Source organism: Paenibacillus ferrarius, assembly GCF_002027705.1.
GTDB lineage: Bacteria > Bacillota > Bacilli > Paenibacillales > NBRC-103111 > Paenibacillus_E > Paenibacillus_E ferrarius.
Genome location: NZ_MBTG01000019.1, coordinates 57,672 through 115,342, shown reverse-complemented (window position 1 = coordinate 115,342; position 57,671 = coordinate 57,672). Strand labels below are relative to the sequence as shown.

Genomic DNA, 57,671 nt, shown 5'->3' with positions numbered 1-57,671 from the left:
TTACGATGCCGGCATCCACTTTCTCATACGTCGTTACCTTCACATCCGCCGTCTTCGCAGCAGCATCTGCTGCTGCTATCAAAGCAGGCAGACCATAAGTTTCAATCATGCCTAGAGACATTAGCTTTTCATTCATGGGAATCACCCGCTTCTCTATTTCAACCTATTTTCTTCGGATCAAGAGCTATGCCTTTGACAGCGTCTGCAAACGCCTCCGCTGCTGCCTGACAAGCAGATTGACTGCCTGTCAGCAATCCACCCGCAAAATTCGTCTCCGTCGGAGGCCCATAGAACTTGCACATTCGCACATCCGCAGCCTTCAGTGCGGCGTCTAGTCCGTAAACAGCTTCCAATGGCGGAGCAATGAGGTAAGCTAGAGGCTCTCCTTCTGCAATTTCCGCCAATGCAGAAAGGTAAGAACCCGTTCTGGAAACCACATGCGCATAGTATGCGTGGGTTCCTTCGTCATTAAGAGCGTAAAAACAAGCTCCCGTCTCCATCACCTGCCTAGCGGCATCCAGCCCGCTTCTCACTTCAGCAGGCGAGGCGCCGCCAAGAATGCCAATAAATTCGCCGGACAGCGGTCCGGAGGCATGTCCCGATCCCGCATAGAAGGAACGGGCATACACGACTTCAACGGCTGCGTGCTTCGTCGCTTCATCGATAGCCGTGTAGCCGACGTCGTCGATGCTGGACGTTAGTAGACCCAGGCTGCGAATGCCTGGCTTCAAATCGAGCTGCTGCGCTAAGCCTGCATCGACGTTGGATATGATCCTGATGGCGAGCGGAATAGCCCTGATCGGATGTTGGTTCACTCCCTTCACCTCTTCACCGTGAATAAACTCAAAAAGGTGCCAAGGTGCATAGAACCGTTTGACGTTCCTGGACCTGGGGCACCTTGCCTGACCTGTATGCTTTTGATTATGAATATGTGCGTTATGAGACAAGTATTCCTACTTTGCGAAACTTGATTCCAGCACTGCTATTGCGTGCAAGCGGCTGAGCCATAGTTAGTGAATGCATCATCTGATAAGGTGATGGGCACTGATTTGATCGAGAAAGCCTGCATAAGTGCAGGCATTTTCGATCAAATCGGGAGAAAACATGGGAAAGCCTGCGATTATGCAGGCTTTTTAGGCTTTTCAGTCCTGGATTGGAGAAAAAGTCTCTAAAGGATGCATATTTGCAGGCTTTCTACCATTTTGCCTACTCCCACGACGAAAAGGATGCACATTTGCAGGAATTTGTGACATATGCTTGTTCTGACACTTAGGCAAACTGCCAGCTAGTACCAAACTTATGTCGGCCAAGCCCACCCACATGGGGGAACCGTGTATAAACGATGCCCAGAGTACAAGCAAAAACGCCTCCAAAGCCACTACTCAAGTGGATGGAGGCGTTTATTTGTTAAATTCAGTGCAGGCCCTCACTCTATCTCATCATCATCTTCATAGTTTCTAGCTAGATCACAAAACATTTGGCAAAGCTGCTCAAATAATCCCCAACCTACTCTTTTCGATTCTCCAACAATCGCCTCTAACTCATCATGAAATAAATCATAGAGCCCCCTGCCACTATCAGCCTCTATTTTGTTAATAACATTGTAAAACATAGACGCCATACTATTATAAAAAGGCTCGCTAAAATATCCGTAAACATTTATAAACTCTACACCTAACTCCACATAGTAAATCATTAATTCTAACGTTCTCACTGGATTATTACTCAGCTTGCCGAATTCAGAAATAGCTTTCTTCGCATCTGCCAGTTTAAGCTTTGCTAAACCGCGTTCCGGAAAAAATTGCTGCAAAACCTTCTTTTTTGCTTCCTCAAATAATTGATCCTCTGTACCTTCAGGCTCAAGCATCATATCAATATATTTTTTTACATCGTCACTGGATTTGTAACAATCGATGATTATCGAGATTAGCTCTTCGGCTTTATATGTTTTCAAATGTTTCTTAACTTCTGGTATCGAAATTTTGGACACTTTGGGCATTGTGAATTACAACCTTTCATTTTTTTCTGTTTGTTCTATAGCTCCATACCACTGTATCCCATAGCACGATACCCTTTCACTCTCTTCCTATACATACTCATGAGAAGGGGGACTTGGATATCTACATAATCATAAATCTGGACTTCTTGTTTATTGGCATGAGATCGGTGCAGTCTTCCAGCGTATTGCTGCAAGCTTCCTTTCCATGAGATCGGATGAACTAAAAATAATGTATCTAACCTAGCATCATCAAAGCCTTCTCCAATCAATTTCCCAGTTGCTATAAAAACTCGTTCCTCCGTATCTGGTATTTCCGCTATGCGCCGCCGAAGTTCCTCTCGCTGCTTTTTCCCCATGCCCCCGCGCAATACGATTACATTCTTCGCGAACTTTTCCAGTTTCTTTTCAAAGTACTCAACGTGCGCTGTACGTTCTGCTAGAAGAATAGGGGATCTGCCTTGTTCTAGACATTTTAATAGATCATCAAAGATTAATTCATTCCTACTTTCATCTTCTACTAAAAACTGATAAATAGTCTGGATAGCAGGAGTAGGTATCTGAGTTGGTAATTGGTACGATGTATACCTGGGCACTACCTTATGTTCAAAGCCTCTCACGAGTGCCTGGGATTTCGCATCTATTCTTGTTCGAATGGGGCCACATTGCATAAGTACAATGGGTTGTTGTCCATCCTGCCTAGTGGGCGTAGCCGTCAGACCTACAACATATTTGGCCTTTGCCTTTTTCAACACTTGCTCGAAGCTAAATGCAGATACATGATGACATTCATCTACAATGATTTGCCCATACTCCGTTAAATAATCTTTTATACTCCCTTTATTGTTTAGACTTTGAATGACTGCGATGTCGATAGTACCGGTCCTCTTCTCTTTCCCGCCGCCAATAACACCAATTTCCTTCACATCCAAATTAAGAAAAGTACATAATCTTTCTTTCCACTGGTCCATCAATTCACGACGATGTACCAGCACTAATGTGTTCACTTTTCTAGAGGCTATTATGGAAGCTGCTACTACCGTTTTTCCGAACGCTGTTGTGGCAGAAAGAATGCCAGTATTATGAGCGAGGATTGATCTAGCCGCGGTATCTTGCAGCATAGAAAGTTGCCCCTTAAACTGCACATTTATTTCCAGTCCATCGTATCTTTCATCGGTTATAGATAACGGAACGCCATAATTATTAAACATATTAGTTACCGATTGCAGACAGCCTCTTGGAAGTGCTATATGCTTTAAGAAATCCTCCGCACAACCGATAACACGCGGTTTGCCGTACGTAGGTAACCGCATTGCTTGCGTTTTGTAGAAATCCGGATTCTGAAATGAAGCCAATCTTCCAATTCGATTTATAAGCTGTACAGGGAGGCCCTTCTTTTCAATATAGATCATATTAGAAAGAATAACTTTAATTTCCGACGGCAATGTCATATCTATTTCTTCAGAATCAAAACTAATCTCCTGTGTTTCCCAAGGTCTCTCCTCATTAGCTTCATCCCAAACACCTATGTTCAAAATACCGTCATTTTTTCTAAACTAGAAAGAAAGCTCCACTGATCTTCGTAGGGGATGAACCCCTCATCTACAAAAACACTATTTCCGTCTTTCCGTGGGCTGCCTTGCAATGGGAGTGCTATTAAATTGCCAAATCCACCTTTTGGGAGCGTATCTTGATTAGGAAATAAGCGGTCATAGGAACCCAAGCCAAGCTCATACCTGCTTTCCATCGTTTTGGTCAATAGAGCACAGCCCAGTTTGCGAGCTAAACTAGCTTCAACAGGTTGATCGAAGAATATCCATATATGCCCACCGTTTCCTGAACGGGAACGTTCCAACGCAACAGGTATCTGCATTTCGCGACAGGTTGTCATCACAGCGACAACATCCCGTTTCCAATTTTCCTTATCAAAATCAATGGCCAAGAACCAGCAGGTTTCATCCTGGAGCATTGGATAGACCCCTACCGTACGATTAACCTTGGCATCAAGATGAGAAGAAATGATCTCGTCCGTAACCGGAAGAAATGCTCTATGAGAGCAGTCCGAACATTTTACCTGAGGCTTCTTGCACACAAATGACCACTCATTTGCACATGCCGGAGAGTATCCGGATTTCCCCGTTTTGCTTTCCCATCTATTTGGAAATACGTCTTCACGCCCCCGAAAGAGATTCCGAAATAAGGCTATCTTTTCGCTGGGAGCCGAATAATTATGGACGTTTCTCTTCTGCACTTCTAATTGTAATTTAGTTTCATTAATTAATTCAGCATCCGTTGAAACATTAAGGAGACTATAATCAGTGAACATAGAATCATCCTTTATAAGCTCTGCAACCCTTTGCTTCAATTGATGATTTTCGTGATTTAATCGTTCAATTTCTTTCAAGGCAAGCTCAAGTTCTAATTCCAGATCCTTCATATTCCCTCCTAAAGTGATCTAGTGGTATCCCCCAAAAACCTCTTACACCTGATCCTGACCAGCATCATCCCTGCCCAAATCATTCGCCAACAACTCAATATCCTCCCTAGTCAAAGGGGTAATAAGCGCGAGCTCTTTCTCCAGCGCCTTCTCAATCTGTTCCCGCGCTTCCTGCGTTCGGCCAAGTTTTTGAAGCGTTAGTGCATAGTAATAATAGGACTCAGCATGCTTAGGCGTCTTGGCTATCACCTTGGTGTACATCTCATCTGCCTCGTCCAGCCGACCGAGCATATAATAGTTTTGGGCCAAATTGTCCATAATCGTCAAATCGCTGTCATTATACGCATAGGCTTCGAGATTATATGCAAGGGCCGCTTCCAGCTCGCCGCGCAAAATTTGAAAATAGCCAAAATTCCCATAAACCAGCGTGTTTTTAACGTCCTGCGCTATTTCCTGCAAGCTGCTATAAGCCTCATCCTGTTTGTTCTGGAGCCAGTGCACGGTTGCCAAATTGAGCCTTGCCTGCATGAGCATATCTCTGGCTGTTGTTTGATGAAGAACCTCCTCGAACATGTTCTCAGCCTTGCTAAGTTCGCCTATTTTCATCAACAAATAACCATAGCCTATCTGGTGTTTGGGCTGAATGGATTTTGAACGATAAGCTTTCTCCATCAAAATCAATGCTTGATCCCGATCCCCCTTCATGTAAGCCAGATTACCCCTCTGCGCATATAGGGAGGAACGGTTCGTATAAACGAAGTAACCTACTATTACTACCACGAGGGCTGCTCCTATCATCCAGTGATAGTTAAACCCGATTACAATTACTGCAAGCACAATTACTATTTTAAGTAAACTTTTTATCATTGGCGGCATATTCGGCTCTCCTCTGCAACTCTATTAAATTTACAATCATTGTATCAAAAAATCCTTGCTGTGACATTGAGAGAAGTTGTTGCAAAATAAAAAAAGCCCGTCACTTCTAAGTGTTGAGGCTTAGAAGGAAGGCTATATTGAATCCCTATGAAATTAATGCTTCTTTTTTTTCAATTTACCTTCCGCTTTTTCAACATTTTCCGCAACTCGAAATTTAACAATCCTACTTATTAATTCATAAGGCATTGGCTTCTCTAGAAGGAATTGTACAGACCCTTTTGCCCCTTTATATGGCGAGAGTTCTTCTTTAAATGCCGTAATACCACTTGGAGTCGGATAGAAGCCAATATGATTTGGGTAAGCAGCAAAATGCACCAAATTTCCATAAAGCTCAAAGGTAGGCATTTGATAACTAATCTTTTCCTTTGCGTCTGGCGCTGACTCTTGAATAACTTTTCTTACTGTTTGAAGAATCTCCTGAACCTTTGGAGGAAACTGTGCGATATAATTATCGATTGATTCATAGACAACTTTGTTTTCTTCCATGAATTCTCCTTCCATGGCCCTTTGGTCTGTCTTCATATGATTTTCTACATGATGTCTGTCTTTCCTTCTTATTTGGGATATCACCTACAACCGAGGATCAATCTCCTTCTCCTTGGCCACTTCAAACAATAAACTCGCGACTACTTCCTTATAAGCCTCATTGTCCGGCACAATATCACTAAACTTAACTTGCAGCATTTTCTTCCCCAAGCGATGCTCATTCATCGAAGTGCGCAGCTTTTGGTTAATGCTTTTCTGCTTCATCAGCTTCTTGTACTTATGTGGAAACTTGTAATCATAACCATAGATGATGGATAGATAGTCGGGATTCCGAACCTTCATATGGGGAACCACCCTGGTTTCCAACACGTCGGGCTTGATAACGACACCTTCCATATAATTGTCTACGGTCAGCTTTGAGAAATATTGCTCTGCTCTTTCGAGACTATCCGGTTCCGTTAAGTCTATGGTAATGAATTCATCCTCCGACAAGAAGCCGTACTCTTCAGAGGTTCTCCAAGTAGGAATTTCCTCTTCACCATTGCGATAAACTACCTTCAATAAAGCAAACGGTTTGTAAACCATCTCCCCCTCTTCGGCATATATCTCCAACTGTCGCTTGTACGTTTGATAGGCTGTCAGATGATCATCTACTGAAACATAGGTCCCTATAATGTCATGCAGATATTTGTAATTTTGATACAAATGGGAGCCATATTTATCGTTTAATGCTGTCTTGGACATGTTAAATTGCTCTTTCTCAAACTCACTCGCTTGATATTGCTCAACCAAATGACCAAATGCCTCTTCAAAGCCATTTTGCTTCAAGAATGCCAATTCGCTCTCCAATGCTTTCTCAATCGGCTTAAACTGCCTTTGAATCAGCCCATCACCAAGAGCTTTCCACGGGAGGAGTTCTCCATCCAAAATGAGCATCTGAATTTGGTTTTCCGTCATATAACCACTGAATTTAAGCAGCAGCTTCTGATAAGTATCGGTCAGATCAACTTGTTTGATTTTATACCCATTACGACTCACCGCAAAACATTGCTCCATATCCTCATGCAAATAAATATTACATCTGGAGCCCATGTATTTGGGCTGCAGGACAACTTGCTTAACACCGTGCTCCGCAAAGTATGTCAAGCCGCGTTTCAAGGACTCAAGCTCATGTGCAGTTTCATCTTTATCCGCGGGGGACATTGTCCCTGAAATAAAGTTCACTTTATGCCGGGAAACATAATGCAGTCTGCGAACTTCTTCATCATCCAAGTCTTGGATAGACACTTTTCTTTCTTCGTGAAACAAAGTTTTGAGTTCTTCCGTTACAATGGCATGAGAAGATTTGAAGGTTTTCACAAAAGGTTTAAATGTGATGCTTACCGAGGTCAGCGCGTTGCCATGAACGCATCCGGTATCGATATGAATTTTGTTTTTAATTCGAAAAGACTGTTTAGCCGCAATATGTCCAAAGATATGATACGGATGGTTCCGTACGGCTTCTTCCTTCAGAAAACCAAGCTGAATCTCATACGGCGTCTCTCGATCAATTCGGAAACTGCGCTGGTTTCGAATGGAGTTTGTGTCCATTTTACCTATATACTTGTTCCTGCATGGTGCGTGTGTGATGTAATACGAAGGACCATGAACGCCAATAAACCTATAGAACGGTTGGGACCTGGCTATTAATTCGTCAGACTTCCCACGAAGCACCTCATCGTGCAAAAGTACTTGGGTAGAATCAAAATAGGAATCCAGCAATTCTTGATTAACACCATTAATTTCTCCACGAAGAAACTTATATACGAAATTCTCATGGTTCCCAAGAATGAATAAAAAGTGGGCTTGATTTTCATAAAGAAACTCAATGATTTCCTTGGTCTTCTTCCCTTTATCAATCCAATCGCCAACTAAAATGATTTTGGTGTCCTTCAGCTTATCAGGAGCAATGAGCTGATTAGCCTCTATTTTAAACCCATAATCCAGCAAAAGACCCTTCAACTCTCCTATGCATTCATGGACATCGCCAATCATTATATATTTGGAATCTTGAGGAAGTATCCTAGTTAGGTAGATATCGCGATCCTCGATCATAACTTGATAATCAGGATTCGGAACCCGATCCGTCACGGAATAGAAATCCTTATATCTTACCTTATGAATGCGATCGTAGCCTTCCCTTGATAAAGATCCCATAACATCTTTTCTCAAGCGGTTAATGTGATGCGTGATGAGCTTTTTCGAGCGATCGGAAGCGTAATAGTCTTCCCGTTTGCGATAGTCGAACAAGATCACTTCCAGGTTGTAATTATTCTGGTGAGCTATTTCACGTACTTTTTCCCGAAACTCCTCCGCCAAGCCTGTCGTGTCAACAACAACGAATTCCGCATTGATGGGAAAAGAAGTTGCCATCTTTAATCTTTCGAACAACAGATGGAAAGCCTGTTCACTGGCCTCCAGCATCACTTGATCGTATTTATCGTAATCATAACCAAGAACATCCTGCCGAATGCTGTCTGAAGATAGATATTGCACATTGGTTTTATACGTAGTCGCGGCATCCTCGAACTGAAGTTGAGGGATTAGGACTTCCTTGGCGAAAGTCGTTTTGCCACATTCTGTAGATCCAATCATCATAAAAATCGTATGGATTTTCGTTCGAATTTCCACGCCTTACGCCTCCTTTTTCCTAAGAATAACGCCTTGTGTCGTCTGAATCTGATTCACGCCATCCCCGATGGCTACGAACTCGAGGTTATGGTCATCTCCATAATCGGTCTGTTCAAACCACTCCCGGAACGCTTCCTGACCCATTTCCCATTTATGATCATCGTGTCTGAATCCAGTTAGCTCATAGTATTGGTTAAAGTCCGCGTTTGGTGTTGTAATTATAAAGTGGTCAAAAGCCACATGCCTACAGACGTGTTCAATAAGAGCCTTTGCCTCATTTTCACTCATATGCTCAATAACTTCGGTTAATATTACATCTACAAGCTCACCGTTATACTGCTCCAGAAAATGATCAATAGAGTGGAACGTAATAATATTATCGATCTCCTTGGACTTAGCCTTACGGTTAACGACTTCTAACAGTTCTTCGTTAATATCAATTGCATAATAGCAATCCTCGATTTTCGAAGCATACGGAATTGCGTAGTAGCCTTCTCCACACCCAATATCCAGGATCGCTTTATTAAAAGGTAATGCCCTAGCAATAAAGTTCCTCCGCTGAAGTCCTGTCCCGCCAAAATCAAATTGAATGTCATAACGGCTGGTGTTTTCTAATTCTTTTTTATATGTTTTGAAGCGATCCTTGGAAGGCAAGAAGTTTCTAACGAATAGGCTGCGTATATAGAAAGGTGGATCAATCACATTAACGCTTTTGATATATTTGTCCAAAATGCTGTCCGAAATATCAATAAATTCGTCACCAAACATGGATAAAAATAGACACAATACGCTGACAACATGCAGCAATTGGTAAAGACTTTTCCGAGTCGTAATGGTAAGAGAGTAACTCTTATGTGCTTGATGTGTCAGCTCAAATGTAAAGTCCTTCAGATGCTTCTCAAAAAACTCCACATACCGCACCAATTCAATATGAATCATGTTAATGAAAAATGAGTGCTCATATCCTTCGATATCCTGCTCGTTATGCACTTTCAAAGGCGTCGAGAAGTATTCGTTAATCGCATTTAGGGGAAACAACGGCGTGTTGTAGCGAGAGACATTCAGATATTCGAATTGATCCTTCTCATGCTGCTTATAAGAAACTTCGTTATCTGCATCCTTAAAATAAACATTGAACGCAGTATCGTTCGTGTACCAGCCATACGTCATTCCTTTGCGAACTGATTTAAGCATGAGGCCGGATTGCGGATTTTTTTTGATCATAAAAGAAAACTTCGGATTTGTAGATTTCACCTGAATGACTGCCATTTTCTTGATCCCCTCCAAATTATTGGAACTCATTACATAAAAAAAGGCCATGGACTCAAGCGTCCATGACCAGATATTCCAGAAAACATCCAGAACTAGCTTAACAAAGCTAGTCTAAATACCGTCAAAAGAAACCCAGTGTGTCGATGAGAATACGTCCACTATTTATTTGTTTGTTAAAGTGGTTACTCTGCTCTTGGTTTAAACTAACAAATAAATTGGATTTCATCTTGATCGACTCCTTTGTCTGGGATTTATTACTGCTCATACTAAAGCCTCTTACCAGTTCTTGTCAACTGCAAATTTTTCGCCGAGCCTTGTGGATCTATCTTCGCTTATTTGAGAAGCCGTGAACAGGGTGAAAGTATGGCGAGAAGGAGAAATTTACAACTGATTCTCCCCTGTACTATGAAAGAACTCAATAATCTCCCCATTCAACCCTTTAACAAAAGCAATACGAACCGGCGTCGGCGGATTGCTCCCTAATACCACATCTTTAGGGTCCACCGTCACTACAGCTCCTGCTGCCACAGCCGCGGCAACGGCCGCATCCACATTGTTGCTGCGAAAAGCAACATGGAAATAGGAACCTTCCGGCTTCACTTCACCCGTGCCGCCAGCGAAAACTTCGATATAATTGCCGTCGCCGGAATCCAGTAAAATAATGCGACTATCGCCTTCTCCCCAGCTATGCCCTTCCTTGAAACCCAACCCCTCGGTATAAAACTTCACCGTAGCTTCAAAATCATTCGCCCTCAGCGCAATATGGTGCAAGCCGCCGCCGCCTATTTTCTCATTCGTTCCCATGTCCTTAACCTCCTTAAATATTAACTTAATTATACGACATCCATACCGTATTCCCTACAACTTCAAAGTCCTGCTTATACCAAAAATTTTTGGATTGTTCGATGGAATAGACATACATTTTCTTATTCGGGTATTTCACTTTAAGCCAATTAATGAAGAAAGCTGCATAGCCATTACCTTCGTACTCTTTCAAGACATCCAAGTAAATACCATACATATCCCCACGCCCCTTGTGTGAAAATTGACAAAGCAAGCCTGATGTTATTGGGCCGTACCAAACTTGCGGGATGTAATTCGATAAGTTGTAGGCGACATCCCTTTTCTAGCTGTAAATTGTTTAATAAAGTAGGTGTCGTACTCGAATCCAGTGGAACGCGCAATATCATTAATGCTCATATCCGTATGTGTCAGAAGGTCGCTAGCAACCTTCAAGCGATGGGTAAGCAAGTAACCAATTGCTGTTTGTCCACATCTCTCCTGAAACAATTTATTCAGAGTCACACGGTTCAAATACGCACAATTCGTCAAATCGTTTAATGAAATCTTTCGCGAATAATTCGTGTGTATATAATCTAATACTGTATCGACAGGCGAATGCTCGCTATTTTGAATTAATTCCTCCATCAAGCCTAGAATTTGAATGAGATACTTTTTGATTCTGCATACCCAGCGTCCATCACTTTGCGCCTGCACTTCGGTGCCAAGTATGAAAAACCATTCAAACAATAGGGGGTATGCTTTCTCGGTTACACGAGGTACACCCGTATACAAATGGTCCCTTTGAAAAAGGGAAAGCCCTGTTTGAATGCTAGGTGCTGCGGGGAAATAATCCTTCGTTTCGGCAAGAGTAGTGGTGTTAAGAAATTCGGGATGGAAACTAAAAGATTGAGCAGATACATTCATCTTTTCATTCACTTGCAATTTATCGTCCTTAGCCAAGCAAAGGACACCAGGAGCGCTAATGGATATTGGACGTTCATTCAATAACCCATTTATACTTCCTGACGTAATATAAGTCAGCGTATACCGTTCAGGATAAGGAAGAACACTGAAATCCTCCACTGCGACGAATTCTATTTTCACCATACGATCTTTGTGTCGGTCGATTTGCGGCATTTTGTTCACCTATCAAATAGTATAGTTGGTTGCTTCACTTATACCAGTGTAGCATACAAATCCAAAGGTTATAATGTGATTGTGAACCGATGTATAGACCGCATTTTCCACGACAGCCGCTCAAAACTGTCAAAATCGAACCATTAAGATTAGTGGGAGGAACTCATTATGACTGTTGAACGTTTCCAAATCCAGGTATCCGATGAAGTGCTTGACGATTTACAATATAGACTGAATCACGTCCGCTGGCCTGATCAATTAGAAGACTCCGCTTGGGAACACGGCACTGAATTAAGTTATTTGAAATCGCTAGTTGCCTATTGGCGAGACCATTTCGACTGGCGTGTTCAAGAAGCGAAATTAAACCGCTTTTCTCAATTTCGCAGTCATATTGACGGGATCGATGTTCACTTCGTGCATGAGCGCGGCAAAGGACCTCATCCGTTGCCCATTATCCTTACCCACGGATGGCCGGACAGTTACCTGCGTTACCAGAAGATTATCCCTTTGCTTACTGATCCCGCTGCCCACGGTGGTAACCCTGAGGATGCTTTTGATGTCATTGTCCCTTCGCTTCCGGGATTTGGCTTCTCTAGCTGTCCTGACCATCGTGGCGTCAACAATTCTTATGTCTCCGAGATGTGGGCTAAACTAATGACACAAGAACTTGGGCTTAACAAATTCGCTGCTGCAGGCGGGGATATTGGCTCTGGCGTTACCAGATATCTTGCGGCAAATCATCCGGAACTGCTTGTCGGAATCCACTTAACGGATATCGGGATCATTAGAGATCTCATGACCGCGCAAGATCCGGCGAAGCTCTCAGAAGAAGAACTGCAATATAAGAAGAATGCTCAGGAATGGCTTGCCCTTGAAGGTGGCTATATCTCCATTCAATCTACGAGACCTCAGACTCTTGCCTACGGACTGTCCGACTCGCCAGCAGGTCTAGCTGGCTGGATGATTGAGAAATTCCGTGCATGGAGCGACTGCAAAGGAGACCTGCGGCAACGATTCAGCGAGGATGAGCTGCTCACGCATATTATGATTTATTGGGTTACCAATACTATAGGATCAACATCACGTATGTATTATGAGAATTCGCATTCTTTGCCGCCTCTGGGCCGCATAGAGGTACCTACAGCCGTCGCTCTTTTCCCGGCAGATATATTATTGCCACCCAAGGAATGGGCTGTACGCAACTTGAATATAACTAGCTGGAATACAATGCCCCGCGGTGGCCATTTTACTGCTCTGGAAGAGCCGGAATTGCTGGTTAAGGACATTCGCGAATTTTACAGACCCTTTAGAACAATATATTAATGGACGGGTTGACAACGCTATGCAAAAAAGCGGCTAATCCCCTCAAGGATTGGCCGCCTTTTACATAAGTGGATTATTCCGTGATTTCAGCGATGATCTCTTCATCCAAAATGAATCGCATTTGATCCCGGAAAACCCTCATCTGGTATTGATTAAACAAATATTGCGTTATGGCTTCGAACAGGTTGCCTTCCGTCAGAATTTGGGAGCGTCCTCCGGCAAATACTTCCGCAGAGAAGCCTAAGTCCTCATCCCACATCAGCTCAACGTCAACCTCATTCGGCTTAAGAGCTTTGCGTTCCGCCATATTCAAACAGACAGCATTCACGATTTCTTGTTCCGTTAAACGCATGCTTAGTACCTCGGATTATCCTGATTAGTCTTCTTTCTTTGTCTGAAGAAAGAGATCACCTTCACAACAACAGCAATCAAGGCAACCACAGCAAGCACGTTCACTAACAAGCCAAGTATATTACCTAGTGCTCCCATTCCGCCAAATAAGCCTCCAAACAGGAGACCCGCCATTCCCCCGATAAGCAGCCCTTTCATCAATCCACCGCTGAAAAAGCCAGGTTTCGTGCTTGGTGTTGCAGCGCCAGGTGTTTTGGTTGCCGAATTGCTAGGCTCATTTTTGGTAGCGTTGCTAGCAGGCGCCTTTTGTTGTTCTGTCGGTGTGTAGCTTTTGCGAGGTGCTTTATAAGAAGACTTCGCTTCTACAAGTGTTGGCACCGTAAAAGAGAACACCAGCATACTTGCCATAATCAGCATTACTAATTTCTTGAACATGATGTCATGACCTCCACGTAAGTTAATATGAAAGTTTTATCACTTTCGTCTTATTCTATACGTCTGAGCCTAGATTTGGTTTCAGTATTGATGCCTATTCCAAACTTACTTTTACTTCGCGATTAGCGACAGCTCGGATTTGTACATGGTAACCTGACATAAACTGGCTGTTCTGGCCGTTCTGCGTGTGATCTTCTTTCATGCGTAATGAATGTAACTTCTGATAATCACTTGATGAGCCTCCTGCCTCCTCCAAGCTCTAGCTCCAGCTGCTTTGTCTAAACCTGCAATTATGCATCTTTTTTGCTCATGGAATAGCCTCAACTGTTAAATTCCTGCGTATGTGCAGGTTTTTGAGGCTTTTTCTGGATGAGCGGCCGAAAAAGATAAAAATGCCTGCACAATTGCAGGCATTTCCGCTTTTTAACCGAATTCACCCGGGAATTCCTGTATTTTCACAGGCTTTTACACTTGGGTGAACGGATCTGATCACTAAATTTGGCTTATGGCACAGCCGCCTTTTTTATCTATAGAAATTCCGAATCCAGCGATGCGGCTTCAACTTCGCAAGCTGCTCCTGGGTCAATCCTTGTCCGTCGCCAACGCGCATATTGTTCTCTACATTCCGAACGGAACGCATACCTGGAATGACCGTTGAAACAGCAGGATGGCTGAGCACATATCGCAGAGCGATTTCCGGCATTTGCTCAACAGCGATATCCAGATCAGAAGCGATCTTCTGAACGCGATCATACACCTGCTGCTTGCGGTCGCCTTGGAAATAGGTATTGCGGAAGTCACCTTCATTGAATGTCGTGTCAGGCGTAATCCGGCCCGTCAAGCCGCCTTCATCCAGCGAAACTCGGACAATAACGCCAACATTATGCTCGACGCAGGCAGGGAGCAATTGATCTTCTGGGCTTTGCTCGAAAATGTTATAAATCACCTGCACCGTATCAACAAGCCCTGATTCAATCAGCTTAATCCCGTTGTTCGATTGATGATCATTAATCGAGATGCCAAAATGGCGAATCTTTCCTTGCTCTTTGAGCTTGCGAATCCCTTCCAGCCAATCTCCTTGACCCACCCACTCGTCCGACCAAACATGAAACTGTTGGACATCTATGGTATCCAAGCCCAAGTTGCGCAGGCTTTGTTCCGTGCTAGCAATGACATGCTCCGCTGTGAACGCCTCAGCCACCGGCACCCCGTCCCGCGCAGGCCATTGACGGTTGATAGGAGGGATCTTCGTCGCAACATAGATCGGCTTATTGTGTGCCCTCACCACTTGCCCGACAAGTCTTTCACTGTGGCCATCTCCATAGCCCAGCGCAGTATCAATAAAGTTCAGCCCAAGCTCAATGGAACGATTCAGCGCCTCAATCGACTCGTCATCGGATGCACCGATCCAAGCCGTTTTGCCAATCCCCCATGCCCCGTACCCGATTTCCGATATCTTCAACCCTGTTTTCCCAAGAGTTCTAATGTGCATTGCTCAGCCTCCATCGATCAACTTTGGTTTCACTGCTATTATACAGGGAAACCAAAATCTGCATAAGAACTGAAAAAGTTGTCAGTTAGTAACTTTGGCGTAAGTAGTGGGGAAAATACGAACGAAAACGACCAATACTAATTCAGTTCTTTAAAGGTACTTATAATGCTCCGAACATCCAACAACATTTTATCGTATTCTTTGGAGTCCTCTTGAGCATCAGTTTCCCCCTGATAAATGGCTTCGGTCGGGTTCTCTTTAACGAGAACGTTCCCATTAACAACTGCAAGTTTTTTGAATGGAACTGGTTGATCTTTCCCTCCATGATCCCACCATTCATTCCACTCTTTTTCAGAACCCCAGATACTTATTTGAAACAACTTAGCTTTCTCTACATTTTTTGATTTAGGTTGATACCATACTATTGTCCCTGTATCTAGTTCTTCTGTTATATATTTGCCAGCCCATGCTTGAGGGAATGTGATTTGAAACCCTAATTTTTTATTTGTATAGACCAATGGTACTTTTGCATCATTCGAAGATCCTGATGAATCAGAGTCGGAAATTCCATTCCATATCTCATTTACCGACTTCATACTGCTCGTGATATTCTTATATTTAATTTCGAACTCGGCATGATCTCCCATTGCATATGGAACACCTAAGCTAATTCCTAAAGCCTCATCTGTGAAATAAAAATTGGCATTTTTAAATGTTTCCAGCAATTCAGTTATCGAATATTTCTCCAAATATCCCTCTTGATAAATTGGACTTACCGATTGAAATGTACCTGTTTGGAAAAACTCCATAAACTTTTTATCTACATGTATAATATCGAATAACTTAATAACAGTCCCTTTATTGACATTAATATTAGTAACAAAAAACAAATTATAAGGATGAGCCGCATTTTTGAAATTGGTAATTCCCGTATATTGAATGCTAATCATTTTTTCCCTATTTAGTTTGATACTATAATCAATATTTAATGAAGATAACTCTACTTCCCCATTTTTATACTGCTTTAAAAGCTGCATCGCTTCTTCTCTTATTAAAGAGTTAATTACTTGTTGTTTACTGGTATCCTTTATATTTGTAATTTGAGGGAATTTTATTTCAACGTTTGCTTTTGTATCAATATAGCTTTCTTTCTTTATTTCTAAGTATGCTTGTTTGACCCCTCCTGCTGAGTTCTCCAGAATAATAGGCACCTCATTTTTGGGCATTGGAGACTCCTGTTGAGGTTCCGGATTTATGGGTTTAGTCGTACCGTTCAGAGTTTCTGAAGGAAGGTTAGCACTGTTCCCACTATTTTTTTCTGAACTGATCCTTGTACTGCAAGAGGATTGTAAGAAACAAAATAATATTAACAGCGTAAGAAAACTAATTTTTTTAAACATAATTGAGAATCTCCTGCCTATTCACCCAGACTGTAATCTATCGTCGATCGCATGCCACAAACTCTTAACAAAATACTGTGGGAGCATCGTAAGTATATTCGTTTTGTGTCAAGATTGAACTCAATTAAACATACTTTTGAGTTCGCATCTCGGTATATATTAGCCGCAATACACTAGGATAACAGATTTTATATATGTGGTAAATAAAGGGATGATTAAATCTTTATACCTATATTTGATCATCCTAGCAATCTCTGATAAGATCATATAGGAAAATACTACTATTTTTAGGGGATGACAAGGGAAATGAAGTTCAAAAAAATTGGACTAACGTTATTATCATTCATGATTACCTTATCTGTATCACAATCCGTTTATGCCCATTCAGGCAGAACAGATGCCAATGGAGGTCATAATTGTTCGGCAGCCTCTAAGGCTAAGGGCTTGTGTACGGGATATCATTATCACAACGGTGGATCTTCATCGGGCAGCGGCAGTGGCGGTTCTTCATCTGGGGGATCGACTTCAAATAATAAACCAGCAGAACCCGTCGAAACTATCCCTAGCGGACAAGTCAAAGTTAGTAAGCCAACCTACAGTATCTATGTTAATGGGACTTCCATACCTAATTCGTCCTTGAAATACCCCGTCATCGCTTATAAGGATATTACTTATTTCCCTATGACTTTTAAATTTACTCAGGCGCTGGCCTTAGAAACCGTTTGGGATGCAGACGCGGGATTCGTTATTCGCAAAACGTCCAACAAAGCCGGTAAACTTGAGCTAGATAACGGCTCAACAAGCGCAAACTTGTATGCCAGTAAACCCGATTTCAATATTTATGTAAACGACGTCTGGATTGATAATAATGCCGAAGAATACCCTTTATTAGTATTAAATGATGTTACTTATTTCCCAATGACCTGGCACTATGCCGTGGATGAGTTAGGTTTAACCATCAAGCTTGAGAATAATGCTTTTTATATTTCAAAATAGAACAACAAAGAAAGAGCCCGCAAGCCTGCAGGCTCCTTCTTTTACATTCAAGCAATAAACTCCGCCATAATCCGACCCACATCAAAAGGAGTAATCCCTTCATGCACAGAAAACACCGTCTGCGCACCATCCGCACGCTCCACGACTCGCCCTCTAGCCACGGCATGCAGCATGAACAAATCATACAAGTTAGGCTTTTTCAAGGAGGTCATGGCTTTGCCCATTACTACCATCCCTTTTTGATTTTCCTCTACATTGTTGTAGTAGTGAGGATGCTTCTTCAGGGCTAAGTCGCACCAGATGATCTCCCGCTCCACCAAATCCATAATAACGGGAATCGCAATCCTCGTATCTGCGGCAAGATCAATGCGATCCACCACCGTCGAAGGCTCAAAAATCTCCCCCGAACTCGGATACTTCCTCATCATCCACCCAGCAAAACATTCCGGCAGCTCACAGTAAGGCTGCTCCGTGAACGAATTCAGCGAAGCGACAATGTAGCGCCCACCATATTTCACAATAGATGGAATATCCATATCAATGAATTCACAAGCGCCATGAGGAGCCGAGGTAATATCTCCGCTGTGAGCCGCTTTATATCGATCGGAACGCAGATTCGTGTAGGAGATATGCTCGACATACTGCCACTTCTCATCATACATCACAGCCGAGAGGTCAATATCCACTCTTCCTGTATGCTTGCCGTTAACGATTCCTTCCTTCCACCATAAGAAAAAGCGGATCGTGTCCCCTTCCGGCATCTCCAGCCGACTGCCGCGAACGAGGGTACGAAGTGCCTTACTCGCCGACCTTTGAGCAAAAGGCATCACATACCGCCTCAACCTCTCATCGACATACACATCCCCCAGCGCGGGAAGTTCGGAGAATCGCTTTATTAACGTATTTTGGCATATGTGTACAATCGCCTCACACGTTTCGGCTTCAATATCGGGCAGCGTGTTCTGGATCGCTACAGCTTTACCTACATTCCCTTTTGGGAAAAATGTCCGCAGTTCATGCCTTTCATTCCTATGCTGAAAATGTGCCATCACTTGCAGCAGCACTGGCGTTGACACATCCGCGGCAATTTCCGTGAACTTCTCAACCATAGGAAGGGCATTCTCACTGATCCTGAGCAAATGATCCAGTCGTCTGGCGAACTCGCCGGCGCGACTCTTCAATAGATCCGCTGCCAAGCCTGCATCCATCTGGCGAAGCGCATGCTCAATTTTGCCACCGAACGTTGCATAGGGTTTATTATTGCGCAGGGTGTCAAAAGCTGCTTTGCAGCCGTCATATTTATGCTTGTATTCAGCCGGATGCAGAATTTCTCCGAGGCGAGTCCAGCGATTTTTGTAGCGCAGCATATCCTCAACCTTGTTCCCGCATTGCTCAAGCAACTCCAGCAGCAACCGCCTTTCTGGGCGCCTGAACTTGCGGAACTTCGTATTCGTTGCAAGGCTTACATCCCCGTCCGACAGCGCAGCCGCTAATCGCAAGATATCCGTTGCTGTTTTCATATATTTTCCGATGAGTTTAATGTCGGCCTTCTCATACTTAAGAAGCGCGGCCACGACGAATCCCACATTTTCTTTTAAAGGAATCTCGTCCGGCAGTACCGTACTCAAATCCTCATAAGAAGCGATAACCCACTGAATATCTTCCTTGTCCGCCTCGGATATTGAACTTTTCGCTCCAATTAGATTCCGAATGACCTGATCAAAATCTTCCATACTACCTAGATCAATCATCTCCAAATCAACCTGATCCAGCAGAGGTAATCTCTCCAGCGCAGCATGCTCGGGCAGTTTCAGCGTTAAATAATGATGGATCGCTTGCAAATAAAGCTCTGCTTCACTTGCCATCATCACTTGTTGCGGGAAATTGGGATACATCGGCCGGAACACGACATTCGCCCCTACCAGCGACTTCAAATCCTCCACCAACGGATGATACATGCTTAGAAACTCATCAACCGACAACGTTTGAAGAACGTCTACCAGCTTTTTTGAAAAGGTAAATCCTAAGTACTCTACATTTTTCATTGCTGTTGCGATGTATGTGAGAGGAAGACGGTTATGACCAGGATGCACCATGATCTTCCTATTTCTTCTTAGATAAATGGTATTTCTCATTGCGGCATAACGCCTCCTCATAAATTCTGGATACAATCAGGAAACTTGCCTCTCTATATCGACCAATGATTGAGAAGGAAGAGAGGCAATAGCCTGATTCGTTGTCACTTCTGGAAAGCTGCTGCCCTAAGATCCGGGTAGTTGTAGAAGGAAGGACGGCAATAGCCTGAAGTAACGTTATCATCCCATAGTTTGGAGGGGGTGAACATGGTGGAAGTATGGCGAACAGTCAACTTGGCAAAACAAAAAAACCACCGCCGGCTTAATTCGGGGGAGGTTAAAGTGGGCTCGCAATTGCAATATTCGTGTCAAGCAAATAACCTCGGCTCATGAATCCCAATCCTCGCGAGATCTTTTCACTTCGTCGAGTAGTTCTTTGCCTCTTTCAGGAGATAACATCCCAGCTGCCTCAAGAAGATCATCTACAGAATAATCATCATCTTGGGCTTCAACTGTTTGCTTATCAAGATCAATAAGTACTCGGGCATTATTTATATTTAGTTTTTGAAGCATTAATTTAATTGCACTTGCCGTCTGAAAATCAATTTTTTTGGGGATCAAGGCTATCCCTCCAATGCAATTTTATATATTTTCATTATACCACACGTTTTAAAGTTCCAAACATTCTGTCTTAATGAGGATAACGAGTTTAACAGTAAAGGAACCAAAAAAACCTAGAAATTCATTTCCAGGTTTTTTTCACGCAATTATATACTACTTAGCTTAAATCTGTAGCATCTTCTTGGATGACAAAGCTCTTTCAAAATTGAATTACCGTTGGTAATGACAATTCACTCAATCACTTGACTTGTGATAACTGATTTATATCAAAGCTAGGAAGTAATATTTTAAATTCGTTCACTTTTTTGCCAATATCAGAAGATAATTGATTTACTTTTTGATTAAATGTAAGCAAACTTCCAGTTGGAGAATCTGCTTGTGATACAAAATCAGTGAACAATGTATATAGTTGTACTAAAACATCATATGCTTTTTGATACTCTGCTGGCGGATTATTCAGAGACTGCATTAATCTATCCGTTTCTTCTTTCTTTTCATCTAACTTTGTAATTGAACTTTTTAACTCTTCACGCTTATATTTAAGAGCCTCATTAAAGTCATAAGCCTTTTTCCCATTAACGGTAGTAATCCCGTATCTGGAATCAATCGATTCCTTCCACACCTTTGAATAAGCATCGCAGATTTGGGCAGCAATTACGGTATAACCAACAATGTTTAATGTCGCTGTGCCGAGACTATGTTTATATTCCTGTAGCTGCTTTTGTTGCTGCTGCGCTTTAAGCTCCTTTTGTTGGAGTTGATAGTTATAGTAGTACCAATAACCTCCCCCTGCGCCAAAAATGACAAGTAGAGAAATTAAAATTACTATCATAAGTTTTTTCTTTTTGCTTTTCTTCGTAGTAATTTCTAGTTTTTCTTGATTTAGCTCTTTCGTTTGAAGCACTATTTCCACTTCATTGTTTTCATCACTTCCCAAAACATCATCTTCAATTAATTTATTACCACAGAAATTGCAAAATTTACTTTCATTGATAACTTCTTTTCCACATGAATTACAGAACATTTTAATCCCCTTTTATTATTATTTTCTTTAATTCTAAAGACCTAATTGAACTGGCATATCTAGACAGATAGTATTAAAACCTACAGATCAATAATTTATTATACCTATTACAAGTTAAATAAAATGTCGAATCATGGAATATTTTCCTTCGATTTTATTAAGAAAACTTTATAATCTGTCGAATAGCGGGACTTCAATACTCATGTACATCATTTTTAGATTTATTAAAGAATTATCAGTGATTGATCAATTGTGCTTGCGCGCAAATAATTGATACAAAAAGAGCAACATCGAATTTCTCGAGGTCGCTCTTTTTGTATAGATTAAATATTTCCTAATGGACCAAGCAATATAGTCCGTTATCCGAATAACTTAGGATTCGGGCCGTATTGGTTCTCATTGGGCTGACTATCTTGGCAGTTAAATACGATAAGAATAATAGAGCCGACAAATGGGATTAAACCAATGAAAATCCACCAGGCGCTCCTTCCAGTATCATGCAGTCTCCGGAAAGTGAGGGCTAGCGATGGCAATAAGATTGCCAAAGAATAGATAATAGTTAAAACTGATTTTAGCCCAGTTATTGCTTCCAAGATCGCTAGAATTACAACAACGATTAAATGAAAGAGCATAAACATCCAGTATTCCTTGCGTCGCGCTCTGCCCGAAAACCCTACGTAATTTTTTAAAACCTTCAAATACCATTCCATTTCTAGTCCTCCTTATTCATAAAAAAACGATGAAATAATTGTCGTCAACTATATCTTACAACATTTTCACTAAAAAAGGATAAAGTTTTACATAATTCTCTATAAAGTTTCAGTAAAATTCGACATTTTTCCCCGTAATTTTATATCTCATTGTATAAATGTTATTATTTAGTTGTTGATTTATTCTCATCTTTGTCTAAGGAGAAAACACAATGAAGAATAAGATAAGCAATTATTTAAATCTCATTGCTACAGTAAATGCAATCATACTGACTATTATTTTTTTGTTTTTCAATCCCTACAAACAAGAAGAGATAAATTTAGGACATGTTATTTCACTTACTTGCTTGCTCATCTTGCCTTCGATTGTGAGTCTTTTGTTCTCTCTTATGAATAAGAAACTGTTAGCCATTATTGCTGCAATTATTACATTGCCATTGTGCTTATATTTTGGGGTTGCTAAGATTCCAAGTGTATTCAACCTTTACTTATTAACACCAATTTTTTATTTATTTGGAACCAAATTTAGATTCTTTAGTGAGAAAGTTTGATAAGTAGTAAAAAGGAGACTGCATCCATACATGCAAATCTCCTTTTTGTCTTTAATAATTTCCATCGAGTCCTGTCAATCCGCCTAAAAAAGTTACTTCAATATATCACCCTTTGTCGGAATACGGACTCCCTGAGGCATGTTAAAGGAAGATACTCCGGAGGACCGCTGTACGCCAGGATTCCGTATCGTGATGCTGATCTTCAGGTCGGTACCTCCCAAGTAGCTTGTTCCGTTGCCCGTTGGTATATTTTCTACAACTTCTCCATCATACACAAGCTTGCCATTATCGTACATCTTGCCGGTTCCGTTGGCATTTCCATTCACGAAATCCCCGTCGTAGGCAATCGCGCCATTCATATAAAATTTGCCTTTCCCCTCGTAAATACCATCCTGATGCTCTCCATCATAATAAAGCGTTCCGTATTCATAGAACTTGCCTTTCCCTGACATGACGCCAGAGGTGAACTGACCTACATACTTATCCCGCTCATCGTCGGAAATAAATGTACCCGTTCCGTTGTATGCACCGTTCTTGAACGTGCCCGTATACCTTGTTTTTCCATTCGCATGGTATTCAATTCCTGTTCCTTCAGGAACGACCGAATCTGGCGTAACCTGCCCAGCGTATTGTAGATAACCTTCGGGAGCATAAATTTTGGCATCCCCCAATTTATTATTCTCTGGACGTGTCATTTCTGAATACAAGCTGCCATCCTCGTTGTAACCTATGTCCTGAATGACTCCATTGACCCTTTTTCCTTCTGAGCGCAGTTTCCCGTCTTTGAAAAATGTTTTGCCGACCAGATTGATTTTCCCATTCACGAATTCACCTTCATAACGCTTTTGTCCGTTCGGGTAATAAGCTGCCCCTTGTCCATGCGCCACGCCATTAACTACCTCACCTATGTATTTGTATGTTATATCAGACATTTTGATCGTCGTTTCTTTCACAGCAGCGCCAGGCTTATCCGCTTTGGCAGGCACTGATGATGTGGCCGCTGGTATGCTGGCAGTTGCTGCCCCATTCTCTCCAGCCTTGGAGGTGCTGCCCGGCACTGGTTCATTGACAAGGACAGTTGAAGCGTTCTGACCAGGAGGTGTGGAGGACGATGGTTCAGACTTTACGTAGGCAGGCTTGTCCGTGATTTTCTCATACAGTTTGTAGCCCAATGTTCCACTTATAGCAAGAAGAGAACCTAACAACATAATAGCGAGTACATTTCTCATGATGTCACCTCAAAAATTATTTAATTTGGGATCTCATCTACCCGATGCGAATACATAGATTCCCTGCATAGACAATGACCTCTTTTCTACGTTAGCATACTAAAGGTGATTTTGAAAGTATCATTGGGGCGTTTTCTGTTCAGCAAAAAAACAAAAAACCTCTCATCTTGAGAGGCTGTGAAAACTCTGTTAATCTCGTGATTGAATCGCTGCGCTATCTTACAACAACTGTTTTGATTGCTTTAATGAATTTTTAGCCTTGCATAGGGGGCATCTATCGTTATTATGCTTATAAGTGTATACTGCGCCATGCTGAAGGGCCTCTACTATCGCCATGAGCATTTCGTCATGCTCTTTAGTTTTATATTCACATTTATTGCAGTAGACATATACTTTCAAATTAGTTTCCTCCCATACACCAAGGAGAGTCAAGACACTCCCAGATGTTTCATCTGCTCATGGCCTCACTTAACAGTCTCAAACCTCGTTAAAATCCCGTCCGAACGATTCAAATGAAAATAGGTGACAAAGTTGTCTAGCGACGTATCGCCGCTTTTCAGTTTCTTAAGCATTTTCCGGCTTCGATTCAAAATATAATCTTTATGATCAATGGAAAAAACAAATCCTAAACCAGATGTCATGCTAAATCCCTCAAGATCGAGCACTCGTGTGTAGATCAGGGGACTGCTTATTGTGTTATTGCTTAAACTAATGTCAATGATTTTAATAGGCTCGTCTGAGTCACTCAAAATGTCATTTAGCATAAGCACCCTTCCGTCTTATCGACGTGTATGACCTCGTATAAGGAGGCCCTTGATTGCAGCATTGCCGCTATCAATTCGTTCTCGATCTGATTCTCTGAGGAATAGTTTTCTGCGAAACGCGATTATTCCTCCATTCTAAATTCAGTACCATTTAATAACCGCGGTGCTAGATACCTTAACATAATCCTTCTTTTATCACTATGAAAAACCCTTCTTTATGAGCTACGCATAATATCTGTTCTATTAAATAAATTTGACGAAATCGGTGAAAAAGAAAAAAACCTCCCATCTTGAGAGGTTGTGAAGATCCTGTTAATCCATTACTCCTTTGAGCTTATTATCCAAAATCCCCTTCTCCAGCCTCAAATGGAGTAATTCCGTATCCAAATCCTGACCTATGGTATGAACCGAAGTAATAATATCCTCTGCTGTAAGCATGTGAATAGAATCTGCCTTCTCGGAGATGTAGGTTAGGATAATGTCTATGAATTCTTTGCACACGTTGATTCTTTGAAGGAGTATTTGTTCTTCTTTAATGGTTTCATTGTATTTGGCAAGGATATCGTTCATGTGGCTCACCTCCGATGATAGGCAAAACTACGACTAAATAAGTAGAATGGTTGGACACACCGACTGGCTAAAATTTTGTTTTTATCATTCTTTAATCTCTACGCAGTAGTTTGCCCATTAACTTCGCGAATCGCATAGCGACTAGGTAAAAAAATATCATCCTTATTTTTTCTGTATAAATTGGCAATCTCTTCAGCACGAGTTGAGCTAATCTGCCTATGTCCATTTTCAATTTGAGATAGATATCCCGCAGAGATATTGAGCTTTCTTGCAGCATCCTCTATGGATAACTGAGAAGATATCCTAGCTGTTTTCACTAAACTATTCATTTAGCACCTCCAGAATTCCTACGAACTATGCAATACGCATAGTTATATTTTGATTTTACAATGCATATTGCGAAGTGTCAATGCATATCGTGAAGTTAAGGGTAAATAAATTCACATTGCGCATTGTGCAAAGTATAATCTAATTAGGTGATGAATATGTTCGGAACAAGACTAAGAAGTCTTAGAAAGAAAACTGGTCTAACCATGAAAGAGTTAGGATCTAAATTCAATTTGGCAGAGTCCACGATATCTGGTTATGAAAACGGAGCACGAAAACCAGACATTGAAATTATGGAGAAAATCGCCGATTACTTCGAGGTAAGTGTCGATTATTTACTGGGGCGAGCGACTGATCAAGAACAATCTACTGTCGGCCGTTCCTTACTCCAAGGCGCTGATCAATACACGGAGGAAGAACTGGAAATTGCCCGTGCCGCGGCACAGGCTGCTGTTGAGGCTTATCGGAAGGGTTTGAATAGGAGGAAATAAACGACATCTGAATAGATGTCGTTTATTTTTATTTAAGCATTTTTATTTTTCGTCCAACCAACATATTACCCGCCCATCTATAAATTATGCCTTGCCAATTTTGCAATTAGACATCAAATTGGTTCTCGAGGTCGCTCTTTTGGTTTTATAACTTAATCGTTTTCTGATGGTCATAGCAGTAAACTTGTCCTCCAAACTTATTTGGACGTTCCAAGCAGTAATCCCTAACCTTTTCACTGACTCTTTTGCCACATTCAGCACAATCAAATGATTCTACTGTATCTTCAACTATTGCTTTGGGGTATTGTACTTGATTAGCTCTTACAATTCTATGTTTCACAATAACATAACTAATCCTAATCAACAGCAATACGACAACTACGACAAACGCAATATTTAAATCAGATTCATCGACCTTCAAACTATTTTCTCCAGTGGTTTGAAACACAAAATGTTTAAGCACATATATAAATGCTTTAAGTATTACAATCAGTCCCAAAGCGCTGGCTAAAAAAGTTGAAATCGTGAGCTTCTTACTTTTCATACTGTCATCTCTCTTCATTCAAGTTTTTAAGATATACCCTTTTGGGCTTTCCATCGTTTTAATTTGTCCTCCAACATTAAACCGTTAATCAATTTGATATTAAGCTTTTCAGCTGCTTCTTTGGCCGCTCTTGTATAATTACTAGTCGTAACAATCCAAGCATCATAGCAACCGTGAACTTGTTTCCCTGCCTTTAGTCTTAGAACAATATCGTTCCCCACATCTCTCTTCCATCTTTTGCATTGCACGGCAATTTTGTAGCCTTCTTTGCCTTTGATTATCAAATCAACCTCATGATCCCCTGATCCACCGATACGTTCTACCTGATAACCCTGATCTTTATAGTAAAGCATCATTAATCTCTCGAAATCTGTGCCCGAAAGTGAATCAATATTAACTTTAAGTAGCTCACTATCAGACAATACTTTTTTACTATTGCTAGGAGAGCTCTTCACAGGAGACGTAGTTCTTTGTTGCTTTCTAGCCTTCTTATCTGCTCTTCTTTTCTTCGTCCATCGGGCACCAAATATTTCACCGACCAGAACAGAAGAAAAAATAATCACAAAAAACATCCACCAGATTTCTTTTAAACTAGTGAAATAGAAGATTGAAAGACCCGTAAGAACGCTTAATCCTCGTATTATATAGGCTACTTGTCTTCCTTCCGCGTAATACGTTCTTGCCATTGCAGAACCACCTTTAAAGAGTATTATTATAAAGACTCAAAACTTCAATAAAAACAATACAATATTCGACAATATTCCTGATTTTCCCTTTAATTCTAAATAACTGAATAACTAGAGGTTATACAGTAGAAAAAGCCCCTTATAATTATAAGGAGCTACAATAATCTATTAATTTCAGAAATTGTGATATTAAATAATTTTTATCTACCTCTAGTAGCCTACATTTAATTACCCAATAAACTCCTATCTGGATAAGATTCTAGTAACACATGCATGTTCTCTCGGATAATTTTCATTTTAACTTTAAGTAGTAACCATTTTTTAGAAAAATGATACATCTTACAAATACCCCTACACTGATATATAATAAACAATATCATATATTCGCTATTTATTAACGAACAAACGTTTGTTATAATGGGGTTACTTGCAATAATAATGAGGTGTTTAAATGACATACAACAAACCAACAATTGTAGAATTATTTTCTGGTCCTGGTGGACTAGCATTGGGTTTTCACTTAGCCGGATTTGAGACACTTGTTGCCTATGAGTTTGAGGAAGATAGCATAAATACTTATAAAGCTAACTTCCCCAATACAAATGTAATTAAAAAAGATTTAGCTAATTTTTCTGATGATGATATTAGTGAGTTAAGAGAGTATGTTTACAAAAAAACTGAGCAGTACTCCGTTGACATTGTTATGGGTGGGCCCCCTTGTAGAAGTTTCTCGACTTCTAACCCCAAAAGAACACATGGTGATAAAAGAGATTATTACTACAAACAACTTATCCGCGTTGCTTCTGAACTAAACGCTAAATATTTCATTATGGAGAATGTAGATGATATCCTATCTAAATCTATATCAAAAACTAGTCAAAAAAAGGTCTTTCATTGTTTACTAGAAGATTTGCAAAATGAGGGCTTTCTCTATATTAACTTTAAAATTCTCAAAGCAGCAGATTATGGGACACCGCAAACAAGAGAAAGAATTTTTATTCTTGCAACCAAGGACTCTTCTTTACCATTAACCTATCCTGAACCTACTCATTCTGAACATGGTACTACATTACCACGTTGGGTTACAGTTGAAGAGGCTTTTGAAGATTTACCAAAAGTTACTTCAGTTAAGGATACAAAGGTTGGTGAAGATCAGTTTTTAGTCAAGAATTCAAAAACTAATAATTCCGGTTTTTATTTTTGTGATACATACAAAAAAAAGCCCTCAGGCGCTTTCTCTAAATACTGTAGAAATATAGAAAACTCGATATATGACTATCGAAAATTTACGTGGGTAAATTTCAAAAAAGATATCTTAACATTATTTAACATTCCAAATCATAGCAATAGAATTATTGAAAGATATAATCTTTTGCAAGAGGACGAAAATCAAGGCGATCTTGTTACAAGATTACGTAATGAGCTCTCCACTGATGAATTCCAACAATTACTTGATAAAAAGATTATACCTAAAGGTGTATTTATTCAAAAAAACAGAAAACTTCCAGCAAATATTCCTTCTAGAACCGTTACTTCTCACGCCAGGGAAGAATTAGTTCATCCTAATTTCAATCGAAATCTCACCGCTAGAGAAGTTGCTAGACTCCAAGGTTTCCCTGACTGGTACATTTTTACTGGCGCTAATCAAAAACCACATAAGCCAGATTCTGAAAAAGAAATAGGGACAGGCAGAGACTATTATCAGCAAATAGGAGATGCAGTTCCACCACTCATGTCAGCAGCATTAGCGAAAGAAATCTTGAATAACTTATCTAACATGAGAGATGCAACATACGCTCCCTTAAGAGAAAATATTATTAAATATATTTATTCCAACAATTTAAAGCTAACAGACCTTAAACAAAAATTGAAAATCGATGCTGTTGGATTGGCTGATATACTATCTGGAATTATTGAGCCTAAGAATCAAAATCTCTTATATAATGAAGTTGAAATTACTGAAAAAAAAGAACAACCTGCCAAACAAGTTGCCTTAATTTAAGGCAACTTGTTTTAATTAGGTCTCCAACTAGAATTAATTACTTCTGGCTTATCCGTAATTATTTGTAATACTTGATTTGCATGATTTAGTATTTTGGACTGTAATTCATCTATGGGGGCTCTGACTATGTTATCATCAACGGAAACTTCTTTTTCCATAAAATAGACTCCATGCCAGTCTGTCTTCGCCATTTCGTAATACTGTCCTCTTAAATAAGAATCAGGGTCAAGCGCTAGTAATATTGACCATAAATTCTTATTCATTGCATCTTTGCTCGTTGAAGCATTTATTTTCATTCTATCTCTAATGGAAGTTTTACATTGTATTAAACCGAACAAACGCCATTTTCTATGGTATGTACTATAAAACAATAAAAATAAATCAAAATCCTTTTTCTTTAAAAGTGACTCAAAATATTTTTTTTGTTCATTATCAAAAAAGTGCAATGGTGCTGGGTAACCTTCATTATTATTAATATGCTCTCCCTTAAGAAGTTTTTTCAAATCTCTTGGGTTGACAACCTTAATTTCATCATCTTCTGACTCAAATGTACCCTCAAAGAAATTCTCCCAGGCAATACCTGATGATCGTTTCCAACTTTGTTTTGCACTTTCAAATGAACTTATCAATTCATCATCAAAAAATAATTCTTCTAAGATTTCTCGTTTAATATTATATTTTAGACCAAATACATCCATATCTACACCTTCACTTTGAAGATATGAGTACACATGAGCTTTTTCAACTATCCTCCACATCTGGCCTGGATTTTCATTTGGAAATGTATTCAACAATGATTCAAAAGTTGCAAAAATAGTTTCACGACGCATAGATGCTCTCTTACTCTTGCTTGGCTTTTTCGTTAATACACCTAATTTATCTACTATAAGCTTGTTATATTCGTTTATGGCAGTTTCTTGAATCATGAATGACATTTTTATAATCTCCCTTTGAATAATTTTTCTGCAACATTTAATGGGGAATTATGACGTTCAGATAGTACATGAACCAAACTCCAAATAGTAGTTAGCTTTGCATTACTTTGACCATTTTCAATCTCAGATACTGTCGATTGCTTTACGTTAATTAGACCCGCCAATTGCTCTTGTGTCAGTTTAAGATCCTTGCGAAGATTGTATAAGTTTTCTCCAAACCATTTTAATTTTTCTTTTTCACTAGTTTGATTCAACGTTTAACCTCCCAATACAACTACTAAATAAAGGATAATAAACTAAAGACCATTGAACCATCCTCTGCAGAGGATATTCCAATGGTCTTTAGTTTCAATTTCACATTTTTTGTATATTTTCGCACACCTTATTTGCCATAGTTCTCTATGAGGCTTAAGTATTTCATTAATCTTTTCATCAACTTCTTCTAAGCCATACATTATAACTTCTAAGTCTTTTTTCTCAGAAATCAAGTCAATTGGTTGTTGTGTTTTACTAGATGTATGCGCGGTTTCTCCTCTTCTAGACCATATGAATCTAGCTGCGTCTATCGCCCCTGACGGGATTTCCTTGTCATCCGCGAAGCTAGTTTCGTTATCCGATTCGATAGACAACTTGAGCGCATTCGCAACCAACACAGCCATCTCAGTGCACGTAATTTCCGCATTTGGTCTGAACGAACCGTCCTAATAACCGTGAATGACGCCCGCTTGCACCGCTTGCGCGACTGCTTTGTGTACCCAGACCACGGTCAGCGCCGCTCCTTCCGTTTGTGGCTTTAGCGCATTAATCAGCATCACCGGGAATTCCGTGCGCGTCACCGTTGTGTCAGATTTAAACATGTCCGTTCGGATAGCCGGTGACGATGCCTCCGCTAACTGCCTGCTTTATCTTTGCTTCCGGCCCAATGTCCGATGACGTCGGTAAAGTCATTTGGGGTTGTGGGGGTTGCCGACACATGTTGGGTTAAATCTACGGCCAGCACGCCCTTTTACGTAAAGTGATCGACTTCTACGGTAATGTAACTGCCGTTTACTTTGCCCCCAGTTCCACCCAAAACTTCTTTTCTTCGTCATAATAGAAGACGGCTGCCCGTTGGTTGTTCTCCATGCTTGCCGGATTGAATGTGAGAGTGAGCAGTTCCCGAACGCAGTGCTCATTTCAAAGCCTAAGCCGTATGTAATAAGGGATCTTTTTTAAAAGGCGGGTTAAAACTGCCGATAAGTTCGATCTAGTCATCTCATTTATACAATCGCATAAAGCAAAAAAAACCGAACGATTGCTATACTAATCGTTCGGATTCTTTTGCTCATGCACAGCGGCCGCACCACGATCCCTCATCACCGAAGGAGAAACCCCATACTTCTTCTTCCACACCTTCGAGAAGTGCGATACGTTCTCAAAGCCTGTAGCCAAACAAACCTCCGTTATGGATATTCTTGAGTTGCTTAGCAGTTCCTTCGCCTTCTCTAACCGACGGTTGCGAATCCACTGAAATGCAGGCTCATTATAGATCTTCCGGAATTCCCGTTTGAAGGTGGATAAGCTTTTGCCGGACAAATAGGCCAGATCCTGAAGCGATACGGGGTTTAGCAGGTTCTTCTCCACCACCTCAACAATGCTTGTGGGACGCTGCTGCCTCAGCTGCAGGATTTGGTTCAATAGCCCTTGGTCCGCATCCAATATATCAAAAAGAAGCTCCAGCATTTTCAGCTTAATTAATTCGTCTTGAATGCCCTCCGGCTCTGCAAAATAGGGCTTGAGTGAAGCCATATAGCTTAACAGGCGCTCATTCACCGGATGAACAGTAGCCGCGGCAGGCGATACAGACTTGGAGGAAGGTAGACTGGATAATTTCATAAAATCATGAAGCAATTCATCCTTCAAAAAGAACATCATGTAATCCAATACATGCCTCGAATCTGCTTCCCCATACTTCTCATACTCAACGACGATTCCTTTATGCAAGAGCGCCATTTCGTTTTTCCTTACTGTATATTCCTGATCACCGTATCTGACAATGTAGACACCTTCCAGAACAACTAATAGAACATGCTCCTGAAGATGCATTCTCCCCGTCTTGATATCCGAATAGGCGCATGCCCCCATGACCGACAATCCTTTCATCTTCAAAACGCCAACACTGGCTAGACTCTGAGGCATTTTCACAGCCTTGCTAATTGAGGACCCCATTCGTCTCACTCCTTATCTGAATACAAGATAACATGAAGGCACCATGGCAATCCAATAGGGAGTCGCTGGAATTCGATGTCCGTTAGCATGAGCCGAATTGACAAACAAAATGAGCCGCATAGCAAAGCTTTGATTACTCGGCTCGGTTACTATGAGGATAGAAGGAACGGATACAAACAAAATGAAAAAAAGGTGAGGACAACATGGAAAATGTGAAAAGACGATCCCTAGAAGAAATTGCTGACCGTGATGCTATACGTGATCTCATTGACGCATATGCCTATTGTGCAGACACGAGGGATGCTGAAGGCCAAATGGCACTATTTACGGAAGATACTCTTTTTAGAGTATTTATGGATGAACGTCAGGCAGAACCATCTCAAATCGTTACCAGTAGGAAGGAATTAGCACCTATTTTTGATAACTTAAATACTTATGACTCCACCATGCATGTTAATGGCCAAAGTAAGATTATTTTATCTGGTGATACGGCAATTGGGACAACCTATTGTAATGCTCATCATTTAACAATCGATGGCGATGACAAGAAATTAATGGTAGCAGCTATAAGGTATAACGACGAATTCATCAAACTGAATAATCAGTGGCTTTTCAAAAAAAGAGATCTCAAGGTTGCATGGGTTGAAACTAAACCACTAAATAGCTAAAAAGCCCCTTTCACCATTCAGGCCAGAGGCTCCATTGATGTGAAGGAATTGAGGATGGAAAGATTATAATAAATTACAATCTTTTCGTCCTCCCCCCTCTAGACGTCCATTATCATTCCATTGACCGTACATTTTGTTTTCTCTCGTATTTATTATGAATTTGTCCAATCTGCTCCTAAACAATTCTGGCTGATTCTTAATGCTTTGTATCGTGTCGATCCGAACTCGTTTATAAAGATCTGGAAATGCCATGAAATTATCGTACACTTGCTTTTCCTCTTTCAGCCTTTGCTCTATCTCTTCATCTATTCTAAAAGAATTATGATCCATATCAGGAAGAACCCTTCTTCCTTCGTCTCTCATTAACCCCAACTTATCGAGGCGGCGGACACGTTCTTTATTTAATTCCGTCCATGAACTTTTTTTACTTCTAGGAGACAACCGCTGAGCTAGCTCCGTTTCAGAAATTTTCTTTTTGACTCCATCGATCCATCCAAAGCACAAAGCTTCCTCGACCGCGTCCAAATATAACAACGTATTCGGGGTAGGCGTCATACTAACCACGACCCAGCAAAACTTTTTCGTCTTTCCATTTTCCTGCAGCCAAATCCTCACATCTTCTCTCGATTTTGCTGGAATCAGATTTTCAATTTCCATATACATGATCCTTTCTAAATTTTCCAAGTAAAAATATACAAGAAAAAATGGTCTGCAATTGCAAGACCATTCTCAAGCATGAGTTACTGTTTGTTAGAAATGACTTTATCAAGAAACTTATCTGCGTCACTATTGAATTTCCACGAAATCCCGAACTTATCAACCAGCATGCCAAAGCACGAAGACCAAGGAGTATTGGATAACGGCATTATAACATAGCCACCAACCGATAAACGATTAAAGTATTCTTCTAGTTTTTGTTTATCATCGATGACTAGGCTAATCAGGACATTATTTCCTTTCACCAACTCACCTGTTACCGTCTTCATAGAAGGCAAAATATCCGACATCATGATTTTCCCGCCTACGAATTCTATGGAAGATTCCATAATCATAGTTAACTCATTTTCTGGCAGTGGATAGTTTGGATCTTGTGGGATATCGCTAAATTTAACTTTTTTCACTTCCGCTGCACTTAAAGCCTCCGAATAAAATTCAATCCCTTGTTCTGCATTTCCATCAAAGTTTAAATATACAATAGCTGACATAAAGTAATACCTCCTTCTTGTGATAAATGTAGTATAATCTACAAAAGGTGACAACTGTATGTCACCATTCCTAAATTAATTTGAGGAGGGGGAACTTATGGACAAGATTGAGAGACTTATTTCTATCATCATGATATTGCTGAGAAAAAATATCGTTTCAACAACAGAATTCACGCAATTATTTGATGTGTCCAAAAGAACTATTCTTCGCGATATGGAAACACTGAGCCTATCCAACATCCCGATCTATTCTATCAATGGCGTTCATGGCGGCTACGGTATTATGGATGAATACAAGGTGGATAAACGTCTTTTAAGCAGCTCCGACTTAGAGAATATACTAACTGCGCTCGGCGGATTGGAACAAATTCTAATTAGCGAAGAAGTTGACATTACGATCAAAAAAATAGAGGCAATGGTTAGCCCCTTGTCTCTGAAAAGTTCGATTCAACTGTCATTTTATGGTTGGGAGGGTCGGTCTGAAATTCTTCACACCTTGAGGACATTTCAAGAATCCATACTAAAGAGAAGATTAGTTTCATTTGATTATATAGATAAAAATGGCACAGCGACGAATAGAATTGTCGAGCCCTATCAGCTTCATTTTAGCGAAACGAGTTGGTATCTGAAGGGATTCTGTTTACATCGTATGAGCTATAGAACGTTCAAATTATCTCGGATCGATAAGCTTAATATGGACGACAAAACATTTAACCCTAGAGAATATTTAGTAGAACAAGAACGCGAAGCAAGCTATCAACCGCAGCTAGTCGCTATTCAGGCATTGATTTCCCCTAGCATCCAAGATCAATTCATTGAAAGGTACGGTCGAAAAAGTATTGAAAACTATAGTTCTGAATTTTTATTAGCAACAATCGATGTCCCTCACAACAGTACAGGATTTCAATTTCTAGCAAGTTTCGGCACAAATCTAAAAATCGTAGCGCCCCAAACATATGTTGAAGACTTTCGGAATTATTTGAAACAGATGATGGATCACTATGTCTGAGAAGATCTAGATCTAAAAATCATATAACTGATCGCGGCCAAAACCCACACGCCAATGCCGCCATAGAGCATCACCAAGCCAAATCCGTGCACAAGAGCCGCGTGGACCACAGCTCCGGACGCATCCAGAGAGGACAGTTCTGGCAAGCCCTGCTTGAGGGATGCAAAGTTTCCGGCAGCTATTTTCCCGGCCAAAGCCCGCAATTGCGTTGTATCGAGAGTCCCTGGAAGGGCTCCCCTCAAATAAGACAGGATGCCTTCCTGCAAAATGAATCCCATAACGGCGATGTTGATGGCTAGACTGATCAATCTGGCACTCATGTCTATACCGGAAGCCATGCCTGCGCGGGTAATCGGAACTGAGCCAGTAGTCGTGTTGGTCACAGGCGTGTTGGTCAAGCCCAGCCCGATGCCAGCCAACAGGGAACCTGGGAGCATGGTCAGCCAGTTGGCGTGATCGCCTCCACTGCCATATTTCATCATAATGAAGCCCAGGCCGATGATGAAAAGACCCAATGGGATGACGATACGCGGCTGATAGCGCAGCGAAAGACGCTCTGCAAGTGGCGGGATCACCAGGGTAGGCAGCGCATAAGCCAAGAGAGACAGCCCGGCGGCAACAATGCCATAACCAAGACCGCTCTGAAAATAAATCGGCAGATAGATCATGAATGGCCAGAAACTGAAATTCATGCCGATGGAACCAAGGATCGCGCCGGAGAAATTGCGTATCCTGAATACGGAAAAGTCGAACATCGGATGAGTGCTGAACTTTTCCACAATTAGAAAAATAATGAAGCTTGCTGCCGCTGCACCAAGAATGCTGATGGAGGCTATGCTGGTAAAGCCTAATTCTGCTCCTTGCGTGATAAAGTAGGCCAGACCAAAGACCGCCAACGAAAGCGTGACAATACCGATAACGTCCAGCTTTTTCGCTTGCGGATCACTGGATTCCTCCACACCCCCAAAGACAAGGATCAGCGTAAGGATGGTCAGCGGTACGTGGATCAGAAAAACCCAATGCCAGTTCAATGCAGCCACGATCATCCCCCCGATAATGGGTCCAAACCCGAGGCCAATCCCGAACACGATCCCCCATATTCCAAAGGCTTTGCTGCGTTCCCGCCCTTCCTGAAACCGATGAGAAAGAATCGCTATCTGGCAAATCTGCATCGCACCAGCACCCACACCTTGAAGAAACCGACTGACGATTAGAACCGAGGTGCTTTGCGCCAAACCACAAATCAGGGATGTAACGCCAAACAAAACGAGGCTAATAATAAAAATGCGCCTCCTTCCATAACGGTCAGCTAGGGACCCCACAGCCATCAGAACCGTCGCACAGGCAATGGTGTAGGCATTCATAATCCATTGCATATCCTTAAGATTGCCATGCAATACCTTTTCCAGGGTTGGCAGTATGACTGGCACACTGGAAATTTCGAGACCGAACATTAGCGCGGACAAACATATCGCGGCCAATGCGATGATATTTTTGCTGGAATCTTTTGTACCTGCCATATTTAAATCGTATTTGCTCATTGCTTGCCATTCCTCTCTGACTTCTCATGTGTGAATCGCCTTATTCATGTGAGTGTTATTATATAATTTAAATCGTTCATTTTACATAACACATCAAATCAAATATGATGATTATACAAATAAATCAAAGTTATTTTATTCAAATACCTTAAATTTAAAGGAGAACACTCAAAGTGGATCATATAGACAAACAAATCCTCTTCTATCTTCAGAACCAGGCAAGGATTTCAATGACTGAACTGGGTAAAAGCGTGGGCTTGTCCCAACCTGCTGTAACGGAACGAGTTAAGAGAATGGAAGAAAAGGGAGTAATCGAAGAGTATCGTACCGTCATTTCTCCTGAAAAAATTGGGAAGCATGCGGCCGCCTATATGTTGTTTCGGACTAGGGACTGCTTGGCATTTCTTGATTTTGTCCATGCCTCTCCCCAAGTTGCCGAGTGCCACCGCATAAGCGGAGAACACAGTTATTTATTAAAAGTAGTGACGGAATCCACACGCACGCTCGAAGAGTTTAGCAATCAGTGCGATAAATATGGAACCTATACAGTCCTGATTGTCATGTCTTCACCGATCGATCATAGTCTTCTAATTCATTCTCTCAAAGAAGCGAATAGAGTTGACTAATGCCGAGCAGAAGTTCCAATAAACGCTGCGAATAATTCATCAAGAAGGCCTCAAAGGGTTTGAGTGGAAAAATGTTGATTTGATACAAGGCACGATCTATGTAAAACAGAGCATATCAGATTTTGACAATGGTAATCCTGTAACCAAAAACCAACAAGTCTATTCGAAAATTACTCTGTCTGATGCGGTATGGGAAGAACTGAAGGGGTTCATGCCAAAATCATCGTTCGCCTTAGCATCTAACTTAGCACGATCACCAGTGAGTTTGATAAGCTTTTGGAGATCTTTGATTTGATTCATCAGTCTCACCATCCCAGTAAGTCATCCCATGAAATTGTTGATTTATATTCTTATTTCCTGAAGGTTCTTTCGTAGTCTTCAAAACGAATTTTTCTAATTTGTTTTCGATCTGATGTTCGAACAATAATTCCTTCGGACTTTCCAGTAGAATCGATTCCCACTTGTGTTTGTTCAAATTCTTTAAGAAATGAAAAAGTCTTATCTAAAGTTATCGGAAAATCAGCACCTTTCTCCTCCGTCAACAGTGGAGCATATTCCAATTCAAATTTTTCAACAAATTTGCGTTTTTCAACTTCATTATAAAAAGGTTGATTTCCATGATCTCTCCATTCAGCAATCTTTTCTTGTGACAATGAAAGGAGGTTATTCAATTCATCCTGATTTAAGGAGAACACATCAAACACTCGATAACCTTGAGTTTTACTTTCAGTATAGTTTTTGGATGCTTTCGTCTTTCCTCCATATGATTCCTGATAAATGACAGTTAATGCCCAATCGCCATTAGAAAAGATATCATCGATGATTTTATCAGCTAGAAGTTTAAGAAACTCTGCAATATTGCCATAAGGGTTCCCTATCCTATCTCCCTTTGCAAATAATAATTCCTCTCTGGAGCCTATTAGATAATCAATTTCATTATAATAATTTTTCAACAGAATAATTCTTGAGTTCTCACCATCCACTTTTTCATAAACAAATACATTATCTGAATCAGAGAAGCCTTTCGACTCAGATAATTCATCAGTTAAACGACCTCTTTCACCCAATTGATGATATGTAAGAATACTTGGGTATTTAGTTAAAGAGTTAATTTTTTTCAAATCCATCCGTTTACATCCCCCTATAAATTTATCTTTTCACGTCATTCTGATAGTACTTACCTCAAAAATTCCCCCAACACACATGAAAGACGAATCTTATTTACAGCGTGAACACATTTTCCCTAAAATAGTAAATCCATTTAAAACAATTCTGCCTAATTCGTTTTCACTAGCATCAACATAGGGAAATCATACTGGGATTTTGTTATAAAATTGCTTTTGTATAAATCCTAAAGAATTGTCACTGTCGCAATGTCCCTTCCAGCCCAAAGCTTAAAGGTATAACCACCTACAAGTAGATGCCAAGGGGCTTCATCAACTAAAAAACCTACATCCGCATAAGTATTCCATGTTCCATCTATTAAGGAGGTTATTCTTACAGGTACAGTCCATGTATCACCATAGATTTTCTTGTCGATTATTTCTCCATAGATCACTACTATGTCACGAAGCCATTCATTCATAGAATAACGACTTGGGTCTTTATCCCACTTAATTATGGCTTTCGCATGCCTTCTATCCACATCATCTCCCACTAAATTATCTAAACTTTGGTTGTATATCCCTCTATAATCTCTTGTTTCATTGGGATACCTCTTGCGAAAAGCATCTACATATTCCCAAAATAGTTTTTCGTCAAAATGCTTGTGATTATTCGAAAGAGTTTCTTGAAGGTTATGAAATACATCTGCTAGTTCAGCAATATTTCTGGTTCTTACAACCATCTTATATAATGAAAATGGATTCCACCACTTAACTTTTCCCCATGAATGAAATCGAATGTCAATTAAAACCACATGCAGTAGATAGATAAACGCCTTGAACTTTTTTCCCTCCAATTTTTCACCATCTTTCAACAGCATTAAAATTGCCCTTTTATTTTAAACAGTCCTTAGCAGGTTTCCAATTGTATCCCTATTTTCATTGTGATTGGGTTTATCACACGCCCCTAAAAATCTCCAACGTTTGTTGGATAAAATCGTGCATATATCTAACACTTAATGATTTTTGAGTATACAGTTAGTATGTATTCACTTTCAGTTTCGTCCTCATTTAAGTCTGATTCGTCCGTTTCGATAATAGTAATACCATCAAATTGTGCTTTCTCTTTGTATTGAATTAGTAGGTTCTGGATGTCTTTTACCTTGTTCAATATACATCCAAACGGTAATTCTAAACCCTCATAAAACGAAACAATTGAAAGCCTAATAGCAGGTATCTGACAATCACCCCAAATGTAAAAAAGAAAGGATTTATCTTTATAATGCTTATTCAAATATGCCGACCATGAGGTTTCAACAAAGATAAAAACCTTTTCTAACTCACAAATTGAAATACTGTTTTTCTTAATCAATTTGTTTAGCTTCTGAATGGTGTAAAGATTATAGTTAGCTTCCGCATTGTATTGACCACTGTCATTAGAGAACAAGAGATTTGGTTGCTCTGCTATCTCAATAATTTCATTGTACGCTTTAATTCCCTTAACTTTTAGAAAGTCAATCATAAAAATGTATCACTACCTTCAAAATAAAATCATTCCTTGTTGAAGCACTTATAGACTGCTAACTGCTATCGCCTTATTATATCACCAACTTACAAATTAAGGATAAACGTCTAGGGATAGCGAATGTTGCTATTAACGCAAAAAAGCCCTCTTAAAGGGCTTTTCAACATCTAAACTTGTTATCGTATCGTGAGAGGACAACCCACATTGAATTCTCACTCATTGTTTCCTTTCCAAACCAACACTGAGCAACACTCTACATGCACCGTATGAGGGAACATATCCACCGGCGTCACCTCCGCGACGCCGTAACCGCCATCGACGAGCACGCGCAAGTCGCGAGCCAGTGTCGAGGCGCTGCACGACACGTACACGACGCGCCGCGGCTGCAGCTCGAGGATCGTCGCGAGCAGCGCCGGGTCGCAGCCCTTGCGCGGCGGGTCTACGACGATCACGTCAGGCCGGACGCCCTGGCGGGTCCACTCGGGCAGGACGACCTCGGCGGGGCCTGCCTCGAAGTGCACGTTCGTCATGCCGTTTAACTCGGCATTCTTCCGTGCATCCGCGATCGCCTCTTCGACGATCTCGACGCCGTACACCTGTCCCGCGCGCTGCGCGAGGAACAGGGAGATTGTGCCGATGCCGCAGTAGGCATCGACCACCGTCTCGCCGCCTGTGAGCGCGGCGTACTCCAGTGCCTTCCCGTACAAGACTTCCGTCTGCACGGGGTTCACTTGATAGAACGATCGCGCGGAAATAGCAAATTTCACATCGCCGATATAGTCATAGATGACTTCGCTGCCCCACAGGACGCGAGTCTCATCTCCAAAAATAACATTCGTCTGTTTCACATTAATGTTATGACAGATGCTTGCGACAGCGGGCAGCGCTTCGCGAATGCCAGCAATCCATTCATCCACACGAGGTATCAAGCTGCCATTAGTCACAAGGACGACCATAAGCTCGCCCGTGCGGAAGCCAACTTTGACGACGACGTGGCGCAGCAGTCCGAGGCCTGTCTCTTCCCGATAAGCGCGGATGCCAAGACGCGCACCGATCTCTTTCACCCGAGCTACGACTTCGTCGTTGGACTCATGTTGAATCAAGCACTCCTCCATGTCGATGATGCGATGGCTGCCTTGCGCATAGAAGCCGCCGATGAGGCCGCCGCGCTCTTCCCCAAATGGAACCTGAGCCTTGTTCCGATACCGCCACGGATCGGTCATCCCAAGTGTGGGATGAACAATAATGCCCTCTTCGCCCAGTTCGCTGGCAACCGTCAGCTTCCCAATCCGCACCAAATTATCGACAACTTGCTGCCGCTTCACGCGAAGCTGAGCCTCATAGCTCAGATGCTGCAGCTGGCAGCCGCCGCACTCCTCATAGATCACGCAATCCGGCTTAACCCGATCTGGACTCACTTCCAGCACTTCCACGAGCGCAGCATAGCCATACTGCTTCTTCAAATGGTTCACCCGAACAAGCGCACGCTCACCTGGCAGCGCACCCGCAACAAAAAGGGTAAAGCCATTCACACGGCCCACCCCTTCGCCATCATGGCTGATCCCCATGATCTCAGCCTCATATTGCTGCCCGATCTGCACCGGCAGATCCGCCATCCAAGCGGCCGCCGCTTTCCCGGCAGCCCCGCCAGGTCTTCCCGACTGCTGCCCCGATCTATTCCCTGCGGGCTTGCCATTGCCACTTTGTTCTCTATGTTTACCTGGCCGCGAGCCAGAACTGCTTTTAGCTTTCATAATACCCTCACTTTAATCCCAATACGATAATTTAAAAATTGCTTTTCTTGGTTTTGGTTTTCTTGCTATTGCTTTCTTGGTTTTGCTTTATTTTCTTAGTATTTCTATATTTTTCTTCAAATCCTACTCTTCCCGATGCGAATCCTCCGCAAACCCCTTCAACTGAAAAGGGGTAGTCAACGTATCGAGCAGCTTCTTCTTATAAATCGATTGCCCCGATTCATCCACAATAATCTGCAAATGGCTCTTCAGATTCGTCATGACACATGGCAATGTGCCCCCGAACTCGCCATCGAGATTCAACTGGACGTAGTCCGGCGAATTGATCTCAATATGGTTCGTTTGGAAGTAAATCAGGTTCGGATCACTTAGATGCTCGCCGCGCAGCGCAAGCGTGACTACTCGGATGAACTCCGCAAGGTTGCATTTGCGCAGAATCAATACATCGAACAGCCCATCGTTCATGCTCGCATCCGGAGCCAGCTTCTCGAAGCCGCCGACGGAGTTGGAGTTGCCGACGAGGAACATCATGACTTCGTCATGGAACTCCATTTCGCCTGCTTTGACGTACAGCTCGATAGGCTTTAGTCTAGGCAGCTTTTCGAGTCCCTTCATATAATAGGCCAACTGCCCGATCATGGTTTTGAGCTTGCTTGGGACTTCATACGTCAGCTCGGTCATTGAACCACCGCCGGCGATGTTGATGAAGTAGCGGTTGTTGATTTTGCCTACATCAATGTCGGTGGTGTGCTGCTGAACAATGAGGTCACAGGCCTGCTCCAAGTTCTTGGGAATGCCCAGCGCACGGGCAAAATCGTTGGTTGTCCCCAGCGGCAGAATGCCAAGCGGCGGCCTTCCTTCGCGTTCAGCCATACCGTTCACGACTTCACAGAGGGTGCCGTCTCCCCCTGCGGCGATAATTAAGTCGAAGCCCCGGCTAACAGCCTGAGCTGCCGCAAGTGTCGCATCCCCTTCGCCGATGGTGGCGTGGGTGGATGTCTCGAAACCGCCGCGCTCTAGGCGCTGAAGAATTTCGGGTAAACGCTTTTTCATTTCTTCCCGGCCAGAAGTCGGATTATAGATCAGTCTTGCTCTTTTGACCATCGTGTCTCATCACCTGTTCGCCGTCTGAAATTTCGGAAGCTATCTGCTTCTCGATCCATTTGGATATTAGCGGACTTGGCAGCAGCGCCCGTCCATTGTATGTATATGCGAACCCCTCCATGCGGGAAGGGATAACCTTATTCGTGAAATAGCCTTCACTTAGAAAAACCGGCGCAACGACGACTTTATGATCAGGCTTGTTCTCCGCCCACCATGTCATCTTTCGTTTCACTTGATCCGGCAAAAGCATAGCGACATCCGCCTCATCGTATCCGCCTAATGCTTTCAAGCGCTCTGCAAGCAGCTCTAGGCCTTGGCGCCATTTGAGATGGAAGCCTTTCTCCTTGCTGCCGTGTCCAACCAATAGGACGATCTCCTGACTGGGGCATTCGGACAGCTCTTTGATTTTGTCATAAATAATCTCAGCAATCACGGGATCATCATCAATCGGCGATGTGAAATGAATGCGCGCCTGAATATGAAAAGGCTCCAGATCCGTCTCCAGCAGCGGCTGTTCAACGACACCTAAGGCATAGCTGATTTCATCAATATGTGTACTCCCAGAGGACACGAACAGAGGAACGACGATCATATCCGTCACACCCTGGGCCTCTAAGCTATAGATGCCATCTTGAATTAATCGCCCTTCCACCAGCTCCAGATAGGAGGCATATATCGGAACACCCTGCGGCATTCGGACGGCCGACACGGCCTCATCGACGAGCTGAACCCAGCCTTCGTCTCGGGATCCATGGCTGATGACCAACACACCATATGTACTCATGCTATTTTTCCCACCCGTTCTAACCCTGCATACAATCCTATGCTAACTAATGTGTTCGCACATGTCAATTGAACCCTTGGTGAAACAGGAAAAATCCCGCATTACACATGGTAACACAGGATTCTGACCCTATTTGCCAAACCTTGCTTATCGACCTAGACGATCCAGCGTCAGCACGTAGCCGTCGTTGCCGTAGTTCAAGCATCTTTTGACCCGAGAAATGGTCGCGGTAGACGCCCCTGTTTCGGCTTCGATCTGGTTATACGTGCAGCCTTTGCGCAGCATGCGAGCAACTTCGAGGCGCTGGGACAGCGACTGAATCTCATTGACTGTGCACAGGTCATCAAAAAAGACGTAACACTCCTCTATATCCTTAAGCGTCAAGATGGCTTCAAAAAGCTGGTCTATGGCTTTATCGTTTAATTTTTTTAATTGCATACGTTGTCAACTCCCGGTAGAAAAGCAATTTGGCTTCTGAAATCAGTAAGCTCCCTGTGTAACTTTCGACACGCCGAGAATAAATCCTGCCTTTAGGATTGCGAAACGGTAAAAATTCTATGCGTTAATGAGTTAAATTGTGACAAATATCCAGACCCGTGACATTCGTCCATACCAATAGTAGGCAAGTGACATATCCTGTAGGAGACAAATCTGATAAAAAGGGTCGTGAATTCTAGTGAATAATCCAAGACACATCATTGGCAATGGCGGTCAGCGTCCTGAAGTCCATACAAGGAGCTTAACTACTTTACCAGCCCAACTGGGGGATGGCGGCTTAGGGCAATATCCAGGTTTAGGCGGTGGCGGATTTCCTGTTCCTTTTGAAGGAGGTGGCGGTGGATTCTTTGGCGGGGGTGCCCCTGGCGGCAACGCTGGTGGATTTTTTGGCGGAGGCGCTCCTGGCGGTAACGCTGGCGGCGGATTCTTCGGTGGCGGCGCTCCCGCTAGCGGCACTGGCGGAGGTAGTGGAGGCGGTAATTTCCTCAGCAACCTTCTAGGTGGCGGGGGTGGAGCAGCAGGCGGTTCGTCTAACCCGCTGAGCGGCTTGAATTTGAAGCAAATCGCCGGATTTGTGGAGCGTATGGGCGGGATCGACGGCATCATCGGCTCGATGGGCAAGGTGCAGAAGTTCATGAATACCTTCCAGCAAATGGCTCCCATGGTGAAGACGCTGTTCGCCTCAATAGGTAAAGGCAAGGTGAACTCCTCCAAAGAAGTAGAGGAAATATTCAAACCGAAGCGCAAACGGCGCAAGAAATCAGGTGCTGCTCGTGGCAAACAAGGCGGTTCCCGTTCCAAAGTCGGCGGTTCAACGAAACGCAAACGCAAGTAAGATGAACTGTTTTTAGCTAACATACAACCTACAAGCGTGCAAAAAGCCGCCCCGTCTTGGCTGTCAACCAAGCGAGGCGGCTTTCTGTCGCCTTATTTTGAGTTCTATTCATAAATATTTAAAGTTTGTGGGCTTTTCACAAATTCAATGTCTCTTTTATTTTAATATGTAATATGTGCCTCAAATGTTGGCTTTGTAGGAACAATTAAAAAGTGTATTTTTCCAGGTACAAAAGCAATTTCCTGCCCTTGTTCGTACAATCGAATTGGAGTATTAATCTGGTCTCTTTTCCACTCGACTTTCTTCATAATTCCATTCTGATATAGTAATGCAGGCCCACTATCCATTAGTTTTACTTGAAGTCGGCCCTCATTATCAAGCACCTTATGGTCTGTCCCAAGTACTACAACATTACTTGCCGTTAATTGTTCATTGTTATTCATGTCCACATGAGGGACTCCGTTTATTGATCTGAGATATTTGTTACTGTTAGCATCATACTGATAGGTTACTTTGTAATCTTCAATTAAAAAAGTAACATTAAATAAAGACACACGTTCTCCAATATCGTTACTTTTGTTAAGCAAGAATGTGTAGATTGATTTTTCATGAATTTGATTGCGATACCCCTTCTTATCAATTCCCTCTTCTATATTCTTAAAGCTTGTATATAAATTGTGTGGGGCTTTACGAAAACTCTCACGCCAAAAGAAAGGCCCAGCATTTGTAATCTCATCTAAACTTTGAATAGATTGATTAGACAGAATATTATAAGCGTCTGGACTTCCCCCTGCATGGATAGGGATAGCATCATAACTCATAGCTAAATCAATGAAGTAAGGTCTAATACTCCGAACTGGACCAATAGAACCCTGGACTTCTTCACTTTGAAAAATAGCAAGAAGTCTTGTTATTTCTCCCTCAGCTAAGATCTCGTATATAATATCAGCACTGCTTAATCCCGATTGAGGCCGTGCTGATGGATGATTATTCACCATTACCATGAAAGGTCTATTTTTCATAAGTGTTTCGGTCTTAACACCAGTTAAGAGTGTCTTTGATTCTTTTTTTTGATCAACTGCATCTTGCTTTATTCCTACACTTTCTTGGCTAAGTGTAGGAATATCAATCGGCTTTCTTACTGCCTCACTGCTTTGATTAGATTGCCTGATAATAATACTAGCAAGAACAACTGTCCCACAAACCAGACACATTAGTATAAACCAAGACAATTTATTCATAGGCCCACCTTTCAATTCCATTGTTAATGGTAATTATATGTGGCTCTATTAAAAAATATTCATGGAATCTAGTGATTTTATACTCTCCTCCTATACTCCCGAAATGAGAGAGTACACGCCGTCTTTTTCTACAAACCAATAATAGGTTGATTTAAGTTAATTATTGAATATAGTTTCTAAATTTAAAATTATTGTACCTCAACAAGTTGCCACTGCTGTCGGTTATTACCTACATACTGCCACGTTTTGAGTTGCACACCGTTTGCGGGTTCATCAACATCGATTACATAAGATGGATTGTTCCTTACCGCAATTTTAAAGTTTGAATCACCAACATTAGTTAAAAGGAATTGCTGACGGTCATTACCCACATACTCCCATGATTGAGTAACGGTTCCGTTAGCTGGAGTCCCACTTACATCAATTCCATAGTTTGTATTGTTTCTTACGGCAATTCGATAATACCCACCGCCAACGTCAATAAATTTAAATTGTTGCCGGTCATTTCCAACATATTGCCCGACTTGAGCTCTACCGCCGTTGTTCACTGTGCTGATATCAAGTACATAGTTAGGGTTAGACTTAGATTGAATTTTATACCATTTAGTCGGGTCAATAGTTGTGACACCTCCGCTTGAATGAGCGGCAGCTGAGGCAGCCGTGAATCTATCGATAGAGGTCTGGCTTTGACCCATATTTGTCCACATTCGCATATTATAAGCCATTGCTTGTTTAGTATCCTTAGCTTTAGTAGCAGTTGAGTTAAAGGTATCAAATGACATAGTCGTCGTAATTGGTGAAGTATCACCAGTACGAACTCCCCAGTCACCAGCTTCCGTCTGGAAGTTACCAAACGCGAATTCACCTTTGAAAGGACCAGAAGTATATTTACCATTTGATATCGCTGAATCAAAGAGATCCCCCGAGTTACCTTCGCCAAAAAAGTAATCTTCGTAATCTGTTAAGCGTGGTCCGGCATCAAACACATACGAGGAATTGAAAGAAACTAGACGATCGGAATTCCCTGCTCTCGCGGATGCAGTCAAACTTTCATATGGCGCAGGATAATAAAGTGCACCGTCATCAAACATCCAGCCGTCCAATTTTGTCCCGTAGCGATTACCAATCTCTGCTACAATGTTTTGCCACTTGTTAATCGCCGACTCTTTTCTAGCATAATTACCGTTTGGTGATACAGTCCAGAAATTGTTCCACCAGTTTAAGTTCGGATTACTGTCATGTCCAGTATGATAGTAGAACATGACTCGAATTCCTTTGTTCTTTAATGCAGTCAGCATCTTGTCCAAATAATCTACGCTACTTGTTCTTCCCGTTAGTACATTATCTATTGAAGTAATAGGCGCCGGCACATAATAAGACGTCCAGGTAATCGACCAAACGACGAAATCCGCTCCCATATTCGCCACTCGATCAGCAAAAGCATTATAATCAAAATTGGCGTAAGGCGTCGGCCACGAAGGTTGTGTTCCATCAGGATTACTGCCCCATTGTCCCCATTGATACATTACGCCAACCGGGCTACTCGTCATCCAAGTCGCTTTAGATTTACTATTCGCAATGCTTGTTTGAATAGCAGTTAAGGAGCCAGATGGAATTAACTCTAGTGACTTCAACTGCATATTAATTGAACCTGAGAGAGCTTTAATTGTTACCGTTGATGTACCAACCGGGATTGAAATCTGGCCCAATCTGAGTTTATCCCATCCATTGCTCCCAATCGTGTAACTCGCGTTACTCGAGCCATTACTTACTTGTACAACGACACCACTGCTTCCATTAATTAAAGCATCGACATAATAATTGCTGGCAATCGTCGATTTTACGGTCCATGAAAATTGTTGAGCAGCAGAACTCCAGTCTGTCACTTTTTTACCTTTATATGGCTTTCCACCATCAAGATCAGTTACTGTCAATCCACTACTAAGGTTGGCCTGATCTGCTATTAAATATGAAATGTTATTAGATGAAAGATCTACCCATCCTTTTGAATGATCCATAGCCGTATAAAATGATGTTAAATCGGTGAGTTGATCTGCGTAGGCAACTTTGGACTTTCCAGGGAATCCCCCCAACAAACTCAAACTCATCATTAGCGCAATTAAACTCATGACCATCCATTTTTTCAACCTAAATCTTTTCAATTTAACCATCCTCTCCAAGTATAAATAATAATTAGACACTACATTAAATCAGAAAACTAACTTAATTGATTTCAATTGGATCCTTTCACCCCCTATGAAGGTTTCTCTACTAATTCAGCAAAAGTGCCTGAAACCCAGTTCCAATATTTATGACAGCGTTTACAAATACTTGATGCCCTATAGCTGTTTTAATTATTGGATAAAGCAGAATACTTATTCATTGTGTTTATACATTTATGAACTTTGATGATCGTGAATGTTTCTAATACATTTTGCTGCCCTTCTAAAGTAAGCGCTATCACATTCATAAACATATCAAATAATAATTGAATTGAACATAAACAAACTACGGATCTGGATATAGAATATTTACAGAATTCATTTCTACTTGAAGCAAGGAAGAGACTGACCGCCTCTTCCTTTAAGATACATAACTATTTAGTCATGAAGTATTAATATTTGCTTCTCTGCTTTGATTAATAACTTTGAAAGCGAACTATTATTTTGATAAGTAATGAGCTTGAAAATCAGGTAGAAGCCCTACTTTTGACAGATCAATTTCACTGAAACCAAGTTTTAATGCTGGTGAACCTTCCTTCAGCGAAAAGTCCCCCTGCTCGGGATCTGTAAATAATGGATCTGCAAATACCGAATGTCTATCCCAGCCTAATGATTTCCATTCATCAATGCTATAGTGTTCGGTACGGCTACCTAAGGGTCTAAAATGTACAGTTGCCTTAAAGTAGCCCAGATCGTTAAAGAAAATATTATAGTCTAGCTCCTCCACCCATCTGCTTTCTAGAGGGGGACCAATAAACTCGTAAAGTTTTCCTCTAGACTCCCCTTTTTCGAAATTAATATCTACTTCAGGATTGTCAGCATTCGAATGTGCAACAATAATATTCCGCAAGAAACGATCATGATTATGCTCGTAACCGATATGGATACCTGGAGGATTCGCTGGGTGATAGAAAATATTATTTTCAACTAAGCGATAGTCGCCTTCACGCAATTTAATACTTATCCCAATACACACATTATGATGAATGTGATAATGTGATGAGCCATCATCAAGATCAATGCCCCAGCCACTATTGTCAACAAATCTATTGTTTCGAATTGTTACAACTTCGCGCGCATCTTTTTTAACATCTCCTGCACAGTGTGAAGCTGGGCCATGTGATTGTTCCAAACACCAAAATCGATCTCTTCCCCAAGAATTAAACGGACCATGATCACCTGTTTCTTGTACGGTATTGTGGATATCGTTATATTCAATAACGTGGCCCCCCCAGGTTCCATCGTTAATACAAATCGCAGCTCTTGGAATGTGGTGAATATGATTATGAGCAATCGTATGATTTCGTCCTACTGAAATAAATACTCCAGCTGTTTGCTTGCCATAATAACCAATATTATTAATTTCATTATTAGCTACTAGTACGTTGGCAGGGTACGCATGTTGGCTTCCCATTGTTAGATGTTTTGAACCAACAAGACAGATTGCACTTTCACCTGCATCCGTAATTAAACATCCATATATTCGATGATCTCGGTTGAAATCGCTTATGAAGATAGCGTTTCCTCCAACTGCATCAAATCGGCAAAACTCGATACTGCATTTTTCTGCTCCTTCCATGTACACTGCTCCACCACGATGAATGGACCAGTCCCCAAGCGAAGGTGCTTCATATTTTTCCAAATAAGTTGTAGTCGTATGTGTAAAATGAAATCCATTAAATCCGATATTTACTACAGGAGTTTCTTGAGTTCCTCTAATTTCGATTAATCTCTGTAATTGAGGGACCTCAAAAATCGCATCCTCCAAATTTAATTCAGGTAAAGGATAGTAATATAATAAGCCGTTCTGAAAGTCAGCATACCACTCCCCTGGACTATCCAGCTCTTCAAATACATTCTCTATAAAGAAACGTGAGTGCTGGTCAATACCCGTTGCATCTTCCCCTTGCATCACATCATTTATTTGAAAGCCGCCTTTTCCAAAGGCAATGGTATGGTTTTCCCATTCAATCGCTTTAATTTTCCATTGTAAATTTCCCCAGTAATTTTTTCCGAAAATATGAAGTTCTGCCTCTTCAGGTTTACTCCATCTCTTGTCTGTAAACTTTTGAGGGTCGAACTTCATTTCTCGATGTGGCCACTGCAACTTACAATCAGCAGGATATGTGTATCCACTTACCCCAGGAATAGACGGATCATACTTAGGGTAGCGTGCACGAATTTGTCGTTTACCATTTACAAATAACTGAGTGAACTGCAATTGCTCTTTTAGGATTTCGGGTACTTCAGCAACAAAAATCCCATCACGGTAGGGTCTCCAAGCCACGTTAAGCTTTCTCCCCCCACTTACTATTGCATGCTCTTCAGAGTAAGTGGAAAAAGAAGTAAATGAGTCTTCTTCTGTTAGTGTTAATGTTTCATGTAAATAATAGGTTCCCCCACGAACTACAACTTGCACTACTTGATCTTTCATCCCATTAGTTACACGATAATTCCGAGCAGCCCGCTGCGCTTGCTGAAACGTTGCAAATGGGAGTTGTTCTGTACCCGGATTGGCGTCGTCTCCTGCAGGAGATATATAAAATGGCATCATTTTTCCCCTTCTTTCTAGATGTAAAAACTAGTCTTTTACTGCTCCTGAAGTTATTCCGTTAGTAATGTAACGCTGAGCGAGAATAAATATGAACAATGCCGGTAATCCCAGAAGAACTAATGCTGCATAGAATCTACCTTGATCAGCGGGATTGAATCCGAAATTACTTTTGAAAGAACTAATGGCAACTGTTGCAGTCATTAACGAAGATTTTGTTGTAAACATAAGTGGAAGCAAGTAATCTTGAAACGACCAAACTGTGCATAAAACACCAAGGTTAATTAGTGCCGGTCTAGCTAATGGCAGATAGATGTGGAGAAATGTCTGGAATGATGTAGCTCCATCCATATGTGCCGATTCCATTAACTCATTTGGTAAATTATCAAAAAAATTTCGAAGCATTAATACTGCAAATGGTAAAGTAAGTACAACTTCTGCGAAAATCACCGCTGTCAATGTATTGTACAGATGGACACCTTTAAGTATATAAAAAAAGGGCACAAGAACGACCACACCCGGAATTGACAGACACATCAGTACGAATCCATAAAGCCATTTTTGTCCAAAAAAGACTAACTTCGAGAAAGCGAATGCTGATAATGTTCCGATGATAAGAATTAGTGCTGTACCCCCTGCAGCAACTACTACCGAATTTATAAATGGCTTATATATTTTTATTCCGCCAACTTCGTGAGTAAATAAATAGGTATAATTGGCAAAGCCATTGACTGAAAGTGAATTTTTTAATGCTACCACAATGGGAAATACCCAAAGTAAAGCAACCGCAAAAACAAATATCTGAACACCAACTCGTTCTTTGCGACTAGACAGGATAGTATTCAAGATTATTTCCCCCTTTTAGACTTGCTAGGAACGTAGAGACGGAGTTGGAAGAATGAGATCACGAGTGCAACCAATAGCAATACTACCGATCCCGCTGAGACAAAACCTATATTTGAACCAGCAGAATGAATGAAATTATACATATATACACTAGAAATTTGCGTACTGTTGCCAGGCCCTCCGCCAGTCATAAGATAAATTCTTTCAAACTCTCTAAAGCTCTGAAGCAACGTTGAAATGATAATTGTTATATGTGCATTTTTTAATAATGGGAATACGATGTTCCATAGCATTCGTGACATTCCTGCGCCGTCTAAAACCGCTGCTTCTAGGACACTTGGATTAATTGTGGTTATGTCTGCACTATAATACATCATTGGGATTCCAATTAAAAAAATACCAACAGCCATTACAGAAATATAAGCCCAATTTGGATCTCCAAGCCATTGCTGAGCTAGAAATCCCAGTCCAATTGTATTTAAGAATTGATTGAGTGCACCAAATCTATACTCTAACATTCCTGAAAACACGGTGGCGATTAAAGCCATTGGCATAATCGTAGGGATAAAGAAAAGAGCATGAATAATTTTTGAACCCTTAAACTTTTGACTTAGGAAAACTGAGATAATGAATCCAAGTGTCATGCTAATAAGAATCGTTGCTGCCGAAAAGACAATATTGTTCAATATAGATTTAAAAAACTTAATATCAGTCAATACCAAACGATAATTATCAAAGCCTACATAAGTAGAGTGCAGGAAAGATATATCACCGTTAATAAAACTAGTTTTAACCAAGAAAAATAAGCTATAAACAATAAATACTGCAAAAACAACCAGAAGCGGTAGGATGTACAGATATGCCGTAAATTGATTTCTCCAACCGGATCCCATGCTTCTCACCTTCCATCCGATTCAATTTTTTTCTAATATACTAGCAAAGCCGAACCCGAAGTTCAGGTTCGGCTTCACTAAGGGAGTATTGGTATTAGTTCGGGTATTTCCCAGTATCAAATTCTTTTTGGATGTTTTGAGCAGCTGCTTTAGCATCTAAGCCATTTAAAATAAACTTTTGTATTTCAGCACCAGCAACATCGGAGAATTTAGAATTATTATTACGATCTGCGGTAGGTTGAGAAACCAAGTTCACGAGAGTTTGATAAGATTCTTTTGCTGTTGGAGAAGTAAGCAACGTTTCGTCAATTTTGGAACCGACCTTGTTGCTTGTGAACAGGAACTGATTATTCAACGCATCATTGCCTTCACCTAGTGTCAAATACTGAATGAATTTAGCTGCTTCTTTAGGATGCTTCGAAGATTTAACAATACCAAGCCCCATATCAACGAAAGAGCGGATCGATGCTTTACCATTTGATTCAATAGCTGGAATTGCTACTAAACCTACGTCTTTAATGTTAATTTTATTGTCCTTACGAACTTTTTCGGCAATCATATTAGCTTCCCACGTACCTTGGATAAACGTTGCTGCTTTGCCTGTTGTAAACAGTGTTTTTGAGCGATCATAATCCAAATCAAAAACATCTTTCTTACTTAAAACACCATCATCAAACATCTTCTTGAAGCTTGATAAAGCCTGTGTATACTCAGGACCATTTAATTTTCCACCTTGGTTATAATGGAATTTATTGTAAATGTCTGATTGCTGACCTGCAATAGTCAACACCACTTCATCATCAGTCCACGCGTCTTTCGCATTAAGTGCAACTGGGAGAATGTCCAGGTTCTTATCCTTGATAGCTTTTGAAATGTTTTTAAGATCATCATAAGTTTTCGGAACAGATACTCCTAATTGATCAAGAATATCTTTGTTGTAGTACATAACCATTGAACCAACTGAACCCATGGAAAGGAATTTAATACCACCGCTCGTTTGAGAAGATAATTGTTTAATACTGATCGGTGAAAATTTACTTAGCCAATCCGCACCAATTGTTTGTTTCATAATATCATCTAGTGGCAACAAGTAATCCTCGATTTGCTTTGGCATCCCGCCAGTCTGTATTCCGACGATATCCAAATCTTCACCAGTCGTTAATGCAAGAGGCATTTTGGTCTGATACGGCGAACTGTTATTTCCGCCTACAATGCTAAGATCAATTTTAATGTTAGGATTTGCAGCTTGAAACTTTTCAATAATCGGCTTATATACTTCAGCAGAAGGCGACCAGGTCCAGAACTTTAATGTTACTGTCTCCTGTTTACCAGAGTCACTTGTCGCTGCAACTGTTCCTTGCGTTGCAGCTGGTTTCTCTGATTCGCTTCCACAAGCAGATAAGACCGAACTCAACAAAAGTAGTGCCGATGTTCCTATTAACCATTTCTTGTTCTTTCTCATCTTGTTTCCTCCCTTATTATAGAGCGATACATTAATCTTTACATGATTAGAATAATATAATTGTAAGCGCTATAATAAGGATTCAAAACAGATCTTTACATGGATATTTTACAGAAGCCACAAGAATTTCATAAGCTAAAAGCCGGGAACTTGTTGGGCTATAGCCGCCGCAATTCTCATATCATCCATAGCTTTAATAGCCAAATCAGTAGTAAGTTCTCCTGCTAAAACTCGCTGAATAATTCTACCCATCTCAAGTTGGTTATATCCAATTATTGAAGGGGTAATAGATGGATTCGTATTCGCATCTATATACGCTTTATCTGAAATATATGGGGTTGTCGGTTGATTTGTGGTAACAGAATTAAATGGTGTTTCAGAAGAAATGTCGCGGAAAGCTTCATTTAAGTTTTCCGTTTTGGCCATATACCTGATCATCTCCATGGCCTCTTTAACGTGCTTTCCATTTTTATTGACCATCATCATTGCGACATTAGGACCCTCATAGCCAAAAAGTCGAGAACTTCCTAAGAAGAATGGTAATATTCCAAATTTGCGTGCAGTTCCTGGGAACTGCGGCTCTACATCTGATGATAAATAAACATCCCATGCAATCGCCATTGCATATTTTCCACTTGCTAAAGCTGCTGCTTGCCCATCCCAATTATTGTTTAAAAAATTCGAACCATAAAAGCCCCTTGTCGCCATATTTTTATAATCATCTATTAGTTCTCGAATTTCAGGAATATCTGAAAATTTAATACGATTAGAATTCAGGTCCTCTACTAAATGAGGATAAGCTTTTCTTAAAGAATCTAAGCCATATTGGGGGCTTAAAGGCCAAATGTCTTTTGTGGGTAAATAAATAGGTGTGATGCCATGCGAGAGCAATGATTCACATGCTTCGATAAATTGTGCATGGTTAGTTGGTTTAGGAATGTTGAATTTTTCGAACACTTCCTTGTTATACAAAATACCACTGATTGAAGACTCCCAAAGTGGAAGCCCATAAATTTTACCTTTGTGTAACAAGATTGGCAAAATTGTGCTCTTAATTTCAGAAACCCACTTTTCACCTGTCATATCCTCAAAATTCTTTACCGGTTGGAGATCGGCTAAACTTGTCCCTCCAAAACCCATAACAATATCAGTGATTTCCCCCATTGCAACGCGCTTACTTATAACTGTAGTCGCTGTATCAATTGGTACAACCTGAATATCAATTTTGTTACCTGTTGCCTTCTCATACATTTTCCATGCTCGTTGCAGGTAGGGTTTCCCTATCCAATCCATATTCGCCATTAAAGTTAACGTCACAGCTTGCTGAGGAGTCTCCTCCTGTATTTTACTTTTCTCCGGAGAGCAGCTGCTCAGAATAATCAAAATTGACAAAACACCTCCGACTAGAACACCTCTCTTCATTCACTTTCATCCTCCCTCTGCCGCGACAACATTTCTTTATAATCTTTCGGACTGAATCCTGTTTCATTCCTAAATACTCTGCTAAAGTATAACGGATCATCATAACCGACCCGTTCTGCTACAGTTTTAAGTGGTAATTCAATGTGCTCTTCAATAAGCAATTTAGCCTTTTGTATTCGTAATTTCATCAGATATTTACTTGGAGGAAGACCTTTAACTTCACTAAATACATTGGATATATAATTCTTATTATATCCAAAAATATTTTGGTAAATTTCGTTTGAAATAGGATCCATGTAGTGTGTATTCAAATATTCTTCTATCCTAGAAACTAAATCTTTAGCGGAGGCCTGTTGAACTCTGCTTCCTCGTTCAAAGTTTGGTTTTATATAATTTCCAAATTCCTCAACAATCTGCGGAATACTTGTACAAGTTGATATGATCTCATTTGCATCAAATTCATTTAAAGATCGCAATTGGCCTCCACCTAGATATTGTTCAAACTTCAGGACTATAGTCTCCAAAATCGCCTCAATTTTTTCCTGCGAAAAATCTTTCCTCTCCCAATCTACACTCCACATCATCAACGATTTATTAAAGTGAACAAAACTGTTTTCTTGCACGAGTTGCATGCATTTTGCCAGCAAATCAGGGCTCAAATAATTTTCTTTCTGTTCCTCAGCTACACCTATAACTGGATAGATACCCGATCTATGAATACGTGTGCACAAATGCACTATTTTCCGCAACTGATCAATAGCTTCTCTCAATAACTCTGGCAATTTGACGCTTTTGCCTGTAAAAACATGAAACGGTACATCATTATTCAATCTCCTAAGATGATTTATTATTAAGTCAGCAAATTGTTCAGAAGTATCAGGTTCCCATAAGTGAGGGTCGCCAATTACAATGATCTTTTCATTTAGTTGCGGTCCCTCCATTATCCATACGCCTGCACCAGCAGGTACAATATCAACAACCATTTTGCGCTGAAGAAGTTTTATCGCTTCTTTCCCTGGGTTTAAAATATCGTACTCTAGCTTTGATGCTGCTCCAGCACGTACCAAAAAATAGTTGTAATAGGAATATGATAGTTCAACTTCACGGCCCAAATATCTTTTACTATCAAAACCATTACCATAATTAACATAGTGTTTAATGAGTGCAGTTTCTGCATCCAAGGTGATCTGGTCCAATTGATCGGCCAATTTTGCTAACGCTTGTTTGATCTGTTCTTCTTTTACAGGCTTTAATAAATAGTCATACGCCTGAAGTTGAAGAGCGGTTCTAACATACTCAAAGTCGTTATAGCCGGTTAAAATAAGACATAGTATTTGGGGGTCTAATTCTTTTACTTTAGAGACAAGTTCCAAACCTCCGATAAACGGCATCTTTATATCCGTAATAAGTACATCTGGTTTCTGCTGCTGAATCATTGCCCAAGCATCTTTCCCATTAAATGCCCATTGTCTTACTTTAAAAGAAGGGTGGGCTTCCTCTATCATCGCTTTCATCATGAATAAAATTGGCGGTTCATCCTCTGCGAGCATGATGTTAAACATGAAAATTACCTCCTAAACGAATCAATGTTCCTGAACCTTCCAAGCGCTCGATATGAATCGAGATGTCACCTTTGTAAAACAAAAACAATCTCGCAAACACATTTTGAAGACCAATCCCGCTTCCTTCTGAGTCATGTAACTCAGCAGAAGCGTTCATAGAAAAGGGAGTTATAGGATTTTGAGACATAACTTGAATGATTTCCAACAGATGAGAGAGTCTCTCAAGATTAATTCCTGTGCCATTATCAGCGATATGGATCCACCAACGATTGTTCTCAATTGCACCCTTAACTTCAATCTCCCAAGGAGGATCCTTTTCCTTAAATGCATGATGAAAAGCGTTCTCTACAATCGGTTGAAGAAATAATT

The 57,671-nt window shown here is 41.1% G+C and carries 58 protein-coding genes and 1 pseudogene (2 of these 59 cut by a window edge); 9 read left to right on the top strand and 50 right to left on the bottom strand.

What is annotated here, in order from left to right; translation table 11 throughout:
• From BC351_RS43955 to BC351_RS20925, 12 genes are all read right to left on the bottom strand, one after another.
• Nucleotides 1–136 carry the start of a BMC domain-containing protein gene (locus BC351_RS43955; protein WP_079414697.1) on the bottom strand. The gene continues 410 nt to the left of window position 1, outside the view, so the window shows 136 of its 546 coding nt (coding positions 1–136); the start codon lies at nucleotides 134–136; the stop codon falls past the left edge of the window.
• Between the two features lie 22 nt (nucleotides 137–158).
• On the bottom strand, nucleotides 159–815 hold the full coding sequence (gene eutL, locus BC351_RS20970; RefSeq protein ID WP_079414695.1) for an ethanolamine utilization microcompartment protein EutL: 657 nt from the start codon (nucleotides 813–815) through the stop codon (nucleotides 159–161).
• A 611-nt stretch (nucleotides 816–1,426) separates the two neighbouring features.
• Nucleotides 1,427–1,999 (bottom strand): DUF6155 family protein, encoded by a 573-nt coding sequence (locus tag BC351_RS20965; RefSeq protein WP_079414694.1) that lies wholly within the window; start codon nucleotides 1,997–1,999, stop codon nucleotides 1,427–1,429.
• 35 nt (nucleotides 2,000–2,034) lie between these two features.
• A complete protein-coding gene (locus BC351_RS42950; protein ID WP_244209118.1) occupies nucleotides 2,035–3,531 on the bottom strand; it encodes a DEAD/DEAH box helicase in 1,497 nt (498 codons plus the stop codon).
• Nucleotides 3,528–4,433, bottom strand: a complete 906-nt coding sequence (locus tag BC351_RS42945) for a TOTE conflict system archaeo-eukaryotic primase domain-containing protein (RefSeq protein ID WP_208629808.1) — start codon at nucleotides 4,431–4,433, stop codon at nucleotides 3,528–3,530. The genes BC351_RS42950 and BC351_RS42945 overlap by 4 nt, the downstream gene beginning before the upstream one ends.
• 42 nt (nucleotides 4,434–4,475) lie before the next feature.
• A complete protein-coding gene (locus tag BC351_RS20955) occupies nucleotides 4,476–5,213 on the bottom strand; it encodes a tetratricopeptide repeat protein (protein WP_158082172.1) in 738 nt (245 codons plus the stop codon).
• A gap of 249 nt (nucleotides 5,214–5,462) precedes the next feature.
• Nucleotides 5,463–5,855 carry an iron chaperone gene (locus tag BC351_RS20950; protein WP_079414736.1) on the bottom strand — a complete coding sequence of 131 codons (393 nt, stop codon included), beginning with the start codon at nucleotides 5,853–5,855 and terminating at the stop codon, nucleotides 5,463–5,465.
• An 84-nt stretch (nucleotides 5,856–5,939) separates the two neighbouring features.
• Nucleotides 5,940–8,525, bottom strand: a complete 2,586-nt coding sequence (locus BC351_RS20945; protein WP_079414691.1) for a metallophosphoesterase — start codon at nucleotides 8,523–8,525, stop codon at nucleotides 5,940–5,942.
• Between the two features lie 3 nt (nucleotides 8,526–8,528).
• Nucleotides 8,529–9,794 carry a class I SAM-dependent methyltransferase gene (locus tag BC351_RS20940; RefSeq protein ID WP_079414689.1) on the bottom strand — a complete coding sequence of 422 codons (1,266 nt, stop codon included), beginning with the start codon at nucleotides 9,792–9,794 and terminating at the stop codon, nucleotides 8,529–8,531.
• Between the two features lie 384 nt (nucleotides 9,795–10,178).
• On the bottom strand, nucleotides 10,179–10,601 hold the full coding sequence (locus tag BC351_RS20935; RefSeq protein WP_079414688.1) for a VOC family protein: 423 nt from the start codon (nucleotides 10,599–10,601) through the stop codon (nucleotides 10,179–10,181).
• A gap of 25 nt (nucleotides 10,602–10,626) precedes the next feature.
• Nucleotides 10,627–10,818, bottom strand: a complete 192-nt coding sequence (locus tag BC351_RS20930) for a hypothetical protein (RefSeq protein ID WP_208629806.1) — start codon at nucleotides 10,816–10,818, stop codon at nucleotides 10,627–10,629.
• A 44-nt stretch (nucleotides 10,819–10,862) separates the two neighbouring features.
• Nucleotides 10,863–11,717 (bottom strand): AraC family transcriptional regulator, encoded by an 855-nt coding sequence (locus BC351_RS20925; protein WP_079414686.1) that lies wholly within the window; start codon nucleotides 11,715–11,717, stop codon nucleotides 10,863–10,865.
• A 168-nt stretch (nucleotides 11,718–11,885) separates the two neighbouring features.
• Between BC351_RS20925 and BC351_RS20920 the strand changes: the two genes are divergently transcribed.
• Nucleotides 11,886–13,040 (top strand): epoxide hydrolase family protein, encoded by a 1,155-nt coding sequence (locus BC351_RS20920; protein ID WP_079414684.1) that lies wholly within the window; start codon nucleotides 11,886–11,888, stop codon nucleotides 13,038–13,040.
• A 73-nt stretch (nucleotides 13,041–13,113) separates the two neighbouring features.
• On the opposite strand, the gene BC351_RS20915 is transcribed toward BC351_RS20920, so the two are convergent.
• From BC351_RS20915 to BC351_RS20900, 4 genes are all read right to left on the bottom strand, one after another.
• Nucleotides 13,114–13,392 (bottom strand): DUF2653 family protein, encoded by a 279-nt coding sequence (locus BC351_RS20915; protein WP_079414683.1) that lies wholly within the window; start codon nucleotides 13,390–13,392, stop codon nucleotides 13,114–13,116.
• Nucleotides 13,393–13,394: 2 nt separating this feature from the next.
• Nucleotides 13,395–13,826, bottom strand: a complete 432-nt coding sequence (locus tag BC351_RS20910) for a hypothetical protein (protein ID WP_079414681.1) — start codon at nucleotides 13,824–13,826, stop codon at nucleotides 13,395–13,397.
• Between the two features lie 523 nt (nucleotides 13,827–14,349).
• Nucleotides 14,350–15,318 carry an aldo/keto reductase gene (locus BC351_RS20905; RefSeq protein ID WP_079414680.1) on the bottom strand — a complete coding sequence of 323 codons (969 nt, stop codon included), beginning with the start codon at nucleotides 15,316–15,318 and terminating at the stop codon, nucleotides 14,350–14,352.
• Nucleotides 15,319–15,455: 137 nt separating this feature from the next.
• Nucleotides 15,456–16,718 (bottom strand): polysaccharide deacetylase family protein, encoded by a 1,263-nt coding sequence (locus tag BC351_RS20900; RefSeq protein WP_079414678.1) that lies wholly within the window; start codon nucleotides 16,716–16,718, stop codon nucleotides 15,456–15,458.
• 306 nt (nucleotides 16,719–17,024) lie between these two features.
• Between BC351_RS20900 and BC351_RS20895 the strand changes: the two genes are divergently transcribed.
• Nucleotides 17,025–17,714 (top strand): YHYH domain-containing protein, encoded by a 690-nt coding sequence (locus BC351_RS20895; RefSeq protein WP_079414677.1) that lies wholly within the window; start codon nucleotides 17,025–17,027, stop codon nucleotides 17,712–17,714.
• A gap of 47 nt (nucleotides 17,715–17,761) precedes the next feature.
• Here the strand turns inward: BC351_RS20895 and BC351_RS20890 are convergent, their stop codons facing one another.
• The 4 genes from BC351_RS20890 to BC351_RS20875 all read right to left on the bottom strand — a co-directional run bounded on the left by BC351_RS20890 (nucleotide 17,762) and on the right by BC351_RS20875 (nucleotide 22,144).
• Nucleotides 17,762–19,849 (bottom strand): TerD family protein, encoded by a 2,088-nt coding sequence (locus BC351_RS20890; protein ID WP_079414675.1) that lies wholly within the window; start codon nucleotides 19,847–19,849, stop codon nucleotides 17,762–17,764.
• 327 nt (nucleotides 19,850–20,176) lie between these two features.
• Entirely contained in the window at nucleotides 20,177–20,410 is a 234-nt protein-coding gene (locus BC351_RS20885) for a hypothetical protein (protein ID WP_079414673.1), read from the bottom strand.
• 238 nt (nucleotides 20,411–20,648) lie between these two features.
• Nucleotides 20,649–21,434 (bottom strand): zinc ribbon domain-containing protein, encoded by a 786-nt coding sequence (locus BC351_RS20880; protein WP_079414672.1) that lies wholly within the window; start codon nucleotides 21,432–21,434, stop codon nucleotides 20,649–20,651.
• A gap of 359 nt (nucleotides 21,435–21,793) precedes the next feature.
• Nucleotides 21,794–22,144 carry a DUF805 domain-containing protein gene (locus tag BC351_RS20875; RefSeq protein WP_079414670.1) on the bottom strand — a complete coding sequence of 117 codons (351 nt, stop codon included), beginning with the start codon at nucleotides 22,142–22,144 and terminating at the stop codon, nucleotides 21,794–21,796.
• 212 nt (nucleotides 22,145–22,356) lie between these two features.
• On the opposite strand from BC351_RS20875, the gene BC351_RS20870 reads away from it, so the two are divergent.
• A complete protein-coding gene (locus BC351_RS20870) occupies nucleotides 22,357–22,695 on the top strand; it encodes a hypothetical protein (protein ID WP_079414669.1) in 339 nt (112 codons plus the stop codon).
• A 92-nt stretch (nucleotides 22,696–22,787) separates the two neighbouring features.
• Here the strand turns inward: BC351_RS20870 and BC351_RS20865 are convergent, their stop codons facing one another.
• The 4 genes and pseudogenes from BC351_RS20865 to BC351_RS20845 all read right to left on the bottom strand — a co-directional run bounded on the left by BC351_RS20865 (nucleotide 22,788) and on the right by BC351_RS20845 (nucleotide 25,587).
• Entirely contained in the window at nucleotides 22,788–23,924 is a 1,137-nt protein-coding gene (locus tag BC351_RS20865) for an MORN repeat-containing protein (protein ID WP_079414667.1), read from the bottom strand.
• A 464-nt stretch (nucleotides 23,925–24,388) separates the two neighbouring features.
• Nucleotides 24,389–24,750, bottom strand: a pseudogene (locus BC351_RS20855) (DUF7986 domain-containing protein).
• A gap of 250 nt (nucleotides 24,751–25,000) precedes the next feature.
• Nucleotides 25,001–25,258: a hypothetical protein gene (locus BC351_RS20850; RefSeq protein WP_079414662.1), complete on the bottom strand. Its 258-nt coding sequence runs from the start codon at nucleotides 25,256–25,258 to the stop codon at nucleotides 25,001–25,003.
• Between the two features lie 98 nt (nucleotides 25,259–25,356).
• Nucleotides 25,357–25,587, bottom strand: coding sequence for a helix-turn-helix domain-containing protein (locus tag BC351_RS20845; RefSeq protein WP_079414661.1), 231 nt, complete (start codon nucleotides 25,585–25,587; stop codon nucleotides 25,357–25,359).
• A 156-nt stretch (nucleotides 25,588–25,743) separates the two neighbouring features.
• On the opposite strand from BC351_RS20845, the gene BC351_RS20840 reads away from it, so the two are divergent.
• Nucleotides 25,744–26,076: a helix-turn-helix domain-containing protein gene (locus tag BC351_RS20840; RefSeq protein ID WP_079414659.1), complete on the top strand. Its 333-nt coding sequence runs from the start codon at nucleotides 25,744–25,746 to the stop codon at nucleotides 26,074–26,076.
• Nucleotides 26,077–26,221: 145 nt separating this feature from the next.
• Here BC351_RS20840 and BC351_RS20835 read toward each other — a convergent pair whose 3' ends face one another.
• Together BC351_RS20835 and BC351_RS20830 are read right to left on the bottom strand one after the other, a co-directional pair.
• On the bottom strand, nucleotides 26,222–26,620 hold the full coding sequence (locus BC351_RS20835; protein ID WP_079414658.1) for a hypothetical protein: 399 nt from the start codon (nucleotides 26,618–26,620) through the stop codon (nucleotides 26,222–26,224).
• Nucleotides 26,621–26,646: 26 nt separating this feature from the next.
• The gene (locus BC351_RS20830) at nucleotides 26,647–27,306 is read right to left on the bottom strand and encodes a restriction endonuclease (protein ID WP_079414656.1); all 660 of its coding nucleotides are present in this window, start codon (nucleotides 27,304–27,306) and stop codon (nucleotides 26,647–26,649) included.
• A gap of 451 nt (nucleotides 27,307–27,757) precedes the next feature.
• On the opposite strand from BC351_RS20830, the gene BC351_RS20825 reads away from it, so the two are divergent.
• A complete protein-coding gene (locus tag BC351_RS20825) occupies nucleotides 27,758–29,308 on the top strand; it encodes a DNA cytosine methyltransferase (protein WP_079414655.1) in 1,551 nt (516 codons plus the stop codon).
• Between the two features lie 11 nt (nucleotides 29,309–29,319).
• Here BC351_RS20825 and BC351_RS20820 read toward each other — a convergent pair whose 3' ends face one another.
• The 4 genes from BC351_RS20820 to BC351_RS20805 form a co-directional block, all read right to left on the bottom strand.
• Nucleotides 29,320–30,243 carry a BsaWI family type II restriction enzyme gene (locus BC351_RS20820; RefSeq protein ID WP_079414653.1) on the bottom strand — a complete coding sequence of 308 codons (924 nt, stop codon included), beginning with the start codon at nucleotides 30,241–30,243 and terminating at the stop codon, nucleotides 29,320–29,322.
• Nucleotides 30,244–30,245: 2 nt separating this feature from the next.
• Nucleotides 30,246–30,497 carry a helix-turn-helix domain-containing protein gene (locus BC351_RS20815; RefSeq protein ID WP_079414651.1) on the bottom strand — a complete coding sequence of 84 codons (252 nt, stop codon included), beginning with the start codon at nucleotides 30,495–30,497 and terminating at the stop codon, nucleotides 30,246–30,248.
• Nucleotides 30,498–30,539: 42 nt separating this feature from the next.
• Nucleotides 30,540–30,902: a hypothetical protein gene (locus BC351_RS20810; RefSeq protein ID WP_079414650.1), complete on the bottom strand. Its 363-nt coding sequence runs from the start codon at nucleotides 30,900–30,902 to the stop codon at nucleotides 30,540–30,542.
• Between the two features lie 643 nt (nucleotides 30,903–31,545).
• Complete coding sequence (locus BC351_RS20805; RefSeq protein WP_079414649.1) at nucleotides 31,546–32,451, bottom strand: helix-turn-helix domain-containing protein; 906 nt, start codon at nucleotides 32,449–32,451, stop codon at nucleotides 31,546–31,548.
• A 203-nt stretch (nucleotides 32,452–32,654) separates the two neighbouring features.
• On the opposite strand from BC351_RS20805, the gene BC351_RS20800 reads away from it, so the two are divergent.
• Nucleotides 32,655–33,119, top strand: a complete 465-nt coding sequence (locus BC351_RS20800) for a nuclear transport factor 2 family protein (RefSeq protein WP_079414647.1) — start codon at nucleotides 32,655–32,657, stop codon at nucleotides 33,117–33,119.
• A gap of 63 nt (nucleotides 33,120–33,182) precedes the next feature.
• On the opposite strand, the gene BC351_RS20795 is transcribed toward BC351_RS20800, so the two are convergent.
• Together BC351_RS20795 and BC351_RS20790 are read right to left on the bottom strand one after the other, a co-directional pair.
• Nucleotides 33,183–33,776, bottom strand: a complete 594-nt coding sequence (locus BC351_RS20795; RefSeq protein WP_079414646.1) for a YdeI/OmpD-associated family protein — start codon at nucleotides 33,774–33,776, stop codon at nucleotides 33,183–33,185.
• Nucleotides 33,777–33,859: 83 nt separating this feature from the next.
• Nucleotides 33,860–34,324 carry a VOC family protein gene (locus tag BC351_RS20790; RefSeq protein ID WP_079414645.1) on the bottom strand — a complete coding sequence of 155 codons (465 nt, stop codon included), beginning with the start codon at nucleotides 34,322–34,324 and terminating at the stop codon, nucleotides 33,860–33,862.
• A 97-nt stretch (nucleotides 34,325–34,421) separates the two neighbouring features.
• Between BC351_RS20790 and BC351_RS20785 the strand changes: the two genes are divergently transcribed.
• Nucleotides 34,422–35,333, top strand: a complete 912-nt coding sequence (locus BC351_RS20785) for a helix-turn-helix transcriptional regulator (protein WP_079414644.1) — start codon at nucleotides 34,422–34,424, stop codon at nucleotides 35,331–35,333.
• Here BC351_RS20785 and BC351_RS20780 read toward each other — a convergent pair.
• Nucleotides 35,324–36,874: an MFS transporter gene (locus tag BC351_RS20780; RefSeq protein ID WP_244209117.1), complete on the bottom strand. Its 1,551-nt coding sequence runs from the start codon at nucleotides 36,872–36,874 to the stop codon at nucleotides 35,324–35,326. The two genes, BC351_RS20785 and BC351_RS20780, sit on opposite strands and share 10 nt — an antisense overlap.
• A gap of 173 nt (nucleotides 36,875–37,047) precedes the next feature.
• Between BC351_RS20780 and BC351_RS20775 the strand changes: the two genes are divergently transcribed.
• Nucleotides 37,048–37,500, top strand: coding sequence for an Lrp/AsnC family transcriptional regulator (locus tag BC351_RS20775; RefSeq protein WP_079414642.1), 453 nt, complete (start codon nucleotides 37,048–37,050; stop codon nucleotides 37,498–37,500).
• A 159-nt stretch (nucleotides 37,501–37,659) separates the two neighbouring features.
• Here BC351_RS20775 and BC351_RS42770 read toward each other — a convergent pair whose 3' ends face one another.
• The 8 genes from BC351_RS42770 to BC351_RS20740 all read right to left on the bottom strand — a co-directional run bounded on the left by BC351_RS42770 (nucleotide 37,660) and on the right by BC351_RS20740 (nucleotide 44,208).
• Nucleotides 37,660–37,800: a hypothetical protein gene (locus BC351_RS42770; RefSeq protein ID WP_167388034.1), complete on the bottom strand. Its 141-nt coding sequence runs from the start codon at nucleotides 37,798–37,800 to the stop codon at nucleotides 37,660–37,662.
• 50 nt (nucleotides 37,801–37,850) lie between these two features.
• A complete protein-coding gene (locus BC351_RS20770; RefSeq protein WP_079414640.1) occupies nucleotides 37,851–38,627 on the bottom strand; it encodes an RNA ligase family protein in 777 nt (258 codons plus the stop codon).
• Between the two features lie 224 nt (nucleotides 38,628–38,851).
• Nucleotides 38,852–39,484, bottom strand: coding sequence for a hypothetical protein (locus BC351_RS43530; protein WP_244209116.1), 633 nt, complete (start codon nucleotides 39,482–39,484; stop codon nucleotides 38,852–38,854).
• A gap of 128 nt (nucleotides 39,485–39,612) precedes the next feature.
• Nucleotides 39,613–40,125: a hypothetical protein gene (locus tag BC351_RS20760; protein WP_079414638.1), complete on the bottom strand. Its 513-nt coding sequence runs from the start codon at nucleotides 40,123–40,125 to the stop codon at nucleotides 39,613–39,615.
• A gap of 215 nt (nucleotides 40,126–40,340) precedes the next feature.
• A complete protein-coding gene (rlmD, locus tag BC351_RS20755; protein WP_079414637.1) occupies nucleotides 40,341–41,882 on the bottom strand; it encodes a 23S rRNA (uracil(1939)-C(5))-methyltransferase RlmD in 1,542 nt (513 codons plus the stop codon).
• Between the two features lie 123 nt (nucleotides 41,883–42,005).
• Nucleotides 42,006–42,986 carry a diacylglycerol kinase gene (locus tag BC351_RS20750; protein ID WP_079414636.1) on the bottom strand — a complete coding sequence of 327 codons (981 nt, stop codon included), beginning with the start codon at nucleotides 42,984–42,986 and terminating at the stop codon, nucleotides 42,006–42,008.
• Nucleotides 42,958–43,770, bottom strand: a complete 813-nt coding sequence (locus tag BC351_RS20745) for a sirohydrochlorin chelatase (protein WP_079414732.1) — start codon at nucleotides 43,768–43,770, stop codon at nucleotides 42,958–42,960. The genes BC351_RS20750 and BC351_RS20745 overlap by 29 nt, the downstream gene beginning before the upstream one ends.
• 147 nt (nucleotides 43,771–43,917) lie before the next feature.
• On the bottom strand, nucleotides 43,918–44,208 hold the full coding sequence (locus tag BC351_RS20740) for a YerC/YecD family TrpR-related protein (RefSeq protein WP_079414635.1): 291 nt from the start codon (nucleotides 44,206–44,208) through the stop codon (nucleotides 43,918–43,920).
• 238 nt (nucleotides 44,209–44,446) lie between these two features.
• On the opposite strand from BC351_RS20740, the gene BC351_RS20735 reads away from it, so the two are divergent.
• Nucleotides 44,447–45,103 (top strand): aminotransferase, encoded by a 657-nt coding sequence (locus tag BC351_RS20735; protein WP_244209114.1) that lies wholly within the window; start codon nucleotides 44,447–44,449, stop codon nucleotides 45,101–45,103.
• A 161-nt stretch (nucleotides 45,104–45,264) separates the two neighbouring features.
• Here BC351_RS20735 and BC351_RS20730 read toward each other — a convergent pair whose 3' ends face one another.
• The 9 genes from BC351_RS20730 to BC351_RS20690 all read right to left on the bottom strand — a co-directional run.
• Nucleotides 45,265–46,344 (bottom strand): DUF3048 domain-containing protein, encoded by a 1,080-nt coding sequence (locus BC351_RS20730; protein WP_158082171.1) that lies wholly within the window; start codon nucleotides 46,342–46,344, stop codon nucleotides 45,265–45,267.
• Nucleotides 46,345–46,532: 188 nt separating this feature from the next.
• The gene (locus BC351_RS20725) at nucleotides 46,533–48,506 is read right to left on the bottom strand and encodes an RICIN domain-containing protein (protein ID WP_158082170.1); all 1,974 of its coding nucleotides are present in this window, start codon (nucleotides 48,504–48,506) and stop codon (nucleotides 46,533–46,535) included.
• 499 nt (nucleotides 48,507–49,005) lie between these two features.
• Nucleotides 49,006–51,120: a right-handed parallel beta-helix repeat-containing protein gene (locus tag BC351_RS20720; RefSeq protein ID WP_079414632.1), complete on the bottom strand. Its 2,115-nt coding sequence runs from the start codon at nucleotides 51,118–51,120 to the stop codon at nucleotides 49,006–49,008.
• 27 nt (nucleotides 51,121–51,147) lie between these two features.
• Nucleotides 51,148–51,963: a carbohydrate ABC transporter permease gene (locus BC351_RS20715; protein ID WP_158082169.1), complete on the bottom strand. Its 816-nt coding sequence runs from the start codon at nucleotides 51,961–51,963 to the stop codon at nucleotides 51,148–51,150.
• Nucleotides 51,964–51,965: 2 nt separating this feature from the next.
• A complete protein-coding gene (locus tag BC351_RS20710) occupies nucleotides 51,966–52,856 on the bottom strand; it encodes a carbohydrate ABC transporter permease (protein ID WP_079414630.1) in 891 nt (296 codons plus the stop codon).
• Nucleotides 52,857–52,950: 94 nt separating this feature from the next.
• Complete coding sequence (locus tag BC351_RS20705; protein WP_079414629.1) at nucleotides 52,951–54,318, bottom strand: ABC transporter substrate-binding protein; 1,368 nt, start codon at nucleotides 54,316–54,318, stop codon at nucleotides 52,951–52,953.
• Nucleotides 54,319–54,453: 135 nt separating this feature from the next.
• Nucleotides 54,454–55,740, bottom strand: coding sequence for an ABC transporter substrate-binding protein (locus tag BC351_RS20700; RefSeq protein WP_079414628.1), 1,287 nt, complete (start codon nucleotides 55,738–55,740; stop codon nucleotides 54,454–54,456).
• Complete coding sequence (locus tag BC351_RS20695) at nucleotides 55,737–57,302, bottom strand: response regulator transcription factor (protein WP_079414627.1); 1,566 nt, start codon at nucleotides 57,300–57,302, stop codon at nucleotides 55,737–55,739. The genes BC351_RS20700 and BC351_RS20695 overlap by 4 nt, the downstream gene beginning before the upstream one ends.
• Nucleotides 57,295–57,671 carry the 3' portion of a cache domain-containing sensor histidine kinase gene (locus BC351_RS20690; protein ID WP_079414626.1) on the bottom strand. It continues 1,450 nt past the right edge of the window, so 377 of the gene's 1,827 nt are visible here — the last part of the coding sequence; its start codon lies off the right edge, out of view — the gene reads right to left on this strand; its stop codon occupies nucleotides 57,295–57,297. The genes BC351_RS20695 and BC351_RS20690 overlap by 8 nt, the downstream gene beginning before the upstream one ends.

Bases quoted from the DNA above. Each gene is read 5' to 3' on its own strand.
- BC351_RS20965 (WP_079414694.1), bottom strand. From the start codon at position 1,999: ATGCCCAAAGTGTCCAAAATTTCGATACCAGAAGTTAAGAAACATTTG.
- BC351_RS42945 (WP_208629808.1), bottom strand. From the start codon at position 4,433: ATGAAGGATCTGGAATTAGAACTTGAGCTTGCCTTGAAAGAAATTGAA.
- BC351_RS20950 (WP_079414736.1), bottom strand. From the start codon at position 5,855: ATGGAAGAAAACAAAGTTGTCTATGAATCAATCGATAATTATATCGCA.
- BC351_RS20940 (WP_079414689.1), bottom strand. From the start codon at position 9,794: ATGGCAGTCATTCAGGTGAAATCTACAAATCCGAAGTTTTCTTTTATG.
- BC351_RS20935 (WP_079414688.1), bottom strand. From the start codon at position 10,601: ATGGGAACGAATGAGAAAATAGGCGGCGGCGGCTTGCACCATATTGCG.
- BC351_RS20930 (WP_208629806.1), bottom strand. From the start codon at position 10,818: ATGTATGGTATTTACTTGGATGTCTTGAAAGAGTACGAAGGTAATGGC.
- BC351_RS20925 (WP_079414686.1), bottom strand. From the start codon at position 11,717: ATGCCGCAAATCGACCGACACAAAGATCGTATGGTGAAAATAGAATTC.
- BC351_RS20920 (WP_079414684.1), top strand. From the start codon at position 11,886: ATGACTGTTGAACGTTTCCAAATCCAGGTATCCGATGAAGTGCTTGAC.
- BC351_RS20915 (WP_079414683.1), bottom strand. From the start codon at position 13,392: ATGCGTTTAACGGAACAAGAAATCGTGAATGCTGTCTGTTTGAATATG.
- BC351_RS20910 (WP_079414681.1), bottom strand. From the start codon at position 13,826: ATGTTCAAGAAATTAGTAATGCTGATTATGGCAAGTATGCTGGTGTTC.
- BC351_RS20905 (WP_079414680.1), bottom strand. From the start codon at position 15,318: ATGCACATTAGAACTCTTGGGAAAACAGGGTTGAAGATATCGGAAATC.
- BC351_RS20900 (WP_079414678.1), bottom strand. From the start codon at position 16,718: ATGTTTAAAAAAATTAGTTTTCTTACGCTGTTAATATTATTTTGTTTC.
- BC351_RS20895 (WP_079414677.1), top strand. From the start codon at position 17,025: ATGAAGTTCAAAAAAATTGGACTAACGTTATTATCATTCATGATTACC.
- BC351_RS20890 (WP_079414675.1), bottom strand. From the start codon at position 19,849: ATGAGAAATACCATTTATCTAAGAAGAAATAGGAAGATCATGGTGCAT.
- BC351_RS20880 (WP_079414672.1), bottom strand. From the start codon at position 21,434: ATGTTCTGTAATTCATGTGGAAAAGAAGTTATCAATGAAAGTAAATTT.
- BC351_RS20875 (WP_079414670.1), bottom strand. From the start codon at position 22,144: ATGGAATGGTATTTGAAGGTTTTAAAAAATTACGTAGGGTTTTCGGGC.
- BC351_RS20870 (WP_079414669.1), top strand. From the start codon at position 22,357: ATGAAGAATAAGATAAGCAATTATTTAAATCTCATTGCTACAGTAAAT.
- BC351_RS20865 (WP_079414667.1), bottom strand. From the start codon at position 23,924: ATGAGAAATGTACTCGCTATTATGTTGTTAGGTTCTCTTCTTGCTATA.
- BC351_RS20850 (WP_079414662.1), bottom strand. From the start codon at position 25,258: ATGAACGATATCCTTGCCAAATACAATGAAACCATTAAAGAAGAACAA.
- BC351_RS20845 (WP_079414661.1), bottom strand. From the start codon at position 25,587: ATGAATAGTTTAGTGAAAACAGCTAGGATATCTTCTCAGTTATCCATA.
- BC351_RS20840 (WP_079414659.1), top strand. From the start codon at position 25,744: ATGTTCGGAACAAGACTAAGAAGTCTTAGAAAGAAAACTGGTCTAACC.
- BC351_RS20835 (WP_079414658.1), bottom strand. From the start codon at position 26,620: ATGAAAAGTAAGAAGCTCACGATTTCAACTTTTTTAGCCAGCGCTTTG.
- BC351_RS20830 (WP_079414656.1), bottom strand. From the start codon at position 27,306: ATGGCAAGAACGTATTACGCGGAAGGAAGACAAGTAGCCTATATAATA.
- BC351_RS20825 (WP_079414655.1), top strand. From the start codon at position 27,758: ATGACATACAACAAACCAACAATTGTAGAATTATTTTCTGGTCCTGGT.
- BC351_RS20820 (WP_079414653.1), bottom strand. From the start codon at position 30,243: ATGTCATTCATGATTCAAGAAACTGCCATAAACGAATATAACAAGCTT.
- BC351_RS20810 (WP_079414650.1), bottom strand. From the start codon at position 30,902: ATGGCTGTGTTGGTTGCGAATGCGCTCAAGTTGTCTATCGAATCGGAT.
- BC351_RS20805 (WP_079414649.1), bottom strand. From the start codon at position 32,451: ATGGGGTCCTCAATTAGCAAGGCTGTGAAAATGCCTCAGAGTCTAGCC.
- BC351_RS20800 (WP_079414647.1), top strand. From the start codon at position 32,655: ATGGAAAATGTGAAAAGACGATCCCTAGAAGAAATTGCTGACCGTGAT.
- BC351_RS20795 (WP_079414646.1), bottom strand. From the start codon at position 33,776: ATGGAAATTGAAAATCTGATTCCAGCAAAATCGAGAGAAGATGTGAGG.
- BC351_RS20790 (WP_079414645.1), bottom strand. From the start codon at position 34,324: ATGTCAGCTATTGTATATTTAAACTTTGATGGAAATGCAGAACAAGGG.
- BC351_RS20785 (WP_079414644.1), top strand. From the start codon at position 34,422: ATGGACAAGATTGAGAGACTTATTTCTATCATCATGATATTGCTGAGA.
- BC351_RS20780 (WP_244209117.1), bottom strand. From the start codon at position 36,874: ATGAGCAAATACGATTTAAATATGGCAGGTACAAAAGATTCCAGCAAA.
- BC351_RS42770 (WP_167388034.1), bottom strand. From the start codon at position 37,800: ATGAATCAAATCAAAGATCTCCAAAAGCTTATCAAACTCACTGGTGAT.
- BC351_RS20770 (WP_079414640.1), bottom strand. From the start codon at position 38,627: ATGGATTTGAAAAAAATTAACTCTTTAACTAAATACCCAAGTATTCTT.
- BC351_RS43530 (WP_244209116.1), bottom strand. From the start codon at position 39,484: ATGCTGTTGAAAGATGGTGAAAAATTGGAGGGAAAAAAGTTCAAGGCG.
- BC351_RS20760 (WP_079414638.1), bottom strand. From the start codon at position 40,125: ATGATTGACTTTCTAAAAGTTAAGGGAATTAAAGCGTACAATGAAATT.
- rlmD (WP_079414637.1), bottom strand. From the start codon at position 41,882: ATGAAAGCTAAAAGCAGTTCTGGCTCGCGGCCAGGTAAACATAGAGAA.
- BC351_RS20750 (WP_079414636.1), bottom strand. From the start codon at position 42,986: ATGGTCAAAAGAGCAAGACTGATCTATAATCCGACTTCTGGCCGGGAA.
- BC351_RS20745 (WP_079414732.1), bottom strand. From the start codon at position 43,770: ATGAGTACATATGGTGTGTTGGTCATCAGCCATGGATCCCGAGACGAA.
- BC351_RS20740 (WP_079414635.1), bottom strand. From the start codon at position 44,208: ATGCAATTAAAAAAATTAAACGATAAAGCCATAGACCAGCTTTTTGAA.
- BC351_RS20730 (WP_158082171.1), bottom strand. From the start codon at position 46,344: ATGAATAAATTGTCTTGGTTTATACTAATGTGTCTGGTTTGTGGGACA.
- BC351_RS20720 (WP_079414632.1), bottom strand. From the start codon at position 51,120: ATGATGCCATTTTATATATCTCCTGCAGGAGACGACGCCAATCCGGGT.
- BC351_RS20710 (WP_079414630.1), bottom strand. From the start codon at position 52,856: ATGGGATCCGGTTGGAGAAATCAATTTACGGCATATCTGTACATCCTA.
- BC351_RS20705 (WP_079414629.1), bottom strand. From the start codon at position 54,318: ATGAGAAAGAACAAGAAATGGTTAATAGGAACATCGGCACTACTTTTG.
- BC351_RS20700 (WP_079414628.1), bottom strand. From the start codon at position 55,740: ATGAAGAGAGGTGTTCTAGTCGGAGGTGTTTTGTCAATTTTGATTATT.
- BC351_RS20695 (WP_079414627.1), bottom strand. From the start codon at position 57,302: ATGTTTAACATCATGCTCGCAGAGGATGAACCGCCAATTTTATTCATG.